This is a genomic window from Burkholderia cepacia (assembly GCF_029962485.1).
In the GTDB taxonomy this organism is placed as follows: Bacteria; Pseudomonadota; Gammaproteobacteria; order Burkholderiales; family Burkholderiaceae; genus Burkholderia.
The window spans coordinates 513,698-570,191 of the sequence record NZ_CP073638.1; the positions used below are offsets into that span (position 1 = coordinate 513,698).

The following is a 56,494-nucleotide window of genomic DNA, read 5'->3' on the forward strand; positions in this document are numbered from 1 at the left end:
CTTGCCCGTCATTTCGTCGCCGACAATCCGCCGCCCGCGCTGACCGACCGGCTGGCCCGCGCGTTCGACGCGAGCGGCGGCGACCTGCCGACCGTCTATCGCGCGCTCGTCGATGCGCCCGACGCGTGGTCGCCGGTCAACCGCAAGTTCAAGACGCCGTGGGAGTGGGCGGTGTCGTCGCTGCGCGGGCTCGGCTGGCGCGACACGGGCGACCTGAAGGCTGCGCCGCTGCTCGCGCAGCTTGGCCAGCCGGTGTGGCGGCCGGGCTCGCCGGCCGGCTACGACGACGTTGCCGCGAGCTGGGCCGCGCCGGACGCGCTCGTGCGCCGCGTCGAGATTGCACAGCGGCTGGCCGCGCGCACGGGCGACCGGCTCGATCCGCGCACGCTCGGCAACACGCTGCTTGCCGGTTCGATGAGCACGCCGACCGCGACCGCACTGTCGCGCGCGGAAAGCGCGACGACGTCGCTTGCTTTGCTGCTCGTCTCGCCCGATTTCCAACGGAGATGACCATGGCCCTGTCACGCCGACAATTCCTGAGCGTAGCCGCCGCCGGCGCGGGCGCGATCCTCGTCGCGCCGCGGATCGTGTTCGCGAATGTCGCGACCGACCGGCGCTTCGTGTTCGTGATCCAGCGCGGTGCGGCCGACGGCCTGAACATCGTCGTCCCGTATGCGGAACCCGCGTACGCGACGCTGCGCGGCCCGCTCGCGATCGACACCGCGGCCGCGACGCGGCTCGACGGCACGTTCGCGCTGCATCCGTCGCTTGCGCAGACCGCGCAGTTGTACCGCGACGGGCAGGCGCTGTTCGTCCATGCGATTGCGTCGCCGTATCGCGACCGCTCGCATTTCGACGGCCAGAACGTGCTCGAAACGGGCGGACGTGCGCCATACCAGGTGAAGGACGGCTGGCTGAACCGGCTCGCCGCGCTGCTGCCGGCGACGCGCGAGAACGCGATCGCGTTCGCACCGACCGTGCCGCTCGCGTTGCGCGGCACCGTGCAGGCCGCGTCGTATGCGCCGTCCGGTTTGCCGGCCGCGCCGGACGACCTGCTCGCGCGCGTGTCGTCGCTCTACGAGGCCGACGCGCAGCTCGGTCCGCTGTGGCAGTCGGCGATGGACGCACGCGGCCTCGCCGGCGATGCGCATGCGCGGCAGGATCCGGCCGGCGTCGGCAAGCTCGCGGCGACGTTCCTCGCGCGCGACGACGGCCCGCGGATCGCGATGATCGAGACGGGCGGCTGGGATACGCACAGCGCGCAGAACGCGCGGCTCGCGAACCAGCTGAAAGCGCTCGACACGATGCTCGCCGCGTTGCGCGACGGTCTCGGGCCCGCCTGGCAGCAGACCACGGTGCTGGTCGCGACCGAGTTCGGCCGCACGGCGGCCGTGAACGGGACGGGCGGCACCGATCACGGGCAGGCGTCGGTCGCGATGCTCGCGGGCGGCGCGGTGGCCGGCGGCCGTGTGATCGCCGACTGGCCGGGGCTGAGGCCGGGCGACCTGTACGAAGGGCGCGACCTGAAGCCGACCGCGTCGCTCGACGCGCTGATCTCGGGCGCGGCCGCTGAAAGCCTGAGGCTCGACCCTCGCCGAACCGCATCCGCACTGTTCGCGGAAAGCGGCGCGACACGGCCCATGACCGGCCTGATCCGCGGGGCTGCGTGACGCGGCGCGTGTCCGCGGTGGCTTCCGCCAACCGATTACACATTACACAACAGGGAGAATTGACGATGAAGATCCGATCCGTTTCGCTTGCGGTGCTGGTGTCCGCGAGTGCCGTACTGATGTCCGCCTGCGTGGTCGAACCCGTGCGGCCGCCGCAGCCGGCGCCGCTCGTCGAGGTGGCGCCGCCGCCGCCCGCGCCGGGCTATCACTGGGCGAAGGGGCATTACCGCTGGGCTGGTAATCACTGGGCGTGGGTGCCCGGGCATTGGGTGGCGGTGTACTGACCGGGCGTGACGGGTCGTGCGGAAAGCGACCGCGCGAAGTGCCGCAGCAACGGCGGCCTCGGCGGACTCGAACTCGACCACTGAGCGCCGGGGCGAAACATGGGCCGGTGTCGACATCGACATCGGTGGACGCACTCGCGTGCTGCACGCAGCGCGTAGGCTACCGACCGCCTACCGCCTACCAACCGATCCGGTGCTTCTCCTCCGTTTCCTGATGCCGCCAGTCGTCGTCCGCGTGCAGGTACTGGCTCGTCGTCGTGAGCGACACATGGCCGAGGTTGTCACGCACGAGCCGCAGGTCGACGCGGCCGTCGGCCATGTGCGAGCCCGCGCTGTGGCGCAACCAGTGCGCGGACGCCTGTTCGAGCACGCGCGCCTGCTGGTCGCCGGCTTCGCCGTTCGCACGTAACTGGTCGGCCGCGTGCCGGAACACCTGCTTCACGATCCGGTGCAGCGCGGCGCGCGTGAGCGGTTTGCGCGTCTGGCCGACCGGCAGCACGAGTGGCGTGGGCTCACCGTCCGACGGCAGCGCGGGCAGGCCATGCGCGCGCCGGTAGCGCGACAGCTCGGCCATCATCTCGCCGGTGGCCGGCACGAGCCGCTGCCGGCCGCCTTTACCCGTCACGTCGAGCCACCAGCGATCGTGCCCGTTCGCGTCGCGCCGGCAGAAGAACTGGCCCATCGTCGTGTCGGCCGCTTCGGTGATGCGCAGCCCGCCGAGATACAGCAGCGTGAACAGCCAGCGTGCGCGATCCGCATGGAAGCTTGCGCGCGCATCGTCGCGCGGCATCGTGGCGATTGCGTCCTTGACCGACTGCCACAGCGGCTGTCCGAGATGGCGCGTGACGCGCGGTGCGGGCCGGCGCTGCCGCTGCCGCGACAACGCGAGCGGGTTGCCGGCCAGATAGCCGGCCTGCACGAGCCACGAGAACATCACGTTCAGGATCACCAGCGCCTGCCGCTGGCTGGCCGCCGACAGCGGCCCGTAGAACGGCCGCCAGCGCGGATCGTCGCGCGGATGCTTGCGGCCGCCGTTTGCGCACCACAGGTCGGCCGGCGCGGGCGCGAGCAGGAACTGCCGGTAGACGACAAGATCCTCGTGCGTGAGCGACGACAGCGGCTTGCCGCACGCGATCACGGCCCACAGCAGCAGGCGTTCGGCTTCCTTGCGGTAGTTCTGGAACGTGGTCGGCGTATCGACGAAGCGCGCGAGCCACGCGCGCACGGCGTCGAGATCGTTGGTCGCGGCGATCTGCGGATGCGCGCTGCCGGAGCGGTTGGTGCCCGCGCGTCCGTCGAGCGCGGCCGGCACGGTCAGCGAATCGATCGGCAGCGGGCGCAGCGCGGCGTCGGACGGAACGGGTGAGGGCATGCGAGGGGGAGGCGCGTTGCGCGAACCGCGCGGGCGTGGCCGGGCGGACGAAGGCAGCGCGTGAAAGCGTATCGGGAAGCGTCGATGGTACACGATCGATGCGCGGTGAAGCGGTCGTCGACGACGCTCGCCGAGCGGGCCATTGTCACGACCGCATGATTCCCGCGGCCACGTGCCGTGGCGTCAGCGGTCTGCGTGCTTGTCCAGCAACCGGAACTTGCCGTTCTCGAACAGGTAGCGGTATTGGCCGCGCGGTTGACCATCGGGCTTGCCGTTCACGACGAGCAGGCGGCTGTCCGAGCGGAAGTCCGTCGGTGTGGTGTCGTCCGCGATGGTCAGCTCGCGCACGATGTACGGAAACCAGTACACGTCGCCCGTTTTCGCGTCGAGCGCGAATACCCGCATGCAATTGTCACTGTGTCCGCAATCAAAGGTCCACAGGATGTAACGACTCGCGAATGTCACTTCATTGGTGGAGGCGCCGTCGCGAATATTCCTGGCGAACTCGCGGTCCTGCGCCGTGCGCAGTTTCGGTTCGGCGACCGGGCCATCGTACGTCGGCCCGGTGAGGAATTTCATGAAATCGTTGTGTTGTTCCGCTTGCACGCGCCAGCTTGCGGTCAACGCCGCGGCGCAGACGAGCAGACTCGTCATCGCGGTGGCAAGGCGGCGCTTTCCTGTCGGAATCCCGGATCGTTTATCGGCCATTGTCGAGGGTCATGTTGTTATGGGTGCCGTCATCGTAATGTAATCGGCGCAAGCCGTGCGCGAAGGCTTTGTGCGCCGCGACGTCGAGCGTTCCGCGCGAACGCCGCAACCGGCTCCACCGCCAGTCCATGCCGCACCCCTCACCCCAGCGACAGCACACTGTTCAACAACATCCGCACCAACGTCGCCTGCCGCGTGACACCCGTCTTCGAAAAAATCGCACGCAGGTGCGAACGCGCGGTGTTCTTGCTGATCGCGAGTTCATCGGCCGCTTCCTCGAGCGTTTGCCCATTGACGAGCGCGAGTGCCAGCGCGGTCTCGGCCGGCGTGAGGTCGAACAGCTTGCGCACGATGTCGTGCGACGCCTGCGACTTGCGCTCGGCATCGCGGATGAAGATCGCGCACGCCGGCCGGCGTGGATTGTCCTCCGACCACTCGCTCAACGGTACCGCACGGATCAGCACGCCGAGCCGCGGCTTGCCGGACGGGCGGGGCACCGCGATCGCGTGCGCGACCGACGGCGTGACGCCCGTGCGTTCCGCGAGCACCTGGCGGATCAGCTTCTGCAGCTTGCGGTCCTCCAGCGGATACGACGCTTCGAGCGTGCCGCCGCGCACGCGCAGGCCGTCGCATTCGGCGAAGATCTCGTCGGCGACGGAGTTGGTCCGCATGATCGTGCCGCGCTCGTCGAGAATCGCGGTGCCGACGAGCATGCGGTCGATCGTGCTCGCATACAGCGTGCGCTCGGATTCGACCATCCCGAACTTCGCGTGCAGCCGCACCGCGCGCTTCAGGTGCGGCAGCAGCGCGTTGCAGACGGCCTTGTCGGCCGCCGAGAACGCATGGCTGCGATGCGGACGGCAGACGCGAAAGCGGCACTCGACGCCGTCGTGCGTGCGCAGGTCGGCGCCCATCAGATAGCCGACGTCGAACGGCTGCAGGAATTCGGCATACATCGCGCTGTTGCGCCAGACGCCGACGCCGAGCAATTCGTCGACGGTGACGACGCGATCGGCCGGCAGGTTCACGAACGGATCGAGTGCGTAGTAGTAGGTGTTGTACGACGCGACGCCCGTCAGCGGCGCACTCTCCTCGGACGCGTTGATCATCAGCCCCGTCTGCCCGCTGGCCGGCCAGCGCAGGATCATCGTCACGTAGTTCGCGTGCAGGTGCACGCGGATCTGCTCGAGCGCGGCGCCCCACGGCACGTCTTCGAGCGGGCCTTCGTAGATGGTCGTGAGCAAGGCGTCGAACTGCTCGAGCGTCAGTTTCGATTGGGCAAGGTTCGGCGGCAGGGCCGGGGGCGCCGTGGTCATTCGGGATGTCTCCTGTTGCGGCCGCCGGGTCGCAGGACGCCTGGCGTGCACGTTCGGACCGCCGGCGGCGATGCGCGTGGCGTAACCGGAACACGGTAACGTATCGGCTCGCGCGCGACATCCCATAAATGAGGGTGGTCGAGTGCGTTCTGTAAGGTATTTGTGAACTTTCTCGTCGCGCCGGTCGTCTAATCGGCCCTCCAACGCTCCCAGAGGAACATCAGATGAATCACAAGACCCGAACGTTGCTCGGCGCGGCCGTGATTGCCGGCAGCACGCTCCTTGCCGGATGCCAGACCGACGCGGCCGCCACGGCGCCGAATGCGGCCCGCCCGGCCGACGGCAAGCCCGTGACCAAGACCGTCTACGTCGCGCCGCAGTCCGCGCGCTGCACGGGCGTCGCGCCGATGGAGTGCCTGCAGGTGCGCAGCAGCCCGAGCGAGCCGTGGAGCCTGTGGTACGCCGGCATCGAAGGGTTCGCCTATCAGCCCGGCTACCTGTACACGCTTGAAATCGACGAATACCACGTCGCGCAGCCGCCGGCCGACGGTTCGTCGATCCGCTGGGTGCTCAAGCGCGTGGTCGAGCGGCGGCAGGCGAACTGACGGCCGCGCTTACGCGGACGGTCGCGCCGCCGCATGGGTTGGCGGCGGGGCCGTATCGATCCGCCGGAACACGGCGGACGACAGCAACGTGACGACCCCCATGCACGCGAACGACAGCATGAATCCGTGCGCCATCGAGCCCTGATAGGCGGCGAACAGGTTCACGAGCCCGCCGCCGATCGACACGCCCAGACCCATCGCGAGCATCTGCATCATCGTGAACAGGCTGTTGCCGCTGCCGGCGTCGGCATGCGACAGCCCCTTGAGCGTCACGCCGTTCATCGCCGCGAACTGCATCGAGTTGGCGGCGCCGAACACGATCAGCAGCACCCCCTCCAGCACTGGCGCCGGCCGCGCCGACACCAGCGCGAACCCCGCGATCGCGCAGCCGACGATTCCCGTATTCACGACCAGAAACGCCGCGTAGCCGAAGCGCTTCACGAGCGGCGCGATCCAGCGTTTCGCGATCACGCCGGCGATCGCGGCCGGCAGCATCATCAGCCCCGATTGCAGCGGCGTATAGCCGAGCTGCACCTGCATCAGCAGCGGCAGCATGAACGGCACCGAACTCGTGCCGATCCGGCACAGCAGGTTGCCGAGCAGCCCGGAACCGAAGTTCGGCTCGCGGAACAGCCCGAGCCGGAACAGCGGCTGCGCACGCCGCCGCGCATGCGGCAGGTATGCGAGCGCGCTCGCGAGGCCGATCACGGCGAGCGCGGCCGCCCATGCGGCACGATGCGCAGGCATCGGCGGGTCGATCGCGAGCGACAGCGCGATCATCGCGACCGACAGCAGTGCACAGCCGATGAAGTCGAACGGCGGCGGCTGCGTCGCCTGGTCGTGCGGCAGGTAGCGCTGCACCGCCATGAAGCCGACCACGCCGACCGGCACGTTGACGATGAACACCCAGTGCCACGAAATCGCCTGCGTGAGCCAGCCGCCGAGCGTCGGCCCGACGATCGGGCCGAGCTGGCCGGCGATCGACACGAACGCGATCGCCGCGACGTACTGTTCGCCCGGCACGCGGCGCAGCACGGCGAGCCGCCCGATCGGCAGCAGCATCGAGCCGCCGATGCCCTGCACGGCACGCGCCACGACGAGCTGGCCGAGCGTATGCGACGCCGCGCAGCCGATCGACGCGAGCACGAACACGAGGATCGCGACCGAGAACACGCGGCGCGTGCCGAACCGGTCGGCGAGCCAGCCGGACGCCGGCGTGAGCATCGCCATCATCAGCGTGTAGGCGACCACGACGGGCTGCATCGCGAGCGGCGACGCATGCAGGCTTTGGGCGATCGAAGGCAGCGCGGTGTTGACGATCGTCGTGTCGAGCGACTGCATGAAGAACGCAGCGGCGACGATCCAGAGCAGCGCGGAGTGTGTGGGTTCCCGGGACATGGCGAAATCGATGGTGCGAAGGTCCGGTGCGGGTGCGCCCGTGCGCGGTCGCGCGGCGCCTGCCGGACTTCAATTGCTCGATGGTACCGATTCCGGTGGTCATCGGGAAGCTGCCTGAAGGCATTGACTGTCATCGAAATTGCCGATGACAATGCGGGATGCTCAATCCCGTCTGGCTCAAGACGTTCGCGACCGTCACGAACTGCCGCAGCTTCACCGAAGCGGGCCGGCAGCTCGGGCTCAACCAGTCGAGCGTCAGCGAACACATCCGTCGTCTCGAAGAGAGCGTCGGCCGGCGGCTGTTCGTGCGCGACACGCATTCGATCGCGATGACGGCCGACGGCGAGGCGCTGCTCGTGCATGCAAACGTGATCCTGCAGGCGCTCAATCGCGCGGAATCGCAGTTTCGCAAGCCGCGGCTGCAGGGGCGCGTGCGGCTCGGCGCGTCGGACGACCTCGCGCTCGTCGCGCTGCCGGAGGTGCTTGCCGCGTTCCGCGCCGCGCATCCGGACGTCGCGTTGGAAATCACCACCGGGATGACGAGCCGGCTCTACGAACTGATGGATGCCGGCGCGCTGGACCTGATGGTCGGCAAGCGGCGGCTGGGCGAGCGGCGCGGCACGCCGCTGCTGCGCGCCCGGCTTGAATGGGTTGCGCGGCCCGGCACCGTCGTCGACCTGGAGCGGCCGCTGCCGCTCGTGCTGGTGGCCGAGCCGAGCGTCACGCGGGCGGTCGTGCTGAACGCGCTCGCGGAAAAAGGGATCGGCTGGGAAGTCGTGTGTTCGAGCAGCAGCCAGCCGGGCTGCATCGCGGCCGCGCGTGCGGGGCTCGGGCTGACCGCGACGTCGCAATACCTGTCCGCGCGCGGCCTAGCGCCGCCGGTGAACGGCGACGGGCTGCCCGTGCTGCCGGACGTCGAATTCATCGCGCTCGCCGCGAAGCGGCTCAGCGAGCCGGCCGGCACGCTGCTCGAGCTGCTGGAAACCAGCGACCTGCGAGCGTCGGGCGCGGACGCCTAATGCCGCTCATGCCGGCAGATGCGCGCAATGCGCCACCATCCCGCGCCGGCGCACGCGCCTGCGCCTGCGCCGCGAATCGTCAGGCGGACCGCTTCTGCGAAATCACGAGCAGCGCGCCGTTCTTGTCTTCCAGCACCGCCCGGTATTCGTGCGGCCCGACCTGCACGGGCACGCGCACCGATGCGCCGGCCTTCACGACCCGCGCCATCGCCGCATACAGGTCGTCGTCCTCGTCGACGCGCAGCGTGAGCGCCGCGCGCTCGACGATCTGCTCGTCGCCCGCGACCAGCGCGATCGTCAGCGGCCCGCCGTCGAGCGCGCAATAGCGGTCGCCGTCGCGGAACTTCACGTTCAGGCCCAGCCCGTCGACGAACAGCGGCAGCGCCGTGTCGATGTCGTCGACCGGATACAGCAGCATCGATACCTTCATTCCGGTTCTCCCTTGTCTTGATGTGGGCGGCGTGCAATGCGCCGCCGGTCGATGCTAGCGCGTCGCTCGCGCCGCCACGCAGTCCGATCGGATGACGGTGAAACCCCTCTGTCCCCGCAGGCGTGCAGCTACTCCGAACAGATGATGTCCGCGCCAGCCGGCGCGCCGACACTCCCATTCGTGGACCGTCGCTATTCGTCCGTATCGTGCGGGCGGCCTGCGCGACCCCGACTCGTCCAACATACATGGAGACGTACGCAATGAAGTTTTCCCTCATCTACGAAGCCCAGACCACCGACGCATCGCGCGAGGGCGACCACCGGGTGTTCAAGGAGACGGTCGAGCAGGCGCTGCTCGCCGAGCAGGTCGGTTTCGACACGATCTGGTGCGTGGAGCACACGTCGCTGACCAACTATGCGCACATGAGCGCGCCGGAAACCTTCCTTGCCTACCTGGCCGGCCGCACGACGCGCATCGGCCTCGGCCACGGCGTCGTGTGCCTGCCGCCCGCGATGAACCACCCGATCAAGGTCGCCGAGCGCGTCGCGCTGCTCGACATCCTGTCGGGCGGCCGCGTGCATTTCGGCGTCGGCAAGGGCGGCAGCCAGCAGGAAGCGGGCGCGTTCGGCTACGACCTCAACGAACTGCAGCCGATGATCGACGAATCGATGTATCTCGTGCCGAAGATGTTCGTGCAGGACGAGATCGAGCACGACGGCAAGTACATCAAGATCCCGAAGCGCCCGATCCACCCGAAGCCGTTCCAGGATCCGCACCCGCCGATGTACCTCGCCTGTACGAACACCGACGCGCTGCTGCGCGCCGGCCAGCGCGGGATGGGCGCGCTGGTGCTCGGCTTCGGCGGCCCGGACGAAGTCGCGAAGAAGAACGCCGTGTACCGCGAAGCGTGGGCGAACCGCAAGCCGGAAGACCAGGTCGGCTTCCGCCCGACCCAGCACCTCGCGGCGCTGTGCCCGACGGTCGTGATGGCCGACGGCCAGGCTGCCCGCAAGATCGGCATCCGCGGCCAGCGCTACTTCATGGAGTCGCTTGCGTACTGGTACACGGGCGGCGAGCGTCCGGACCCGGCGAAGTGGGGCGACGACCTCGTGCAGGCCGACACCGGCGAGATGGTGATCCGCTCGCGCTTCGCGTCGGAGGAGGTCGTCGTGAACTTCGCCGACCCGGCGCTCGCGATGATGAACCCGAACCATGCGTACGGCACGGTGGACGACTGCATCGGCTATGTCGGCCGACTGCAGGAAGCCGGCGTCGACGAAGTGCTGTTCCTGTGCCAGATGGGCACGGTGCCGCACGAAGCGCAGATGGAGACGATCCGCAACATCGGCGAGCACGTGATCCCGTTCTTCAACAAGGAGAAGGAACGCGCCTGCGCGTGAACGGGGCCGCGCCCATCGTCACGTCCGATCGGACGATGCGGCGCGGTCGTGCGAAGCCGACCATCGGTGGTGGCGAGCTTCGCCCGCGGCCAGGGCCGCGCCGAACAACTTTGAACGAGAGCGGGGCGGGCGCCGCGGCGCCGCCCCCGTTCCACAGGAGACATTCGTGCATCGCGACAACGATTCGAACGCATTGGCCGCCACGCTGATCGCCCGGGCCGAGGCACTGGCGCCGACGCTGGCCGGCCGCGCCGCGCAGGCGGAAGAGCAGGGCCGCATCCCGGCGGAGACGATCGCCGACATGCAGGCCGCCGGCTTCTTCAAGGTGCTGCAGCCGAAGCGCTACGGCGGCTACGAGCTCGATCCGCAGGCCTTCTTCGACATCCAGATGGCGCTCGCGCGCGGCTGCATGTCGACCGCGTGGGTGTACGGCGTCGTCGGCGTGCACAACTGGCAACTCGCGCTGTTCGACGAACGCGCGCAGCAGGACGTGTGGGGCAACGACCCGGCCACGCTGATCGCGTCGACCTACATGCCGGTCGGCCGCGTGACGCCGGTCGATGGCGGCTTCCGCCTGTCGGGCCACTGGAAATTCTCGAGCGGCAGCGAACTGTGCGAATGGGTGTTCCTCGGCGCGCTGGTGCCGCCGGCCGTTGCCGGCCAGCCGCCTGAATACCGGACCTTCCTGCTGCCGAAATCCGACTACCGGATCCAGCAGGACTGGGACGTGCTCGGCCTGCGCGCGACGGGCAGCCACGACATCGTCGTCGACGACGTGTTCGTGCCCGCGTACCGCACGCACAAGGCGATCGACGGGATGATGGGCACCAGCCCCGGCCTCGCAATCAACGATGCGCCGCTGTTCAAGCTGCCGTTCGCGCAGATCTTCGTGCGCGCGGTGTGCACGTCGTGCATCGGCGCGCTGCAGGGTGCGCTCGACGATTTCACCGGCTATGCGGCGACGCGCGTGTCCGCCAACAGCGGCGCGAAGACGACCGACGATCCGGGTGCGCAGAACGCGTGCGCGAACGCGGCCGTCGCGATCGACGAGATGAAGGTGCTGCTCAAGCGCAATTTCGCTGAGCTGATGGCGTCGGTCACCGGCGGCCCGGCCGTGTCGATCGAGCGTCGCGTGCATTTCCGCTACCAGTCCGCGCAAGTCGCCGAGCGCTGCGCGCAGGCTGCGAATACGCTGTTGCGCTACGCGGGCGGCAACGGCATCTATCACCGCAATCCGCTGGTGCGGCGTTTCCTCGACCTGCATGCGGCCCGCGCGCACTACGCGAACAACGTGGACCGCTTCGGCCAGAACCTCGGCGCCGTGATGCTCGGCCGCGAAAACACGGACTTCTTCATCTGACGAGGCCGTGATGAGCGACACGCAAGCACAGCAATACACGTTCGACGTGGTCGTCGTCGGCTCGGGCGCGGGCGCGCTGCTCGCCGCGTGCCGTGCGGCCGATCGCGGGCTGTCCGTCGTCGTGATCGAGAAGACGGCGCTGTATGGCGGCACGTCGGCTGTATCCGGCGGCGGCATCTGGATCCCGTGCAACCACCACATCGCCGATCTCGGTGCGACCGACACGCGCGAAGCCGCGCACCGCTACCTCGACGCGTGCGTGGCTGGCGCATCGACGCCCGACAAGCTCGACACGTATCTCGACCGCGCGCCGGAGATGCTGCGCTACCTGGAATCGAAGACGCCGGTGCGCTATCAGGCGCTGCCGAAGTACGCGGACTATTTCCAGAAGCTGCCGGGTGCGATGCCGGGCTACCGCGCGCTCGATCCGCTGCCGTTCGACGGCGGGTTGCTCGGCGACGAATTCGACCGGTTGCGGCCGCCGTCGCCCGGTACGCTGATCGGCGGGCGCGTCGCGGTGACGTCGAAGGAGGCGCACACGCTGTTCTCGCGCGGGCCCGGTTTCATGAAGCTCGCGATCGCGCAGTTCGGCCGTTACTGGCTCGATCTCGGCATGCGCCGCCGTACGCGGCGCGACCGCCGCCTGACACTCGGCAATGCGCTGATCGGCGGGCTGCGCCGTGCGTTGCTCGACCGCAACGTGCCCGTGTGGCTCGATACGCCGATGCGCGACCTGCTCGAGGTGGACGGCCGCGTGACGGGCGTGCGCGCGCAGCGCTACGGGCAGCCGGTGACGATCGCCGCGCGGCGCGGCGTGATCCTCGGCGCGGGTGGCTTCGAGCGCAACCAGCCGATGCGCGAGCGCTACCTGCCGCAGCCGACGCAGGCGCAATGGAGCGCGACGCCGCCGTCGAACACCGGCGACGCGATCGCCGAAGGCCACCGGCTCGGCGGCGCGCTGGCACTGATGGACCACGTGTGGGGCGCGCCGACGGTCGGCGTCGCGGGCGAGGAGAAGCAGCGCGCGCTGTTCGTCGAACGCAACCTGCCGGGCTGCGTGATCGTGAACAGCCTCGGCAAGCGCTTCGTCAACGAGGCCGCGCCGTATTCCGAGTTCGTGCCCGCGATGTATCGCGACCATGCACGCACCGGTGCGTGCGTACCGGCGTGGATGGTGTTCGACGCGCGCTTTCGCCGCAAGTATCCGTGCGGGCCGATCATGCCGGCATCGATGATGCCCGATGCGCGGATTCCGGAAGCGTTCCGCGACGTGCTCGTGAAGGCCGACACGGTCGACGCGCTGGCCGCGCGGATCGGCGTCGATGCGGCCGGGTTGCGCGACACGCTGCGCGACATGGCGCGCTATGCGGTCACCGGCATCGACGAAGCGTTCGGCAAGGGCGACAACGCGTTCGACACGTACTACGGCGATCCGCGGAACACGCCGAACCCGTGCCTCGGGCCGGTCGACCAGGCGCCGTTCTACGCAGTGCGAATCGATGCGGGCGAAATCGGCACGAAAGGCGGGCTTGTCACCGACGTGCACGCCCGCGTGCTGCGCGCCGACGGCGAACCGATCGACGGCCTCTACGCAATCGGCAACACCAGCGCATCGATGATGGGCGCGAGCTACCCCGGCGCGGGCTCGACGCTCGGTCCGGCGATGACCTTCGGGTATCTCGCCGCCGACCACCTGGCTGCTCGCGCAGCCGACGCCGGAGGCCGGCCAGCCCGGCCATCCACGACTGAACTTGACGGAGTACGAACATGAGCGATCTCACCAACCATCCGCTGCGCACCGACATGCTGCTCGCGATGCGCCGCCTCGCGCGCTCCGTCACGGTCATCAGCAGCGCGCACGACGGCCGGCGCTACTCGATGTCCGCGACGGCGGTCGACTCGCTGTCGACCGATCCGCCTTCGCTGCTGATCTGCATCAACCGCACCGCGTCGCTGTATCCGCCGCTCGATGCGGGCGCGCCGTTCTGCGTGAACGTGCTGTCCGCGCGACACGAAGGCGTCGCGATCGATTGCAGCGGCCGCCTGAAGGGCGAGGCACGCTTCACGACTGGCGACTGGCACACGTCGCCGCACGGCGTGCCGTATCTGCGCGACTCGCAGGCGAGCCTCGTGTGCGAGCAGGACGGCCGCTTCGAATACGGTACGCATACGGTGTTCATCGGGCGCATCCGCGAGGTGCTGATGAGCGGCGATGTCGATCCGCTCGTCTATCTCGACGGCGCGTACACGACGCCCGGCGCGCCGGCGGCCCGTGCGGCCGCGTGACGCAAGGAACCGGCGATGAGCGATCCACGCTTCCACCGGCTGACCGTGGCCGAAGTGATAGCCGAAAGCGACGACGCGTGCTCGTTCGTATTCGACGTACCGGCCGCGCTGCGCGACGCGTTCGCGTACCGGCCCGGGCAGTTCCTGACGCTGAACGTGCCGTGCGCGGACGCGACGCTCGCGCGCTGCTATTCGCTGTCGAGCGCGCCCGGCATCGACGCCGCGCCGAAGATCACCGTCAAGCGCGTGCGCGACGGCCGTGCGTCGAACTGGCTGTGCGACCGCGTGAAGGCCGGCGACGCGCTCGACGTGCTGCCGCCGGCTGGCGTATTCACGCCGCGCGCGCTTGACGGCGACCTGCTGCTGTTCGCGGGCGGCAGCGGCATCACGCCCGTGCTGTCGATCCTGAAATCGGCGCTCGTGCACGGGCGCGGGATGTTGACGCTGATCTATGCGAACCGTGACGAACGCTCGGTGATTTTCCGCGACGAGTTGCAACAGCTCGCACAGCGCCATCCGGGCCGCGTGCGCGTGATCCACTGGCTCGACAGCGTGCAGGGCATCCCGCAGCAGCGTCATCTCGAGGAACTCGCGCGACCGTTCAGCCAGCAGGAGACGTTCATCTGCGGGCCCGCGCTGTTCATGGAGAACGCGCTGGCCGCGATGCTCGGCCTCGGGCTGCCGCGTGCGCGTGTGCATGTCGAGCGATTCGCATCACTACCCGATGCACCGGCGCAGGCCGACACCGCTGCGCAGGCCGTGGCGACGGCTGCGTCCGGCGACGGCGCGGCGATCGAGACGGTGCTCGACGGCGACGCGTTCGCATTCGACAGCGCGCCCGGCGAAACGCTGCTCGACGCAATGCTGCGCGCGGGCGTGCCGGCGCCGAATTCCTGCCGGATGGGGCAGTGCGGCGCATGCATGTGCCGGATCGAGCGCGGCGAGGTAGCGCTCGACAGCAACCATGTGCTGGATGAAGACGAGATCGCGGCCGGCTGGACGCTCGCCTGCTGCGCCCGGCCCGCGAGCGACGCGCTGCGCGTGGTGTTCCCCGACTGAGCCGTGCCGCGCCGGCGGCGCGCACGGCCATCCTGATCTATGACGATGGACAATGAAATCCTGACGACGCCCGCGCTGATCGCGCGGGCAGCCGCGCGCCACGGCGCGCATCCGGCGATCGAGTCGGAGCACGGCCGGCTGACCTACGCGGAACTCGACGCCGCGCGTCTCGACGCGGCCCGTGCGCTGCTCGCGAGCGGCATCGAGGCCGGCGACCGCATCGCGGTCTGGGCGCCGAACCTGCCGCAATGGATCGTCGCGGCGCTGGCGATTCACACCGTCGGCGCGATCCTGGTGCCGGTCAATACGCGGATGAAGGGGATGGAGGTGGGCGGGATCCTGCACGACGGCGGCGCGCGGCTGCTGTTCTGCTGCGGCACCTTCCTCGGCGAATCGTATCCGGCGATGCTCGCGTCGCATCGGCCCGCGACGCTCGAGCGTGTCGTCGTGTTCGACGGCGAACCGCCGTCCGGCGGCCGCGACGAGACCTGGAACGCGTTCCTCGCGCGCGGCGCGGCGGTGCCGCTTGCCGCCGTGCGCGAGCGTGAGGCACAGGTGACGCCCGACACCGTGATGGACCTGATGTTCACTTCCGGCACGACGGGCCGCCCGAAGGGCGTGATGACCGCGCATGGCCAGAACCTGCGCGCCGCGCAGGCGTGGGCGGCGATCGCGGGCGTACGCCAGGACGACCGCTACCTGATCGTCAATCCGTTCTTCCATACGTTCGGCTACAAGGCCGGCTGGCTCGCCGCGCTGTCGAGCGGCGCGACCGTGCTGCCGCATCTCGTGTTCCAGCCGGCCGACGTGCTGCGGCGCGTCGCCGACGATCGCGTGTCGGTGCTGCCCGGCCCGCCGACGCTGTACTACGCGTTGCTCGACGCGCCCGATCGCGCGACGCGAAACCTGTCGTCGCTGCGGATCGCGGTGACGGGAGCGGCGGCGATCGCCCCGAGCCTGATCGAGCGGATGCGCGCGGAGCTTGGCTTCGAGACGGTGTTGACCGGCTACGGGCTGACCGAATCGTGCGGCTTCGCGACGCTGTGCCGTCAAGGCGACGCTGCGGAGACAGTTGCCTATACGTCGGGCCGGCCGATGCCGGACGTCGAGCTGCGCATCGCGGGGCCGGGCGGCGAAGCGCTCGGGCCGGACGAGACCGGCGAGATCTGGGTGCGCGGCTACAACGTGATGCGCGGCTACTTCAACCAGCCGGACGCGACACGCGAGACCGTCGATGCGGACGGCTGGCTGCATACGGGCGACCTCGGCTGCGTCGATCCGGACGGAAACCTGAAGATCACGGACCGCATCAAGGACATGTTCATCGTCGGCGGCTTCAACTGCTATCCGGCGGAGATCGAGCGGCTGCTCGCCGCGCACCCGGCGATCGCGCAGGTCGCGCTGGTCGGCGTGCCCGATACGCGGCTCGGCGAGGTCGGTCACGCGTATGTCGTGCTGCGTCCGGGCGCGCATGCCGATGCCGGCGAACTGAACGACTGGGCGCGCAACAACATGGCGAACTACAAGGTGCCGAGATTTTTCACGTTCGTCGAGCAACTGCCGACGAGCGCGGCAGGGAAGGTGCTGAAGTACCGGTTGCGTGCGGCCGCCGAGGCGACGGCCTGATCGACGACACGACTGACGAACGGGATGAACGCATGAACGACAACGGATTTCCGCAGGGCGCGGTGCTCGTGTTCGGCGGCAGCGGCGGGATCGGGCAGGGCGTCGCGCTCGAGTTCGCGCGTGCCGGCGTGCCGGTCGCGGTGGGCTACCGCAGCAAGGCCGACGTGGCCGAGCGTGTCGCGCGCGACATTCGCGGCGAAGGCGTCGCGGCCACCACGCACTGCGTGGACGTGACCGATCCCGCGCAGGTCGACGCCGCGCTCGCGGCCGCGATCGACGCGCATGGACGCGTGCACACGGTCGTCTGGGCGGCCGGGCCGTTCGTGAACCAGCGTCATATCGGCGACATGACGCACGACGACTGGCGCCGCGCGATCGACGTCGAGACGATCGGCTTCTTCGTGGCCGCGAAGGCCGCGCTGCCGCATTTCCGTGCATCGGGCGGCGGGTCGTTCGTGACGCTCGGGTCGGCCGGGCATTTGCGCTGGCCCGATCGCGACGGGCTGTCGGTCGCACCGAAGGCGGCGAACGAGGCACTGGTGAAAGGGCTGGCGCGCGAGGAAGGGCGCTACAACATTCGCGCGAATTCGATCCTGGTCGGCGTGATCGAGGCCGGGATGTTTCCGGTGCTGCTCGAACAGGGGCAGTTCGACCAGGCGTGGATCGACGAGACGCAGAAGATGCTCGCGCTCAAGCGCTGGGGGAAGGCGCACGACGTCGGACGGGCGGCGGTGTTTCTGGCGTCGGATCGGGCTGACTACGTCACCGGGCAGCAGTTGAATGTTTCGGGTGGGTACGGGTTGTAACGGCATGCCGAAGTGGCCAAACCATTCGGACAACCGTATCTGAGCGGTTGGTAGCTTTGCGCGCGGATATCGTGCGCGTCATTCCTTCTGAAAATCGTCGACGACGCGGGCCGAAACACCGATCGGCTCGCGTATCGCATCTGAGCCGGACACGGACAAGATGCATGCGCACGCATCGGTATTCACCCTGCCTCGGCACGCACGACAGCGCATCGGCATCGCGTGCGGCTGCCAAGAGGTCACACTTTTGCAACGCTTTCCCCACGTATTCCTCCGCACACGATTGATCGTCATGGCGACGCGCGTGCGCTGACGGCCGTCCGGCCGCGTTCCGCAGGCGTTGCGCGATCGACGCGCGATTCCGGCCATCGCTTGTTTGCGCTCGGCGTGCCGAATACGGATGCGTTCCTGAAACATTTCCCACCATTGCGACTCGCGTTGCCGCCCTTGCGAGTCGGACACGCTTTTCCCGCTTCGGTTTGCGCCGCATGGCACGTGCCTTGCGGTTGACCCGGTGCCGCCGGTGCGGACGGATTCGCCAGAACGATCAGCACATCGGCGGCGTGTAACGACATCGAAACAAACCGGGGATCGGATCGGGTCGCGGGCGCCGCGTGTTGCGGCGCATGCGTCGCGCATGTCGTATCGGTCATGCGCACGGCGCAACGCGTTCCCGATCCGTCGAACAGCAAGCGTGCTTGCAAGGTGTCGTGCCGGGGTTCGCATCACGCATGGCGACGCAGGTCGCATGCGTTGGCGAGGCGCGCCCGGCACGTGTGGGGGGAGGCGCCCGTGAAAACGATAGTGAACCAATGGGCATTTGTCGCGGTGGTGCTTGCCGCGTGTGCGCACGCGCAGGAGATCTACCTGCAGGGTGGCACGCAGGGCGTCGGCATCGGTGCGGCCGTGAGCTTCAATTCGATGCTCGGTGCGCATGCGGATTTCAATGCGATCGATCTTTCGCACGACTTCACGGTGGCCGGCAACCGCTATCAGGACGACCTGAAGCTGCGCCAGGGCGGCTTGTACGCGGACGTCTTTCCGTGGCGTGGCAGCGGCTTCCGCGCGACGCTGGGGCTACGCTTCAACGACGACGAGCTTCGCGGTGTGTCGCAGCCGACCAATGGCACCTACGTGTTCGGCGGCAAGCGTTACCCGGCGCTGCCGGGGATGTACGCGGTGGCCGAAGCGCGTTATCCGACCGTGATGCCGTACTTCGGGATCGGCTACGGGCACCGGCCGGCGTCGAAAGGGCTGGGATTCGTCGCCGATCTCGGCGTCGCGTACGGGATCCCGAAATGCTCGTACACGCTGTCGCCGGAACTGGCGGCCGCGGCCGGGCCGGCGAAGAGCCAGATCCTGGCTGCGAGCGGGCTGGATTCGCTGCGGCAGGTGATGTCGCGATACCGGTGGTACCCGGTGTTGCAGATCGGGATTTCGTACCGGTTCTGAGCGGCGGGTGGTCGTTGCGTGTGCCGGGCGGGGAATTGCCGGTATCGCCGATACGGGCGGGCCAACGGGTGTTGGCACGGGAGGGGCTGACGACCGTCGCGAGCGCGGCGCGGAATCGGTGAATGCAGCCTTCCCGCGTCGAGCGGCACGCGCCCGCGCAGGCCGTTCAGCCGCAAATAGCCGATCGGCCGACTTTGCCGCCGTTCCGATCCGGCTTACCTTTCAAGCAGCAATTCGACGTGTCGGGCGAGCGGCGCATGCCGAAAGGATTCATGCGGCCCGTTGCCGTTCGCTGACGCCAACCACTGTCCTCTTTCCGTCATTGGCGATGATAGCAATGATTGCAATTTGCGCTCATGGCGCTATCATTGATATCAATCTGGAAGGAGGGAACCATGGCAAATCTACTGGTGCGTAACGTGGATGACAGTATCGTTCAGAGCCTGCGCGAGCAGGCTGCGGCAAATGGCAGGAGTGCCGAGGCCGAACATCGGGCCATTCTGGCCGATGCGCTTGGCCGGCCGAAGCGAAAGACATTTGCGCAAGTGCTGATGAGCATGCCCGAGGTTGGCGAAGACGCGGATTTCCAACGTGTTCAGGATTCCGGCGAGGCCAGGCGTGTATTTGATTGATACGAACGTCATCAGCGAAATCAGGAAGGGCAAGCGAACCAACCGTGGCGTGCGGGCGTTCTTCAGGCAGGCCGCGGCCGACGCCAGCCCGCTTTACCTGTCCGTCGTGACAGTTGCTGAACTTCGCCGCGGCGTCGATCTGATCCGTCATCGCGGCGATCACCCCCAGGCGTCGGCGCTCGAGGCATGGATGGCGACGATCCTGGCCGGCTATGCACCGAACATCCTGCCGGTCGACATCGAGGTCAGCCAGATGTGGGGGCATTTGCGCGTGCCCGATCCGACGCACGAACTCGACAAGCTGATCGCGGCCACCGCGCTGATCAACGATCTCACCGTGGTCACGCGCAACGTCGCGGATTTTGCCCGCACGGGCGTCAGGTTGCTGAACCCGTTCGACTGATCCGGATTGCCGCGCCGCGGCAACCCGCACCTGCTTCCCGTTTCCTCCCGCATGCATGGCCCGTTGCGCCGGGCTTCCGCGCGCGTCCGCGCCGCTCCAATTCCCCGCCGCCTCTCGTCCCAACAGACGATGTAACGCCACCCCCGACCGGCCAGAATCCTTACACGAACAACGGATTCTGAACCAGGAGGAGGCCGACATGATCGATGTCCGTGCGCTTGGCTATGTCGTCGTCGAGGCGACGCGCGTCGATGCGTGGCGCCGCTACGCGGAAGACGTGCTGGGCATGCAGGCGCTCGACGCGCCCGACGGCGCGTTGTACCTGAAGATGGACGAGCGCGATTTCCGCTACGTGATCGTCCCCGGCTCGACCGACCGCTATTTCGCGTCGGGCTGGGAACTGCCCGACGGCGCCGCGTTCGACGCCGCGCTGGCGGCACTGCAGCGGGCGGGCGTCGAGCCCGTGCGCGCGACCCGCGACGAAGCCGCGCTGCGCCGCGTGCAGGCGATGGCGTGGTGCACCGACCCGTCCGGTAACCGCCACGAGCTGTACTGGGGCGCGCGCTGCGACTTCCGCCGCTTCGTGTCGCCGCTGGGCGTCGCGCATTTCGTCACCGGCGACATGGGGCTCGGCCACGCGGTGCTGCCCGCGCCGCAGTTCGACGCGACCGATGCATTCGTGCGCGGCGTGCTCGGTTTCGAGCTGTCCGACATCTACCGCGTGAAATTCACGCCCGATCCGGCCGAACCCGAGAAACGCATCCATTTCATGCACTGCCGCAACGCGCGCCATCACAGCCTCGCGCTGTTCGAGATGGCCGTGCCGTCGGGCTGCGTGCACGTGATGGCCGAAGTCGATTCGATGGACGAAGTGGGCCGCGCGCTGGATCGCGTTGCCGCGCACGACGTGAAGATGTCCGCGACGCTCGGCCGTCACTGCAACGACCAGATGATCTCTTTCTACATGAAGACCCCCGGCGGCTTCGATCTCGAATACGGCTTCGGCGGCCTCACGGTCGACTGGTCGAAGCACGCGGTGTTCGAGGCCACCAAGGTGAGCCAGTGGGGCCACGATTTCAGCATCGGATACCGGTAAGCCAGCACGATGACGATGAAACCTCTCGACAAAACGATGTCCGCGCGCGACGTGGTCGCGCAACTCGCCGACGGCATGACGATCGGCATTGGCGGATGGGGGCCGCGGCGCAAGCCGATGGCACTGGTGCGCGAGATCGCGCGCTCGAACCTGAAGGACCTGACGATCGTCGCCTACGGCGGCGCCGATGTCGGCCTGCTTTGCGCTGCGGCCAAGGTACGCAAGGTGGTGTTCGGCTTCGTGTCGCTCGACGTAATCCCGCTCGAGCCGCAATTCCGCCGGGCGCGTGAACAGGGCCGCATCGACGTGCTCGAACTCGACGAAGGGATGCTGCAGCTCGGCCTGCGCGCGGCCGCCGCGCGCCTGCCGTTCCTGCCGACGCGCGCCGGGCTCGGCACCGCGCTGCTCGATCACGCGCCGGCGCTGCGCACGGTGCAATCGCCGTACGACGATGGCGAAACGCTGCTCGCGATGCCCGCGATCGAACTCGACGTCGCGCTGTTGCACGTGAACGCGGCCGACCGGATGGGCAACACGCGCATCGATGGCCCCGATCCGTTCTTCGATGCGTGGATGGCGCGTGCCGCGCAGCGCTGCTTCGTGTCGGCGGAAACGGTCGACGCGTCGATTGCGACGGAAGACCTCGACGCCGCGAAACGCAATCCGTTCGAGCGCTCGCTCGTCACGGGCGTCGTGCACGCGCCGGGCGGCGCGCACCCGACGTCGTGCGGGCCCGCCTACGGCTGGGACCTGCCGCACCTGCGCGCGTACTGCGCCAGCGCGGAAGACGACGCGAAAACGGCGGCGTACCTGCGCGACGTGGTCGGCCAGGACGAACGCCAGTACCTCGAAGGCGTCGGCGGCCTGTCGCATGTGACGACGCTGCCGTTGCCGATTCTGTAAAGGAGCGCCTGTGAGCGAATCTCTCGACCATTCCCTCGCGGAACTGATGATCGTCGCGTCCGCGCGACTCTGGCGCGACGACGGCGAAGTGCTGGCGACCGGCATCGGCACGGGCCCGCGGCTCGCGGCCGGCCTCGCGCGGCTCGCGTACAACAACGGACTGATGCTGACCGACGGCGAAGCGTATCTCGTCGAGGAGCCGGTGCCGCTCGGTCCGCGCCCCGACGGCTTTCGCGTGAAGGCGAGCGGCTGGATGACCTACGAACGCGTGTTCGACTGTCTGTGGCACGGCCGCCGCCACGCGCTCGTGATGCCGACCCAGATCGACCGTTTCGGCCAGGCCAACATCTCGTGGCTCGGCGACGACTACGCCCGCCCGAAAACCCAGCTGCTCGGTGCCCGCGGTTTCCCCGGCAACTCGACGAACCACGCGAACTCGTTCTTCGTCAGCGGCCACGGCAAGCGCACGTTCGTCGAAAGCGAAGTCGACATGGTGTGCACGGTCGGCTACAACCCGGCGCGCCGGCTGCCGGGAATGAAGACCTTCGTCGACCTGCGCAGCATCGTCACCGACCTGTGCGTGATGGATTTCGGCGGCCCCGACCACGCGATCCGCGTGCGTTCGCTGCACCCGGGCGTGAGCTTCGACGAAGTGCAGGACGCGACCGGCTTCCCGCTGATCGCGGCACCCGACCTCGGCACGACGGCCCCGCCGAACGCGGAAGACCTGCGCATCGTGCGTGCGCTCGATCCGCACAACCTGCGCGCGACGATCGTGCGCAACAATCCGGCGCCGCGCCGGGGATGAGGTCCGACATGGAAGCGACCCAGATGACGTTCGGCGACGGTGTCGTCGACTACTCGGTCGACGGCGGCATCGCGACGATCACGATGAACCGCCCCGAGTATCACAACGCGCAGAACTCGAAGATGACGTATGCGCTCGACGCGGCGTTCCGGCGCGCGGCGCACGACGACGCGGTGAAGGCGATCGTGCTCGCGGGCGCCGGCAAGCATTTCTCGGCCGGCCATGACATCGGCACGCCGGGCCGCGACATCCACGAGTCGTTCGATCGCGCATCGCTGTGGTACGACCACGTCGACAAGGAAGGCGGCGAATTCCTGTATGCGCGCGAGCAGGAGGTGTACCTCGGGATGTGCCGGCGCTGGCGTGACCTGCCGAAGCCGACGATCGCGATGGTGCAGGGCGCATGCATCGCGGGCGGGCTGATGCTCGCATGGGTATGCGACCTGATCGTCGCGTCGGAGGATGCGTTCTTCGCCGATCCGGTCGTGCGGATGGGGATTCCGGGCGTCGAATATTTCGCGCATGCGTACGAGCTGAATCCGCGCATCGCGAAGGAATTCCTGTTCCTCGGCGAACGGATGCCCGCCGAACGCGCGTACCAGATGGGGATGGTCAACCGCGTGGTGCCGCGCGAGCGGCTGCACGACGCAACCTACGCGATCGCCGCGAAGATCGCGACGATGCCGCGCCTCGGGCTCACGCTGACCAAGCAGGCGCTGAACCACGTCGAGGAACTGCAGGGCAAGCGTGCGGCGATGGATGCGGCGTTCGCATGGCATCACTTCGCGCATGCGCACAACGAACTCGTCAGCGGCGATCGTCTGGGCGGTTATGACGCGCGCAGCATGGCCAGCTCGCAGCGCCAGCCGAACGGCGCGGATCGCGGCGACGCGCCGGCCCCGGTCGCCGTCAACGGAGCCGCCGCATGAGCACGACGCTGCAAAGCCCGCTGCATACGCCGCTGTGCGACCTGCTCGGTTGCCGCTATCCGATCGTGCAGACCGCGATGGGCTGGGTGGCCGACGCGCGGCTCGTCGCGGCGACCGCGAACGCCGGCGGCTTCGGATTCCTGGCCGGCGCGACGCTCGAGCCTGAGCAGGTCGAGGCCGAGATCCTGAAGGTGAAGTCGCTGACCGACCAGCCGTTCGGTATCAATTTCCACATGTTCCAGAAGAACGCCGCGCAGGTGGTCGATCTCGCGATCAAGCACCGGTTGCGCGCGGTCAGCTACGGCCGCGGGCCCGATGCGAAGACGATCCGCCGCTTCAAGGACGCCGGTGTCGTCTGCATGCCGACGGTTGGCGCGCCGAAGCATGCGGCGAAGGCCGTCGAACTCGGCGCGGACATCGTGACGGTGCAGGGCGCGGAAGGCGGCGGCCACACGGGCTCGGTGCCGACCACGCTGCTGTTGCCGAAGGTGCTCGACGCGGTGCGCGTGCCGGTGGTCGCGGCCGGCGGGTTCTTCGACGGGCGCGGGCTGGCCGCCGCGCTCGCGTACGGCGCGTCCGGTATCGCGATGGGCACCCGCTTCCTGATGAGCGCCGAATCGCCGGTGCCGCGCGAGACGCTCGAGCGCTACGTCGCGGTCGGCGATCCGGCGCGCATCCGCGTATCCGACGCACTCGACGGGCTGCCGCAACGGATGATCGACAACCCGTATCTGCTGAAGCTCGAACGCTTCGGCCCGCTGCGCCGCACGTGGTTCGCACTGAAGACGGCCGAAGCGTGGCGCCGCCAGAACGGCCTGAGCACGGGCGACATGCTCGGCCTCGCGATCAAGGCACTGCGCTCGCACGACTACACCGCGAGCCAGACGCTGATGGCGGCGAACGCACCGTTCCTGATCCAGCGCGCGATCGTCGAGGGCCGTCCCGACGAAGGCGTGCTGCCGAGCGGCCAGGCCGCCGCGATGATCGGCGCGATCGAATCGTGCGACGCGCTGATCGCACGAATCGTCGCGGAAGCCGGCGAGCGGCTCGACGCACTGGCCGCGTTGCGCGGCGCGGCAGCGGCGCAGGCCGCATGAACAACATCACAGGGAGGCAATGGAGATGACAGCATCCAATCAACCGGCCGGCGCGATGCCGTTCCGGATCGATCGCGCAGACGGCATCGCCGAACTGGTGATCGCCCATCCGCCCGTGAACGCGCTCGACGCGCAGGGCTGGCACGCGCTCTCGCGCGCGCTCGACACACTCGGCGAGGACGACGACGTGCGCGTGATCGTCGTGCGCGGCGAAGGCCGCGGCTTCTGCGCGGGCGTCGACATCAAGGAGCTGGCCGCGCATCCGGAGCGGATCGTGGCGGTCAACGCGGGCAACTACGAGACGTTCCGCGCAGTGCACCGCAACCCGAAGCCGGTGATCGCGGCCGTGCATGGCTTCGTGCTCGGCGGCGGGATCGGCATCTGCGGCGCGGCGGACATCGTGGTCGCGGCCGATTGCGCGCGCTTCGGCGTGCCCGAGATCGACCGCGGCGCGATGGGCGGCGGCGCGCACCTGCAGCGGCTGTTCGGCGTGCAGAAGGTCCGCATGATGTATTTCACGGGCGAGATGATCGACGCGGCCGAAGCGTACCGGCTTGGCGCGGTCGAGCAGGTCGTCACGCGCGACACGCTGCGCGACGCGGCGCTCGCGCTCGCCCGCAAGATCGCGGAGAAGAGCCCGGCGATGGTGCGGCTCGCGAAGGAGGCGCTGAACGGCGTCGAGGACGGCGATCTCGAGGACAAGTACCGCTGGGAGCAGGGCTTCACGCTGCAGGCGTACATGACGAACGACTCGACGGAAGCGCGCGCCGCGTTCGTCGAGAAGCGCGACGCGCGCTTCGACGCGCAGGCAACCGCCGAGGAGGCACGCGCATGAAGCTGACCTATACGCCGCAACAGCAGGCGTTCCGCGCGGAAATCCGCGAATGGCTCGCCGAGCACGTGCCGCGCGAGCGGCTGCCGAGCTTCGACACCGAGGAAGGCTTCGCCGCGCACCGCGAATGGGAGCGCACGCTGCACTCGGGCCGCTGGAGCATGGTCACATGGCCGCGCGAGCTGGGCGGGCGCGGCTGCGACCTGATCGAGTGGCTGATCTTCGAGGAAGAGTACTGGCGTGCCGACGCGCCGATGCGCGTGAACCAGAACGGCATCTTCCTGCTCGGCCCGACGCTGATGGATTTCGGCACCGACGCGCAGAAGGCGCGCTTCCTGCCCGCGATGGCGGCCGGCGAGCACGTGTGGGCGCAGGGCTGGTCGGAGCCGAATGCCGGTTCCGACATGGCCGCGATCCGCACGACGGCCGCCCGCATCGGCGACGAATACGTGCTGAACGGCCAGAAGATCTGGTCGACGCGCGCGGTGTGGGCCGACTGGCTGTTCGGGCTGTTCCGCAGCGACCCCGAATCGTCGCGCCACCACGGGCTGACGTTCCTGATGGTGCCGCTGTCCGCGCCTGGCATCACGGTGCGGCCGATCCGGCAGCTCAACGGGCAGACCGGTTTCGCGGAAATTTTCTTCGACGACGTGCGTGTGCCGGTCGAGAACCGGCTGGCGGCCGAAGGCGCGGGCTGGCAGGTCGCGATGGCGACGGCCGGGTTCGAGCGCGGGCTGATGCTGCGTTCGCCCGCGCGCTTCCAGCGCACCGCGCAGGCGCTGCGCGACCTGTATCTCGCACACCGCGACAGCGCGGACCGCGACCCGACACTGCGCGAACGCGTGGTGTCCGCATGGATGGATGCGCAGGCCTATGCGCTGTCGACCTACGCGACCGCGAGCCGGCTGCTGAAGGGCGGCCACATCGGCGCGGAGTCGAGCACCAACAAGGTGTTCTGGTCGGAGCTCGACCTGCGCATGCACCAGACCGCGCTCGACATTCTCGGCGCGCATGGTGAAGTCGTCCCGCAGACGGCCGCGCAACAGGCGACGCTCGGCCACTGGCTCGACGGCTTCCTGTTCGCACAGGCCGGCACGATCTACGCGGGCACCAACGAGATCCAGCGCAACATCGTCGCCGAACGGATGCTCGGCATGCCGCGCGCGTAACGGCGCCGGCGCCACCCTCACAGAACGGACATCGTATGGATTTCGTATTCGATGAAGACCAGGAAGCGCTCGCGGACAGCGTGAAGCGCCTGCTGATGACCGAGATGACGCCCGAGCTGATCCGCGAGCTCTGGGCGACGCCGACCGGGCGCTCGGATGACCTGTGGGCGCTCTTCGCGTCGCAGGGGCTGACCGCCGTGTCGGTGCCCGAAGCGCACGGCGGCCTTGGCCTGACCGAAGCCGAATGGGCGCTGCTCGCGCAGACCTACGGCTATTTCGGCAGCCCCGAGCCGCTGCTCGACACGGCGCTCGTATCGGCCGGCGTGCTGGCGCGGCTGCCCGCAAGCGACTGGCGAGACGCGCTGCTGCGCGACATCGCCGAAGGGCGCGCGCGCGTCGCGCTCGTGCATCCGGTGAACCCGTACGCGGCCGACGTGCACGTTGCGAACACGCTGCTGTGCGAACACCGCGGCGAGCTGCACCGCGTCGATCCCGCGCAGTGCGCGTGGCGCGCGGTCGACAGCGTCGATCCGTCGCGGCGCCTGTTCACGCTCGACTGGGAGCCGTCGGCGGCCACCCGCATCGCGAGCGCCGACGAAGCCGCGCCGCTGCTGAACCGCGCGCTCGACCACGGCGCGTTCGCGGTTGCCGCGCAGATGCTCGGCCTCACGCAGCGCGTGCTCGACGTTGCGATCGACTACAGCGCGCAGCGCAAGCAGTTCGGCAAGGCGATCGGTTCGTACCAGGCGCTCAAGCACCTGCTCGCCGATGTCGCGATCCGCTACGAGTTCGCGCGGCCGGTGGTCGCGCGCGCCGCGCAGGCGATTGCCGACGATCACCCGCAGCGCGCGGTGTTCGTGTCGCACGCGAAGCTCGCCGCGACGTCGGCCGCGCAACTGGCCGCGCGCCACTCGATGCAGGTGCACGGCGCGATCGGCTACACGTGGGAACTCGACCTGCAGATCTTCATGAAGCGCATCTGGGCGCTCTCCGGAAGCTGGGGCGACAGCGCGTTTCACAAGGCCCGCGTGGCCGACGCGATCCTCGGCGACGCGTTGCCGATCGGCCCCGCGCAGACCTTCGACCTCGAGGAATCCAACTGATGAAACAAGCCTATATCGTCGACGCGCTGCGCACGCCGACCGGCCGCCGCAAGGGCGGGCTCGCGCACGTGCATGCGGCGGACCTCGGCGGGTTCGTGCTGAAGACGCTCGTCGAACGCAACGCGATTCCCGCCGACGAATACGACGACGTGGTGTTCGGCTGCGTCGACACGATCGGCCCGCTCGCGGGCAACATCGCGCGCACCTGCTGGCTCGCAGCCGGCCTGCCGTTGCAGGTGCCTGGCGTGACGGTCGACCGCCAGTGCGGATCGTCGCAGCAGGCCGTGCACTTCGCCGCGCAGGCCGTGATGAGCGGCGTGCAGGACGTCGTCGTCGCCGGTGGCGTGCAAACGATGACGCAGATCCCGATCTCGTCGGCGATGACCTGCGCGGCGCCGCTCGGCTTCACCGATCCGTTCTCGGGCAGCACCGGCTGGCGCGCGCGCTTCGGCGATGCGCCGGTGTCGCAGTTCGTCGCCGCGCAGCGGATCGCCGATCACTGGAACCTGTCGCGCGACGCGATGGAGCGTTATGCGCTGGAAAGCCACCGCCGTGCGGTCGCAGCGATCGAGGCCGGGCATTTCAAGCGGGAAATCGTGCCGTTCGAAGGCGTGATGCACGACGAGACGCCGCGCCCCGACACGTCGCTGGAAAAGATGGCAACGCTCGAGCCGCTGACGCCGGGCGGCTCGCTGACGGCCGCCGTCGCGAGCCAGACCTGCGATGCGGCCGCGGCATTGCTGATCGTGTCGGAAGACGCGCTGAAGCGCTACGGCCTCACGCCGCGTGCGCGCATTCACCACCTGAGCGTGCTCGGCGACGATCCGCTGTGGATGCTGACCGCGCCGATCCCGGCGACCAAGGCCGCGTTGGCGAAGAGCGGGCTCGACTGGTCGCAGATCGACGTCGTCGAGATGAACGAGGCGTTCGCGTCGGTCGCTCAGGCGTGGCTGGCCGACACGCGCTTCCCGCACGAAAAGACCAACCCGAACGGCGGCGGCATCGCGCTCGGCCATCCGCTCGGCGCGACTGGCGCGCGGCTGATGACGACGCTGCTGCACGAGCTGGAGCGCACCGGCGGCCGCTACGGGCTGCAGACGATGTGCGAAGGCGGCGGCCTCGCGAACGTCACGATCATCGAGCGCCTGTGAGCGCGTCACTTTCACGATCCACGAGGCACAAGCATGGGAATCTGTAACGGACGCACCGTCATCATCACCGGCGCGGGCGGCGGGCTCGGGCGCGAATACGCGCTGGCGTTCGCGGCCGAAGGCGCGTCGGTCGTTGTCAACGACATCCGGCACGAGGCCGCGCAGGCCGTGTGCGACGAGATCGCCGAAAGAAGTGGAAGCGGCGGCGGCCGCGCGCTCGCGAATGCGGACGACATCACGCAGACCGACACCGCGCAGCGGATCGTCGATGCGGCACGCGAAGCGTTCGGCGACGTGCACGTGCTCGTCAACAACGCGGGCATCTGCCGCGACAAGATGTTCACGAGCATGACTGAGCAGGACTGGGACGACGTGATGCGCGTGCATCTGCGCGGCCACTTCTGCCTGTCGAGCGTGCTGGCGCGCGTGTGGCGCGACGCGGCGAAGGCCGGCAACCCGGTCGACGCACGCATCGTCAACACGAGCTCCGGCGCCGGCCTGCAAGGCTCGATCGGCCAGTCGAACTACGGCGCGGCGAAAGCCGGCATCGCCGCGCTCACGCTGATGCAGGCGGTCGAGCTGCAGCGCTACGGCGTGCGCGTGAACGCGCTTGCACCGGCCGCGCGCACGTCGATGACCGAAGGCGTGTTCGCCGACATGATGAAGAAGCCCGAAGACGGCGGCTTCGATTATTTCGACCCGGCCAACGTCGCGCCGCTCGTCGTGTGGCTCGGCAGCACGTTGTCGGCCGACGTGACGGGCCAGGTGTTCGAGGTCGCGGGCGGGATGATCGCGGTCGCCGAAGGCTGGCGTACGGGCCCGAGCGTCGATCGCGGCGCGCGCTGGGCGGCGGCCGAGGTCGGCCCCGCGGTCGCGCAGCTGCTCGCCGATGCGCGGCCCGCGCAGCGCGTGTACGGGAGCTGAGCGATGGATCTGGCGCTCACCGACGAACAGGCGATGATTCGCGACGCGGCGGCCGACGTGCTCGCCGAACGCAGCGCGTCGGCCGACGTACGCCGTGCGCTCGAACAGTCGGCCGGCCGCGACGACGGGCTGTGGGCCACGCTCGCGGGCGAGCTCGGCTGGAACGCGCTCGCGCTGCCGGAATCGGCAGGCGGGCTCGGGCTCGGCGCGGTCGAGCAAACGGTATTGATGGAACAGCTTGGCCGGCGCGTCGCTTGCGTACCGTATTTCCCGACCGCTTGCCTCGCGGCGACCGCGCTGGCCGGCTGCGACGCGCCGCTGGCCAGCGGCTGGCTTGCGAAGATCGCCGGAGGCGCGTGCAGCGCGACGTTGGCGCTGCCGTTCGACCTGCCGGCCGGCGGGTGGCAACTGCCGGTCGTCGCGGAAGAAGCGGCCGGCGGCTATGCGCTGTCTGGCGAGATCGGGCAGGTTATCGACGGCGCACGCGCGGACCTGCTGCTGATTCCCGCGCGGATCGCGAACGAAGGGCAGTCGATCGGGCTGTTTGCGATCGATGTCGCAACGGCGTCGGGTTTGACCGTCGTGGCGCTCGACACGCTCGACGCGACGCGGCCGATCGCCCGTGTTGTGTTGGACGACACGCGCGTGAGCCGCGATGCGCTGTTCGCCAACGGCACCGTCGTTGCCCACGTGCTCGAACGCGCCGGCTGGTTCGCGGCGCTCGCGCTGGCTGCCGAACAGCTCGGCGGCGCGCAGCAGTGCCTCGACCTGACGCTCGACTATACGAGCCAGCGCGTGCAGTTCGGTCGCGCGATCGCATCGTTCCAGGCCGTCAAGCATCGCTGCGCACAGATGATGGTGCTGATCGAATCGGCGCGCTCGGCCGTGCTGGGCGCCGCGCATGCGTGGGATGCGCAAGCCGGCGCGACGCCGGGCGCGGCGTTGCGCGCCGACATCGCGGCCGCCAAGGCCGCCGCGAACGACGCGTATGCGTTCTGCGCTCAGGAAGCAATCCAGTTGCACGGCGGCGTCGGCTTCACGTGGGAATACGACCCGCATCTCTATTTCAAGCGCGCACAGGCGTCGGGCGCGCAGTTCGGCAGTACGCCGCAACTGCTCGAATGGATTGCATGCCATGCGATCGACGGCGGCGCATTGCAGCGTGACGAAGCGTTCGAGCCATCGGCCACAGCCGCATCACGCCCGTCGGCCGCGCGCGCAGGAGCACTCCAATGAACAGCGAAACGCGCGAACAGCAATTGCGGCACGAAGTGGCCGACTGGGTGCAATCGCACCTGACCGGCGAATTCGCGTGCCTGAAATACCGCGGCGGCCCCGGCGACGAGGAAGCGTGGCCGGAACTGCGCAAGGCGTGGGAACGGGAAATGGCGCAGGGCGGTTGGATCGGGCTCGGCTGGCCGACCGCCGCAGGCGGGCGCGGCTTCTCGGTAGCCGAACAGGTGATCTTCCACGAGGAATATGCCCGCGCGGGCGGCCCCGGCCGGATGGGCCATATCGGCGAAGGACTGCTCGGGCCGACGCTCGTCGCGTGCGGCACCGACGACCAGCGCGCGCGCTTCCTGCCCGGCATCCTGGCCGGTACGCAGTTCTGGTGCCAGGGCTATTCGGAGCCGGGCGCGGGTTCCGACCTCGCGAACGTGCGCACGCGCGCCGAACAGGACGCGGACGGCACATGGCGTGTGTACGGCCAGAAGGTGTGGACGTCGCTCGCGCACGATTCCGACTGGATCTTCGTGCTTGCGCGTACCGATCCCGAGTCGAAGGGCAACAAGGGGCTGTCGTTCCTGCTGATGCCGCTCGACCAGCCGGGCATCGAGATCCGTCCGATCAAGCAGCTCAACGGCGGCGCGGAATTCAACGAAGTGTTCTTCGACGGCGCCCGCGCGGAAGCGCGCGACCTCGTCGGCGCGCCCGGCGACGGCTGGCGAATCGCGATGACGCTGCTCGGCTTCGAGCGCGGGATGTCGACGCTCGGCCAGCAGATGCAGTTCGTTCGCGAACTCGAATGGGTGATCGACGCCGCGCGCGAATCGGGCGCGGATCGCGATCCCGTGCTGCGCCAGCGGATCGGCCGCGCATGGGCCGGGCTGCGCGTGATGCGCTACAACGCGCTGCGGATGCTGTCCGGCGCCGACGATGCCGATGCGAGCGCGCCGCTGCGCCGCGAGGCGTTGATCTACAAGTACTTCTGGTCGAACTGGCACCGCGACCTCGGCCAGCTCGCGATGGACGCGCTCGGGCCCCGCGCGAACGTGATCGATCCGGCCGACGAAAAGCTCACCCATCTGCAGCGCGTATTCCTGTTCTCCCGTGCGGACACGATCTACGCGGGCACCAACGAAATCCAGCTCAACATCATGGCCGAGCGCGGGCTCGGCATGCCCAGAGAACCACGAGGCACAGCATGACCGAACCCCAGATCCAGAAAGCACCGGCGTACGTGCCGGGCCACCAGCTGCTCGCCGGCAAATCGGTGTTGATCACGGCCGCCGCCGGCGCCGGCATCGGCTTCGCGGCCGCGCGCCGCTGCGCGGAGGAAGGCTGCCGCGCGCTGTTCATCTCCGATATCCACGAAAAGCGTCTCGAACAGGCCGTCGAGACGCTGCGGGCGGAAACGGGGCTGCAACAGATCTACGGCCGCCTGTGCAACGTCGCGGTCGAGGCCGACGTGCAGGCGCTGGTCGCGGAGGCACAGGACAAGCTCGACGGCGTCGACGTGCTGATCAACAACGCCGGGCTCGGCGGTTCGACCCGCATCGTCGATATGGACGATGCCGAATGGTCGCGCGTGATCGACATTAGCCTTACCGGGACGTTCCGGATGACGCGCGCGATGCTGCCGCACATGCAGGCCCGAGGCCGTGGCGCGATCGTCAACAACGCATCGGTGCTCGGCTGGCGCGCGCAGGCGGAACAGGCGCACTACGCGGCCGCGAAAGCGGGCGTGATGGCGCTCACGCGCTGCGCGGCGCTCGAGGCGTCGCCATACGGCGTGCGCATCAACGCGGTCGCACCGAGCATCGCGATGCACGATTTTTTGAAGAAGTCGGCTCCGGCCGACCTGCTGAATCAACTGGCGTCGCGCGAAGCCTTCGGGCGCGCCGCCGAAGTCTGGGAGGTCGCGAACGTGATGGTGTTCCTTGCAAGCGATTACGCGTCGTACATGACGGGCGAAGTGCTGTCGGTCAGCAGCCAGCACGCATGATGGACACGTCCCTCGACCTCGTGCATCAGACGCCCCGCGTGTTCGCGCATCCCGGCGAACTCGTCGCGGCCGTCGGCGACACGCTCGGCGCGAGCGCGTGGCTCGCGATCGACCAGATCCGCATCGACGGCTTCGCCGATGCGACGGGCGATCACCAGTGGGTGCACGTCGATCCGGTGCGCGCGAAGGACGGCCCGTTCGGCGCGTGCATCGCGCACGGCTACCTGACGTTGTCGCTCGTCAATTACTTCCTGCCGCAGATCGTGCGTATCGACGGCGCGCGGCTCGGCGTCAACTACGGCTGCGACAAGATCCGCTTCCCGGCGCCGGTGAAGGTCGGCGCGCGCGTACGCGGCGTCGGCGAGCTGCTGCGTGTCGAGCCGCTCGAAGGCGGTGTGCAGGCGTGGATTCGCGTGACCGTCGAGATCGAAGGCGAAGCGAAGCCCGGCTGCGTCGCCGACACGATCAGCCGCTATTACTTCTAGAGAGTCAGAGACATGGAAGACGCAGTCATCGTTTCCGTCGCACGCACGCCGATCGGCAAGGCGTTTCGCGGCATCTTCAACGACACCGAGGCGCCCGCGCTGGGCGGCCACGTTGTGCGCACCGCGCTCGAACGCGCGGGCGTCGCGCCGGCCGACGTCGACGACGTGCTGATCGGCTGCGCCGCGCAGCAGGGCACGCAGGGCTACAACATCGGCCGCCTGTCGGCGGCGGCGGCGGGGCTGCCGGCATCGGTGCCCGGCATGGCGATCGACCGCATGTGCTCGTCGGGCCTGATGTCGATCGCGAGCGCCGCGCGCAGCATCGGCGCGGGCGACGCGCGGATCGTCGTCGCGGGCGGCGTCGAGTCGATCTCGCTCACGCAGAACAAGCACAAGAACGCGTATCGCGCGCGCTCGCAGGCCGTGCTGGACCACCAGCCGGCTGCGTACATGGCGATGATGGAAACCGCCGAGATCGTGTCGCGCCGCTACGGGATCTCGCGCGCCGCGCAGGATGAATTCGCGCTGCAGAGCCACCAGCGCACGGCCGACGCCCAGGCGGCCGGCCGCTTCGATGCCGAAATCGCGCCGCTCGACGTGCGGCGCGCGCTGTTCGACAAGGAAGGCAACCCGGCCGGTCACGAGGACGTGAACGCCGCACGCGACGAAGGCGTGCGCGCCGACACGACGGCCGAGCGGCTCGCGGGGCTGAAGCCGTCGTGGAGCGGCGGCAAGGTCGTCGAGCAAGGGGAGTTCGTGACGGCCGGCAACGCGTCGCAACTGTCGGACGGCGCGGCGGCCGTGGTCGTGATGTCGCGCAGCGAGGCCGCGCGCCGCGGGCTGACGCCGCTCGGCGCGTTCCGCGGCCTCGCGGTGGCCGGCTGCGAGCCCGACGAGATGGGCATCGGCCCGGTGTTCGCGATTCCGAAGCTGCTGGCGCGCTTCGGGATGACGGTGGGCGACGTCGGGCTGTGGGAGCTGAACGAAGCGTTCGCGTGCCAGGCACTGTACTGCCGCGACACGCTCGGCATCCCCGACGACCGGCTGAACGTCGACGGCGGCGCGATCGCGCTCGGCCATCCGTTCGGGATGTCGGGTACGCGGATGACGATGCACGCGTTGCTCGAAGGCGCGCGGCGTGGCGTGCGGCACGCGGTCGTGACGATGTGCATCGGCGGCGGGATGGGTGCCGCGGCGCTGTTCGAAGTCGGCGCCTAGCGGTACGCGGACAGGCCGCACCGTACACGCGGCCATCCAGTCAGGAACATTCGAGGCCGCGGCAACGACCGACGGCCCGGAGACTTGCAGCCGGCGGTGGCGGGCGCTTCGGCGCGCACCGCCGTCGAACGCAAACACAGGAGACAAGCGATGAAACGAACTTTGCCCGGACTCGCGATGTCGGCACTGGTGCTCGGCGCCGCGCTGTTCGCGTTTTCGCCGCGCCCGCTGCCGGCGTTCCCGGTCACCGAGATCCACGCGGACCGGCTGCAGATCAACGGGCTCGCCCGCGCCGGCACGACGCGCATCGTCGCGGTCGGCGAGCGCGGCGTAATCCTGCTGAGCGACGACGCAGGCGCCCACTGGCGGCCGGCGTCGATCGCGCATGACCAGGCGTCGACGCTCACGCAGGTGCGCTTCATCACGCCGACGCTCGGGATCGCAGTGGGCCACGACGGCCGGATCGTCCGCAGCGACGATGGCGGCGTGCACTGGCGCGAGGTCCACATGGACCACGAACATTCCGATCCGCTGCTGTCGGTATGGGGCACCGCTGACGGCCCGCTGTTCGCGGCCGGCAGCTTCGGCCAGCTGTTGCGTTCGAACGACGCCGGCGTCAGCTGGCAGACGGTGAAGACGCCGGCCGGCGACCGCCACCTGAACGCGATCGTCGGCGACGGCCACGGCAACCTGCTGGTCGCGGGCGAAAGCGGCACGCTGCTGCGCTCGACCGACAACGGCGTCACCTGGGACAAGCTGGTGTCGCCGTACGCAGGTTCGCTGTTTGGCGCGCTGATGCTCGCGAACGGCGACTGGGTCGCATACGGGATGCGCGGCAACGTGGTGCGCAGCACCGATCGCGGCACGACCTGGACGCATGTCGACAGCCATGTGCCGGTCTCGTATTTCGGCGCGACCCAGCTTGCCGACGGCGAACTCGTGCTGGTCGGCCAGGGCGGTGCGATCGTCGCGTCGCGCGACGGCGGGCTGACCTTCGACGTGCGCAAGCTCGGCGGCGTGCAGAGCCTCGCGGCCGTGCTCGACATGGGCCACGGTGCGCTGCTGCTCGGCGGCGAAGCGGGTGTTGCGCCGCTCGCCGCGTCGCCGTCCTGACGCCCGGCTCCGGCGGCCGCGACAGACGCGGCCGCCGGGTTCCGCACGCTTCCGTTCGTTTCGCATCGCCAGCCAGTACCGACACGAGAAATCCATGAACGACCTGTCACGCCCCCCTGAAGCCGTTCCCGCGTCGCGCCTCGCGACGTTCGTCGAGCGCTGCGCCAATACGATCATCCGCCAGCGCAAGCTGCTGATGCTGCTGTGCGTCGCGGTGACGCTGGCGCTCGGCTTGTCGGCCACGCGCCTGAAGCTCGATCCGGGCTTCAACAAGATGATCCCGATGCAGCACCCGTACATGCAGGTGTTCGAGCGTTATGCGGGTGCGTTTCCCGGCGCGAACACGATCCTCGTGAGCTTGCGCTGGAAGGGCGACGGCGACATCTACAACCAGACGTTCATGGACGCGCTGCGCCATGCGACCGACGACGTCTTCTTCATCCCCGGCGTGAACCGCTCGCGCGTGTTCTCGCTGTTCACGCCGAACGTCCACTACACCGAGGTGACCGAGGCCGGCTTCCGCGGCGACGTGGTCGTGCCCGGCCAGTTCTCGAGCGCGAACCCGGACGATCTCGCGAAGGTGCGCCGCAACGTCGCGCGCTCGGGGCAAATCGGCCGCCTCGTCGGCAACGACCTGAAGTCGGCGCTGATCCGTGCGGAGCTGCGCGAGACCGATCCGACCACCGGCAAGCGGCTCGACTACAGCGCGGTCGCGCGCCAGCTCGAGGAGATCCGCGCGAAGTACGCGAAGCAGGGCATCGACGTGAGCATCATCGGCTTCGCGAAGTTGGTCGGCGACGTCGAGAACGGCATCGCGGGCGTGATGGCGTTCTTCGCGCTCGCGTTCCTCGTGACGGCCGCGCTGCTGTTCGCCTATACGCGCTCGCTGAAGACCACCGTGCTCGCGCTCGTCGTCGCGCTGCTGCCGGTTGTCTGGCTGCTCGGTTCGCTGCCGTTGCTCGGGCTCGGCATCGACCCGATGTCGATCCTCGTGCCGTTCCTGATTTTCTCGATCGGCGTGTCGCACGCGGTGCAGATGACCAACGCGTGGAAGCAGGCGCTGGTGCGCGGCGCGTCGTCGGTCGACGCCGCGCGCGATGCGTTCCGCAAGCTGTTCGTGCCGGGCACCGTCGCGCTGCTGACCAACGCACTCGGCTTCATGGTGATCATGCGGATCAAGATCGACATCGTGCGCGAGCTCGGCATCACCGCGTGCCTCGGCGTGCTGCTGATGATCGTGACGAACAAGGTGTTCCTGCCGATCCTGCTGTCGTACACGCGCCTCGAACGCGGCACGCTGGCGCGCGCGCAGCGCACGGCGGCGGCCGGCGGCAGCCGGATGTGGTCGCGCTTCGCGGTGTTCGCGCGGCCGGCGCCGGCGCTCGGCGTGTTCGCGGTGGCGCTCGCGCTGCTCGCGTATGGCACGCTCGAATCGCGCAAGCTGGAGATCGGCGACATCGGCACGGGCGCGCCGGAATTGCGTGCGAACTCGCGTTACAACATCGACAACGCGGCGATCACGCACCAGTACAACATCGGCGTCGACGTGCTGTCGGTGATCGTCGAGACGACCGGCTTCGACGACGCGTGCCTGCATTACCCGGTGATGAGCGCGATCGAGAAGTTCGAGATGAACATGCGCGGCGTGGCCGGCGTGCAGTCGGTGACGAGCGTGTCGTCGCAGGGCAAGGTGTTCATCGCCGCCTTCAACGAAGGCAACCCGCGCTGGGCCGCGCTGCCGCGCTCCAGCGACGGGCTCACGCAGGGTTCCAACGCGTTCGACCCCGACAACGGGATGAACACCGCGAACTGCAAGGCGATCCAGGTGCTGATCTACACGAAGAACCACGAGGGCACGACCATCGCGCACATCGTCGACGAGATCAAGCGCTTCGCGGCCGAGAACCCGACGCCGAACGTCGCGTTCCGGCTTGCAGGTGGCAACGTCGGCGTGATGGCCGCGACCAACGAGGCCGTCGGCGACGCGGAGATCGCGATGCTGCTGTCGATCTTCGGCGCGATCGCGCTGCTCTGCGCGGTGACGTTCCGCTCGTGGCGCGCGGTGCTGTGCATCATCGTGCCGCTCACGCTCGTGTCGATCCTGTGCAACGCGGTGATGGCGCGCCTCGGCATCGGGCTGAAGGTCGCGACGCTGCCGGTGATCACGCTCGGTGTGGGCGTGGGCGTCGACTACGGGATCTATCTCTACGAGCGCCTGCAGCACGACCTCCGTCACGGCGCGACGCTGCCGGACGCATTCGCCGACGCGATGCGCCAGCGCGGCACGGCGGCGCTGTTCACGGCTGTCACGATGTTCATCGGCGTCGGCACGTGGGCATTCTCCGCGCTGAAGTTCCAGGTCGACATGGGCGTGCTGCTCGCGTTCATGTTCCTCGTGAACCTGTTCGGCGCGGTGTTCCTGCTGCCCGCACTCGCCGCGTGGCTCGGCGTCGAGCGTGCCGAGCGCCGCGTGTCGCAACAGCAGCAGCCGTCGCCGGCGGCCCCCGTGCCGCTGAAGCCGTCGCCCGCGCTCGAACCCGGCAACCCGATGCGCTGAACCGCGCGCCCCATTTCCCCCGCGCGCGGCCGGCCGCCGCGCGCTCTCCCAAAGAAGGAGTCAACCCACATGTCCGCACGCCCTTACAAGATCGAAGCCCAGCCGCTCGCGCAGCGCTATGCGCGCGGCTGGCACTGCCTCGGGCTCGCCCGCGACTACAAGGACGGCAAGCCGCACACGCTGAATGTCTTCGGCCGCAAGCTCGCCGCGTTCGCCGATTCGACCGGCAAGGTCAACATCGTCGATGCGTACTGTCCGCACATGGGCGCCGACCTGAGCCTCGGCACGGTCGAAGGCGACAACCTCGTATGCCCGTTCCACGGCTGGGCGTGGAGCGGCGAAGGGCAGTGCGCGTCGATCCCGTACTGCAAGCGGATTCCGCCGAAGGCGCGCATCGGCGCGTGGCCGACCTGCGAGGAAAACAACCTCCTGTTCGTGTGGAACGACCCGGAAGGCAACGCGCCGCCGGCCGATGTCGCGATTCCGCGCCTCGACGTGTGCTTCTCGGACGAATGGTCGGACTGGGTCGTCGACAAGATGGTGATCCAGGCCAACTGCCGCGAACTGGTCGACAACATCTCGGATGTCGCGCACTTCGCGACCGTGCACCACGCGCCGATCGACTATTTCGCGAACCTGTTCGAGGACCACAAGGCGACGCAGCTGATGGTCGGCCGCAGCGAGAAGCTCGGCGGCGACGCCCTGACCGCGCTGTCGACCTATTTCGGGCCGGCCGTGCACATCACGCAGATGACGGGGCAGAGCGGCGGGCAGCCGATCCATTCGGTGCTGCTGAACTGCCACGTGCCGATCGACATGAACAGCTTCGAGCTGCGCTACGGCGTGATCGTGAAGAAGGTGGCCGGGCTGACCGACGAGCAGAACATGGAAATCGCGAACGCGTACGTGAAGGAAGCGCAGCGCGCGTTCTACGAGGACGTCGACATCTGGCACAGCAAGACGCGAATCGACAACCCGCTGCTGTGCGAGGGCGACGGGCCGCTGTACCAGATGCGCGACTGGTATTCGCAGTTCTACCTGGACGTGGCCGACGTGCGGCCGACGAGCGTCGCGCGCAAGGCGTTCGAGATGCGGATTCGCGACGGCGGCGAGCCGCCGGCATTGCATCACGTGTTCGAGCCGCAGTAAAAAGCGGGCAGGCCGGCCGAAAACGGGGATGCATCGATAGATGTCCCGTCGGCCGGTCACGCCCGCCGCGTAAGGCGCACGCGGGGATCGCATGTTGCGCTGCATCGAAATGGCTTGACGAAACGGTTGCGACGGCGTAGTGTCTACGGTCGAAGTGTTCAAGAAGTTCGATTGCTCATCATTGGCCGCACTCCGTGCGGCAGTCGTTGGTCTCTCCCTCTTTGATTCTTTCTGTGCCCGTCGTGGGCGCATGTTCAATTATTTGTATTAAGGAAGTTTTTGTGGATACCGGTACCGTCAAGTGGTTCAACGAAACCAAGGGCTTTGGTTTCATCTCCCCGGACAACGGCGGCGACGATCTGTTCGCCCATTTCTCGGAAATTCGCGGCACGGGCTTCAAGACCCTGGCCGAAGGCCAGAAGGTCAGCTTCGAAGTGAAGCGCGGCCCGAAGGGTCTGCAAGCGTCGAACATCACGCCGCAGTAAGCCGCATCGGCATCGGCCGCCAGTCGGTGGCCGCTGCCGGATGGAGTTTCGCGCAAGGCGCCGCTTTGGCGGCGCCAGCGCGTTCCGATGCGCACGACCGATGCATCGCGACATTCACGATGCATCGGTCGTGACGCCTCCCTCCCGCATGCCTGAACGGCGTGCGACGTAACGTCCTCGTAAAGCGCTCGCCGCTTCGCGAGCGCATCACCGCATCAACCTGAGCAGACCGCTGCCATGTCGTAGCCGGCGCGGTCCCGACTTGCGCGGCGCTCATCCCGCCGCCGCCACCGACCGCCCGAACGCCGCAACGCGCCGGGCTCCGATCGCAAGACAGGCCCGAGGCCCGTCTGAACGAACCGATCCCCGGCAGCCTGCCGGCGGCCGTCCCGCTGCGGGATACGGCGCCGGGCAGATCGCCGCGGCCGCGGTCAATCACCTTGTCTGGAGGAATTGGTTTGGCAAAAGAAGAACTGCTGGAACTCGACGGGATCGTCGACGAAGTGCTGCCGGACAGCAAATATCGCGTCACGCTGGAAAACGGCGTGGTGGTGGGCGCGTACGCGTCGGGCCGCATGCGCAAGAACCACATCCGCATTCTCGCGGGTGACCGCGTGACGCTGGAACTGTCGATGTACGACCTGACCAAGGGCCGTATCAACTTCCGGCACAAGGACGCGAATTCGCCGCGTCCGCCGCGAACCGGGCAGCCGCGCCGTTAAGCGGCCACGATCGGTGCGCGGCACATCGCGCACCCGGTCGAAACCCGTCCGGCCACGCGGCCGGACGAACCGGATGAACGGCACGTTGCATGCCGTTCGTCGGTCGCCGGCGGCGCTGTCGTGCCGCGGCGGCCAACCCCGCCTTTACCGGCCGCCGCGCGTGTGCAACGCTCAGGCGGCCGCGTCCCGCAGGAAATCCTCGACGATCATCGCGAAGTACGGCGGACATTCCTGCATCGGGTAATGCCCGCAATTCGGTATCGTCATGAGCCGAGCGTTCGGATGCCAGGCGAGAAACGTCGCCTGCATCGCCGCCGCGTCGAGCCCCGGATCCTTGTCGCCGACGATCACCAGGAAGCGTGTGTCGAGCCCGCGGATGTCGTCGACGAAATCCGTGCCCGTCAGCATGTCGAGATACGCGAGCCGGCAACCCGGCGCCACGCGTTCGCGGTTCTGCCGCAGCTTCAGATCGGCCCAGCGCGCCGATAATCCCCCCGTCACGAATCGCACGAGCCGCCGAAACGCGTCGTCGTCGACCGTCGTGCTCGCGAAGAATGCGCGCGCGTCGTCGCCCAGGCGGTTGCCGGCCGCCGACACCGGGCATACGGCGATCGCGCGCTTGATGCGTGACGGCGCATCGGCCGCGATCCGCTGCGTCGCCATGCCGGTCATCGAATGGCCGATCACGTGAAAGCGCTGCCAGCCAAGACGATCCGCGAGTGCGAGGCAGTCGGCCGAGATCTCGTCGATCGTGTACGCGCCGCTCAGATGCCGGGATGCGCCGTAGCCGCGCAGGTCGACGAACACGTACGTGAAGGCCGTTTCGTCGAGATATGGCAGCGCCGCCGCGTAGTTCGTCGCGTCGCCGAGCCAGTCGTGCAGGACCATCACGCGTTCGGGGCCCGTGCCGTGCCGCAGGTAGCCGAGGCCGTCGTGGTTGCCGGCCGGTCGGGCGGCGGGAGAGATGTCGATCGGGTTCATTTCAAGTCGTTTCCGTCTGGTTGGGGAACCAAAACGAAACGCCCTCCCGGCGGACCGGGAGGGCGTCTTGAAAGTGCATCGATCGTATCGGGCCGATCGGCGAAAGTCAACGCTCAGAGCGCCATCCCGCCCGACACCTCGATGCGTTGCGCATTGACCCACCGGTTGTCGTCCGACAGCAGCGACGCGATCATCGCCCCGATGTCGTCGGGTTCGCCCACGCGGCCGAGCGCGGTCCATTCCGCGACGCGCCGGTTGACCTCCGGATTGTCGCGCACCATCCCGCCGCTGAAGTCGGTCGCCACCGCGCCCGGCGCGACGACGTTCACCGCGATGCGGCGCGGCCCCAGCTCCTTCGCCAGATAGCGCGTCAGCACCTCGACCGCGCCTTTCATCGATCCGTAGGCCGCACTGCCGGGCAACGCGACGCGCGTGAGGCCCGACGACACGTTCACGATGCGGCCGCCATCGCGGATCAGCGGCAGCAGCGTCTGCGTGAGGAAGAACACCCCCTTGAAGTGCACGTGATAGAGCGCGTCGAGATCGGCTTCGGTCGTCTCGGCGATCGGCGCGTGATGCGAGGTGCCCGCATTGTTGACGAGGAAGTCGAAACGGTCGGCGCCCCAGCCTGAAAGCGCGTCGCGGAGCTGTTCGGCGAAGCGGCCGAACGTGGCGGGTTCCCCGGTGTCGAGCGGCAGTGCGAGCGCCGGTTGCCCGGCGTCGGCGGTCAGTGCGACGACGCGATCGGCTTCCGCGCGATTCGAGCGGTACGTGAAGATCGCGCGCACGCCGCGCTGCGCGAGGTGAAGCACCGTATTGCGGCCGAGCCCGCGGCTGCCGCCGGTGACGACGGCGATTTTCGGGGCGGAACCGGTGGAATGTGCTGCAGTCATGCTGTGCTCCTGGTCGAGGTCGGTGACGGACAGCCGCAAGCGTACGGCGGCCGACGCGCCCGCTGAATGCCGGAACCGGCTGCGTTCTTGCCTGATCCTGCCCGGCCGCCCCGAAGCGCGCGGCGCCGCGTGTACCATCCGCACATCGGGATACGGAGGGCTGCACCATGTCGGACGAACTGGTCGAACGCGTCGCACGACTGACCGGCGACCAGGGCGACGAACGCCGGTTCGCGACAGCGATCGACGGGTTGATCCTGCTGCGTTCCAACCGCGAACGGCTGCCCGCGCCGCTGATCATGAAGCCGGCGCTGTGCGTCGTCGTGCAGGGCGCGAAGTGGACGACGTTCGGCGGCCGGCGCTACGACTACGGGCCCGGCCGCGCGCTCGTCGTCAGCGTCGAGATGCCCGCGACGAGCCGCATCGTGAAGGCCAGCGAGGCCGAACCGTTCCTCGGCATCGTGCTCGAATTCGACCTCGCGATGATGCGCGACGTGCTCGAACGGCTCGACGCGCCGCCGCCGCAAGCGGCCGGCCCGATCGGGCATGGCGTCTGCGTGACCGATTTCGGCGGGCCGCTCGCCGATTGCGTGTTGCGGATGATGCGGCTGCTCGATACGCCGGCCGCGATTCCGGTCGTCGCGCCGCTCGTGATGCGCGAGATCTGCTACTGGCTGCTCGCGGGCCCGCACGGCGGCGAAGTCTCGCGCGTCGTGTTCGCCAACGGTCACGCGCAACGCGTCGTCGCCGCGATCCATGCGCTGCGCGGCCAGTTCGCCGAGGCCGTCCGCGTCGAGGAACTCGCCGCCGTCGCGCAAATGAGTCCGTCCGCGTTTCACCGGCAATTCAAGGCGCTGACGTCGATGACGCCGCTGCAGTACCAGAAGCAGTTGCGCCTGCTCGAAGCGCGGCACCTGATGGTGACGGGCGCGGCGAATGCGGAAACGGCCGCGTATCGCGTCGGTTACGAAAGCGCGTCGCAATTCAGCCGCGAATACGCGCGGATGTTTGGCGCGCCGCCGCGGCGCGATGTCGTCACGCTGCAAACCGCGGCGGCCGACGGCTGAACGGGCCTGCCGCGACGCGGTTCGTATGACGCTTTACGCGCGGGGCGGGCCGGTCGTACACTCGTCGGCAATTCGCGGCCCGCGCGCGGCTTTCAATCCCTTCAGTCGCTTTCAGCGCGCTAACGATCGTGCCAGCCGGACATTCGTCGCCCGACGCCAGGAGGCGCCATGAGTGCAGACGCAGCCCCCGCATCCCCGTCCGTTCAGGATCGCATCCAGCACGTGTTCGTGCTGATGCTCGAGAACCGTTCCTTCGATCATCTGTTCGCGCTGTCGGGTTACCCCGACATCGTCGCCGCGTCGCCGGGCAACAGCAACGCGTATGGCGGCGCGGTCTATCCGTTCGGCGGCGGCGCGCCCGACCGGATGCCGACCGACCCGTGCCACGAATTCACCGACGTGCTCGAGCAGCTCTGCGGCGCGGGTGTGCCGTTCGTGAAAGGGCAGGCCTATCCGCCCGTCGCCAATTCCGGCTTCGTGTCGAATTACGCGACCTCACATTCGGAAGGCACGCCGCCGCAGCCGGCAGACGCCGGCAAGATCATGCAGGGTGTGGACGTCGCGACGCAGGCGCCGTCGCTGTACGCGCTCGCGAATGCGTTCGTGCTGTGCGACGCGTGGCATGCGTCGATGCCGGGGCCGACCTGGCCGAACCGCTTCTTCCTGCATGGCGCGTCGTCGGCCGGGCTCGACCATTCGCCGACCAAGGAAGAGATGGGCGGATGGGACGCATTCGACGGCTTTCCCTATCCGAAGGGCTCGATCTTCGGTGCGCTCGGCGACGACACCTGGCGCATCTACCAGGACCAGACCGGTGATCCACTCGGCCATGTGCCGCAGGTCGCATCGCTGAAGGGCATCAGCTTCTTCGACGTCGACGATCTCGCGCATTTCGAAGCCGATCTCGCGGCCGGCTACACGGCGCGCTACACGTTCATCGAGCCTGGCTACGGCGACATCGTGCACGGCACCTATCAGAACGGCAGTTCGCAGCATCCTATGGACGGGCTGGCCGGCGGTGACCAGCTCGCCGCGCGCGTGTACAACGCGATCCGCAATTCGCCGGTGTGGAACAGCAGCCTGTTCGTGATCGTCTACGACGAGCACGGCGGCTTCTACGATTCGGTCAAGCCGGGCGCCGCGCCGCCGCCGAACGACGGCGCGGCCGCGACGCTGAACGCGAGCGGCTTCGGCTTCGACGTGTACGGCGTGCGCGTGCCGGCGATCGTGATTTCGCCGTGGGTCGCGGCCGGGCAGGTTGACCACACGCCGTACGACCATGCATCGGTCGCCGCGACGCTCGAGCGGCTGTTCGGCGTTGCGCCGCTGACCGATCGCGACCGCCTCGCCAACGACCTGCTGGCGCTCGTGACGACTACGTGCCGGACGGATTGTCCGCAAAGGATCGGAACATGAGTACGACCCTGGACCCGCGCGATGCGCTGCCCGTGCGCGACGGCACGAGCCTGATTGCGTATCTGCACATCCTGAAGAAAGCGCATGCGGCGCTGGTCGGCCAGGACAAGGCGCACCAGCGCTTCAGCGAGATCGTGACGCGCGGGCAGGCGCGGCAGTACATCGAGGAGCTGATGCCGGCGCTGCTGCAGAAGCGCGCCGAGCATCGGGCGCGCAAGCATGGCGGAAAGCATCACTGAGCCGGTGCAGCGGCGCCGTCGCGCGTAGCAGGAAAGCGATGCGTCATGCCGCCCGCCGCACACTGATCGCCGACACCACCGCGCTCGTCAATTGAATCGCCGCGCTGACAAACATCGCCGCGCGCAAGCCTGCCGCACCGCCGTGTGCAGCCCCGGGCACCGCGATCCCGAGACAGAAGCGCGGCGAGCTTGCCGCGCTTGCATTCGACATGCCCGGAACCGGGATGACGCAACACGTGCGATCCCCGGTTCCGGGCGTTCGGAACATCGCTGCGATCAGAACTTCGCGCGAATGCCCGCGCCGAACGTGTTGCCGTTTGAAAGGCCGCTGATGCGGTCGTTCATGTACGCAGCGTAGACGTCCGTGCGCTTGGACAGCGGATAGTCGTAGCCGACGGCCCAGGTCTGGCGCGTCTGGTCGAGGCCGCCCGCGTCACGCGAATACGCATACGACGCCATCGCGTTACCCGCGCCGAGCGGCACCGACACGCCGCCTTGCGCGGTGTTCACATGCCAGCTGCCCGCGACCTGGTCATTCTTCGTGTACATGTACTGGCCGAACAGCTTCACGAGCTTCAGGTCGTAGGTCGCACCGACCAGCGCGATGCCTTGGCTCTTCATGCCGGTGACGAGCGCGCTCAGATCCTGCGGACCGTTGTTGAAGTTCACGTACTGATACGTGGCGGTTGCCGCGAACGGGCCGTTCGCGTAGTTGAACTGCGCGCTCCACTTCTTCGAACGGTTGTCGCCAGCCTGGTTGCCGAACGCGTACATCGCGCCGAAGTTCAGGCCACCGAACGAAGGCGACGCGTACGACACCGCGTTGTTCCAGCCCGAATCACCCACGGCGCCCTGATCGCTCGGGTAGGTCGGGAACGTGCCGAGGCCGAGGAACACGTGATACACCATCGGCGAGAAGGTGTACGAGTCGTAGAACGGGTTGAACAGGATCGTCGACAGGAACAGGTGCGTCGTCAGACGGCCTGCCGTCACCGTGCCGTACGGCGAATCGATGCCGACGTACGCGTTGCGCGCGAAGAACGTGTCGCCCTGGAAGCGGCCGAACTGGCCGTTCTGCGCGCGGAAGAAGCTTTCCAGCGTGAAGATCGCCTTGTAGCCGCCGCCGAGATCCTCGGCGCCGTGCATGCCCCAGTACGACGTCGACATCCCGCCGCCGCTCACGTTCCACGCGCGATCGCTGCCGGGGAACTTGGTCGCGCCGACCCATTCGTCGACCTGACCGTAGAGCGATACGCTCGACTGCGCATGGGCGGGAGCCGTAGCCGCCACGCAGGCGGCTGCGGCGATCAGCTTGACGGACGTGCGCGACGCACGGCGAGCGAATGACTTCATGGGGTCTCCATTATTGATTGATGACGGGCCGACTGACGTCGAATGATGCATTACCCGAGGGTGAGAAGCGGGATTCGATTGGAAGGCGAAGCCGGGCGCGAGCGGGATTGAATACCTTCGCGCGATTTCATCGTTCTGAATGGCTTCGTGATAATGGTGTTGAATCGTAAATTCGTTGCTTCCGGCGAGCCATTGGACAAGAAGCATCATGCGTATACGAGACGATGTATAACGCGGAATCGAGCGTCAAGACGCTTGTCGATATTCGCGTATACGCTCATGCAACGCCATTTATGGGGAGGATTTCACGCGATGGCGTGACGCGTAAAGCACTAGTATTTTCCGGATCCGGAAAATTCGTGCAATGCCTTTGGCGGACGGGGAAGGGCGCGATAACGCCCTCGCAAACCAGTTTGCACGGTTGGTCGCGTACCGATTTCCATAGACGCAATATGGTCCGCTTGGACGACGCGTCGTGCGACGTTCCGGTCCAGCCTTGCAAGCTTGCCAATGACCGCTTTCGGCGGCGATCCGTGCGTCTTGAACGACAGATCGTCGATGAGGTGGTCGCAGGCACTCATGGCGCGTGCTTTAACGAGACATCGCCGATACAACAAGTCCGGTAATCGAATATCGGCATTTCCATTAATGCAGGAGCCACAGATGAATAAACAAGAGTTGGTCGAAGCCGTGGTCTTTTCTACTGGCTTGAGCAGGGTCGCCGCTACCGAGGCAGTGGACGTGGTAATCAACACGATTACGAATACGGTTGCGGCTGGCGGGACCGTTCAGTTGATCGGTTTCGGCTCGTTCAGGCAAGGAAAGCGTGCGGCCCGGATCGGCAGGAATCCGTCGACCGGTGACGCCATCGAGATTGCCGCGGTGAAGACGGTCAAGTTCACGCCGGGTACGGCATTCAAGAGTGCCGTGAATGCGATAAAGAAGTAAGCAAGCGTCTTGCGACCGGTGGCGGGAGTCGGTCGCTTGCCGGTGCAGCAGGCACGATCCACGTGTAACGCTGCAGTCATACGATCGGACGATCCCGGATCGGCGCGGTGCCGATACGCTCGGTGACGGCGCCTGATGCGCCACTCTCCGCCACCGACAGAGGATCCGTATGACACTGTCCGCCCGCAAGCCATCAGGCCTGGCCCGGTTTGGCCGCCATGTTCCGTTCAACCGTCGCGCGCTCGTGCAGGGCGTCACCCGTTTCGCGGCGCTCGTTGCGCTGGCCGTGCCTGTCGCGCAGGCCCACGCGGACGAGCCCGCAACCGGCGCGCTGATTCGCGAAGCGTACGATTACGCATTCCCGCTCTTCAAGCTGTCGCAGTACCGCTGGACGGCACTCGACACCACCGGCGCGCGCACCAGCACGACGCTGAACCGGTTCGCGCACGCGCGCGCGATCGCGACGCCCGAGGACCGCTGGGCCAATTCGCCGATCGTCGACGCGTTGTATTCGACCGCGTGGATCGATCTCGCGCGCGGCCCGGTGACGATCGACACGCCCGATACGGCGGCGCGTTATACGGTGCTGACGCTGATCGACTTCTACTCGAACACGTTCTTCTACGCGGGCCACCGCACGACGGGCACCGGGCGGCAGCACTACCTGCTGGCGGGGCCCGGCTGGCAGGGCAACGTACCGGAAGGCGTCACGCTGGTCCGTGCGCCGTCCAACGACGTCTACGTCAACTTGCGCGTCGCGGTCGACGGGCCGGCCGATCTCGCGACCGCCAATGCTGTGCAGGACGGCTTTCGCATCACACCGGTCGTTGCGGCCGCGGAAGTGAACGCGAATGCCCCGGCACGCATCCGGCCGCGCGACGACGATGCGGCGAACTTCGTCGCGATCGCGAACCAGATGCTGGCGCTTGATCCGCCGCCCGCGCATGACCGCGCGTTGATCGAGCGTTATCGCCGCATCGGTATTTGCGGTGCCGGGTGTTCGTGGGACCGGCTGCCCGACGATGTCCGTGCGGCGTGGACGGCCGTCTATCCGACGCTCGAGCGGCAGTTCGTGAAGACCTACCTCGCGGCGGCCGCGTCGCATGGCTGGATCAACTACAACCCGCCGGGCTCGAAGCTTGGCACAACGGACCAACGCGACTATCCATTGCGCGCGCTCGCCCTCGCGATGGGAATGGGGATCCTCGGCGTGAGCCGCGACGAAGCGAATTACTGGATCACCTTCCGCGACGCGCAAGCGCAGCCGTTGCGCGGCAGCCGGCGTTACCGGTTGCGACTGCCGCCGGGCGGCATTCCGTCGAAGGCATTCTGGTCGGTGTCGCTGTATGCGGTCGACCCGGACGGCCAGTTCCTGAATGCGAATCCGATCGGCCGCTATCAGATCAGCAGCCGCACGCGCGGCCTCGCGGTGAATCCGGATGGCAGCATCGACATCGTGCTGCAGGCCGAACGCCCTGACGGCGCGGCGACATCGAACTGGCTGCCGACACCGGCAGACGGCCGGCCGTTTACGCTGTTCGCACGCGCCTACGAGCCGACCGGCAGCGTGCTGCAGGGCACCTTCGCGATGCCGTCGGCCGAGCCGGTGCAATAACCCGCCGCCCACGAAAAAGACGGGGCATGTGCCCCGTCCCGTATGACCGGCGATGCGACAGCGTGATTACGCCGCCACTTCCCGTGCCCGCACCATCGTCAGCGCCGCATCCTCGATCATGTCTTCCTGGCCGCCGACGAGCCGTTGCCGGCCCAGTTCGACGAGAATGTCACGCGCCGGAATCCCGTACTTCGCCTCCGCGCGCTTCGCGAACAGCAGGAACGACGAATAGACGCCCGCATAGCCGAGCGTCAGCGCATCGCGGTCGAGGCGAATCGGAGCGTCCATGATCGGCACGACGAGATCCTCGGCGACATCCGAAATCGCGAACACGTCGACACCCGTCTCGATCCCCATCCGGTCGCACACCGCGACGAACACTTCCATCGGCGTGTTGCCCGCGCCGGCGCCGAGGCCGGCCGCGGCCGCGTCGATCCGGTTCGCGCCGGCCGCAACCGCCGCGACCGAGTTCGCGACACCCATCGCGAGATTGTGGTGACCGTGGAAGCCGAGCTCCGTCTCCGGTTTCAGCGCGTCGCGCACCTGGCTGATTCGCGCGGTCACGTCGTCGGGCAGCATGTGGCCGGCCGAATCGGTGATGTAGATGCAGTTCGCGCCGTACGATTCCATCAGCTTCGCCTGCACGACGAGCTGCTCCGGCGACGACATGTGCGCCATCATCAGGAAGCCGACCGTATCGAGCCCGAGCGTGCGCGCAAGGCCGATATGCTGTTCCGACACGTCGGCCTCGGTGCAGTGCGTCGCGACGCGGATCGTGCCGACGCCGAGTTCGTGCGCCATGCGCAGGTGCTCGACGGTGCCGATGCCGGGCAGCAGCAGCGCCGACACCTTCGCCTGCTTCAGCTCCGGAATCACGGCGCTCAGGTACGCCTCGTCGGTATGCGCGGGGAACCCGTAGTTGACCGATGCGCCGCCGAGGCCGTCGCCGTGCGTGACCTCGATCAGCGGCACGCCGGCCGCGTCGAGCCCGCGCGCGATGTTGCGCATCTGGTCGAGCGTGATCTGGTGGCGCTTCGGGTGCATCCCGTCGCGCAGCGACATGTCGTGGACGGTGATCTTCTTGCCTGCAAGTGACATCGTGTGACTCCTCGACTCAAGCGGTGGCGGCCGTTGCGGCCAGCATCTGTTCGGCGAAACGCTCGGCCGTGGCGGCCGCGGCGGCGGTCATGATGTCGAGGTTGCCCGCGTACTTCGGCAGGTAATCGCCGAGCCCTTCGACTTCCATGAACACCGACACGCGATTGCCGTCGAATACCGGCCCGTTCTTCAACGTGTAGCCGGGCACGTAGCGCTGTACTTCCTTGACCATCGCATGCACGGACGCGGTGATCGCGTCGACGTCGGGCGGCCCGTCGGTCAGGCAGTGGATCGTGTCGCGCATGATCAGCGGCGGCTCGGCCGGGTTGATCACGATGATCGCCTTGCCCTTGCGTGCGCCGCCGACCTGCTCGATCGCGCCGGACGTCGTGCGCGTGAATTCGTCGATGTTCTTGCGCGTGCCGGGGCCGACCGACTTCGACGACACGGTCGCGACGATCTCGCCGTACGCGACCGGCTGCACGCGCGACACCGCATACACCATCGGGATCGTCGCCTGGCCGCCGCAGGTCACCATGTTCACGTTCATCTGCGCGCTGTCGAGATGCGCGTCGAGGTTCACCGGCGGTACGCAGTACGGCCCGATCGCGGCGGGGGTCAGGTCGATCATCTTCACGCCGAGGGCGGTGAGCTTGTCGGAGTTGTCGCGATGGACGTACGCCGACGTCGCGTCGAATGCGATGCGGATGTCGTCGTCGGCCACGTGCGGCAGCAGCCCGTCGACGCCCTTGTCGGTGGTCTTCAGGCCGAACTCGCGCGCGCGGGCGAGCCCGTCGGACGCCGGATCGACGCCGACCATCCACACCGGTTCGAGCACCGTCGAGCGGCGCAGCTTGTACAGCAGGTCGGTGCCGATGTTGCCGGGCCCGATCAGTGCGCATTTGATTTTCTTCATCAGGATTTTTCCTTTAGATAAAGCGGACGTCGCAACTGCCGATGCCGGAGATGTGCATCGACAGCGTGTCGCCGGCCGTGACCGGAATCAGTTTCGCGAGCGAGCCGGACAGCACGATCTCGCCGGCCAGCAGCGGCACGTCGTACGCGGCGAGCGTGTTCGCGAGCCACGCAACGGCGTCGGCGGGGTGGCCGAGCGCCGCGTCGCCGCGTCCTTGCGCGACGCGCTCGCCGTTCTTGTCGATCGTCATCTCGCACGCGGCGAGATCGAGCGTGCGCGGGTCGACGCGCGCATCGCCGAGCACGTACACGCCGCACGAGGCGTTGTCGGCGACGGTGTCCTCGATGCGGATCGCCCAGTCGCGGATGCGTGAATCGACGATCTCGAAGCAGGGCGCGACGGCGGCCGTCGCGGCGATCACGTCGGTGCGGTCGATGCCGGGGCCGCGCAGGTCGTGCGCGAGGATGAACGCGATCTCGCCTTCGGCGCGCGGCGCGATCAGCGAATCGGCGGCAATCGCCTCGCCGGCCGCGTAGTGCATGCCGGACAGCAGGATGCCGAAATCGGGCTGGCGCACGTTCAGCATGTCCTGCACGGCCTGGCTCGTCACGCCGATCTTCTTGCCGACGACCGCTTCGCCCTGTTCGACGCGACGCTCGATGAAGCGTTGCTGGATGCGGTATGCGTCGTCGAGCGACAGCCGGCGCGGACGGTTCGACAGCGGCGCGACCGGCGCGCGCGCGTGCCACGCGGCGTACAGCTCGTCGCCGAGCGTCGTATGCAGGCGGGAAGACATGAAAGGGCCCTCGAATGTAAAAGGCCGCCGTCGCGGGCGGCGTCGTGCGCCGGAGCAGGGCTCCGGCGCGTGGGTCACGGGCGTGCCGCGTCAGTCGATCGATCAGTTACCCGAACTGCGGATCGCGTCCGGCGAGAAGTACGCCTCGTTGAACTGCGGGCTGTTGTCGAGCTTGGGCATCGGGCCTTCGTTCGTCAGGCGGTCGGCCATGTACGCGCCCGAGATCAGGTCATGGAAGAACACCGCGCTCGGGTAGAACACCTTCGCGTCATACGCGTACAGCGACGTCGCGACGTTGGTGCGCCAGAGCTGGCCGCGCGCGTCGTAGTTGTCCGCGAGCAGCGATTGCCACGAGTCCTCGTCGATGTACAGCACGCGCTTCGCATACTGGTGGCGATAGCCGCTCTTCAGCGTCGCCTGCAGCACCCACACGCGATGCAGCTCATAGCGGATGTATGCCGGGTTCTCGTGGCCCTTGGTCAGCAGGTCGCCGTACTTCACCGCACTGTCCATCACCTTGTAGTTGTCGTAGGGCACGTAGATCTCGCGCTTGCCGACGATCTTCCAGTCGTAGCGGTCGCCGGGGCCGTTGTACAGGCGGTCGTCGTCGACGGTGCGGAAGCCGCCGGGGCCTTGCGGCTGGTCATAGCCGTATTCGGGCGCCTGGCGCACGCGCCGCGTACCGGGGTTGTACATCCAGGTGCGCGACGAGTTGTCCGCGCCGGCCTTGTCCCAGTTCGTGAAGCCGACGATCAGCGAGCCGCGGTCGGACAGCGGCAGCTCCGTCGCGTTGCGGTAGTACGTGCGGTTGTTCAGGTCGCTCTTCACGTCGTACTTGCCGACGTTGCGCGGCGAGTAGATGTCGTAGCGCACCTTGCCCCACGCGATGTTGCCGTCGGAGTACACGACCGCCTGGTCGTAGGTGGCCTGCTCGGTGCCGATCGACGACGAGAAACGCTGGTTCCACAGCAGCTCGGCGGCGGTCTTCGGGATCGGGTAGGGCACGGTCGGCGGCGCGTTCGTGAGGCCGTTCGCGTCGGACGTCATCGTCGAATCGGGCGCGTATGCGCGGATGTCCTTGTAGACGGCATCCGGGTAGCGGAAATCGCGGTGGCTCGGATAGACGATGATCTTGTAGGTAGCCGGATAGCGCTTGAACATCGCCTTCTGGCCGTCGGTCAGGTGCTCCGCGTACTGCGCCATGTTTTCCGCGGTGATCGTCGCGACCGGCTTCTCGCTGGCGAACGGATCGGGGTAGCGGCCGCCGCGCTTGTACTGCACGTCGGACGGCGTGCCGAGCCATTTGCCCGACCACTCGGGTACGCTGCTGTCCTTGCTCGCGGCGCGCACTGCGCCCATCGGCGTCAACTGGCCGTCGAGCGCCTTCAGGTCGTCCGTCGTGATCTTCGGGTACGACGCCGTCGCGGCGAACGCGCACGCGGCCATCACCGACGCGCGCAGGAGGGGGAGATGAATTCGCTTCATGACTAATCCTCTTCTTGCTGAGTAACGAGCGGCCGGGCCGCTCAGAAGTGGTAGGTCGCCGTCGCCAGCACGTAGTCGCGATCGGCGAGCGGGCGCGTGACTGGGTTCGGCGAACCGAGGAACTTCGCGTAGACGAGCGACAGCGACAGGTTGCTCAGGCGCGTGAAGGTCACGCCGGCGGTCACGCGGTGGTCGCCCTGGCCCGTCAGCGAGCCGAGCGCGCCGGCCAGCGGCGACGTGCCTGCCAGGTCGTGCGTGTAGGTCAGCGGCACGTCGAGATCCCAGCCGTTGAACACGTTCTTGTAGCTGAGCGTCCATGCGATCTCGAGCGCGAGCGCGTTGCGCGTGTTCGCGAGCGTGGTCGATCCGCCGAGCTCCGAGATGCTGCCCGCGTGCACGTACGTCAGTTCACCGATCAGTGACTGCGAGTTCGCGAGGAAGCTCGGCCCGATCGAGTAGATGCCGGACAGGTTGGTCTGCACGACGTTCGCGCGGGTCGACTGGAGGCCCGTCGGCGTGTTGACGAGTACGGATGCGCCTTGCCGGTACGATGCCTCGCCCGCGACGTTCACCGGGCCGATCTGGGTGGAGAAGCTCGCGCCCGTCAGCTTGATGTTGTTGAAATAGGTCTGCTGGTACTGGAGCGTCGGATAGAACGACGTGACGACGCTCGGGTTCATGTCGTTGTAGTGCAGGTAGTACAAACCGAGCTCGGTGTCGCCCAGCACGCGGAAGCGCGCGCCGATCCCCCACTGGTTGCGTGCGCTCGGCTTCTCGTCCGCGCCGCGCGGAATCATCATCCCGCCCGGGCCGATGATGTACTGCGCGCCGGGGCCCGTGACGTCCGAATAGCTCCAGTAGGAACCCGGTGCGGTCAGGCGGTTTTGCTGGAACGAGAACTGGTAGTACGCAAGCAGGCTCAGGCGCGGCGTGATCTGCCACTGCGTCGAGATCTGCGGCACCGGCAGCAGGATGTCCTTCACCTCGGCGCCGGCCATGTACGACTTGGTCGCGTCGGATGGGCCCTGCGCGCCCGCGATGTTCGGGAAGAACAGGCTTTCGCCCCACGCGACGACCTGGTCGCCGACCTTCACGTTCAGGCTCGTCGAGCCGATCTTGAAGGTGTTGTACGCATACGCGGCGAGCAGCGTCGTGTGGCCGCCCGACCAGTAGCGCGCATCGCTCGTGAAGTCGTTGTACTGGCCCGAGTGGTTCACGGTGCCCGGCGCGTCGTTGTAGTTCGGACGGCGATAGGCCTGGTCGTAGAACGTGTCCGCGCGCACGAACACGCCCCAGTCGTCGTGCTTCAGGTTCACTTCGCCGAGCAGGCTGACCTGGTTCTCGATCAGCTTGTTCTTCGCGAAGTTGCGGTCGCCGTCGTCGCCGTTGATGTTCGCCGGCGTCAGCAGATTGCCGCTCGGTGCGCGGGTGCGCATGCCGAGGCCGTAACTGAGCGTGAACGTGTAGTCCAGCGTCGTGTCGGCGCCAAGCTCGATCGTGCTGCCGGCGTGCGCGCTGGGAACGGCGCACGTCAGCAGCGCGGCGGCCAGCGTCGACAGCGTGGCGGTTGCCCGCTTGTCGGTACGGCGCGAAATCCGTTGATGCATGGTGTCTCCTCTTGGGGGTATCGACGACGGTCGACTGTGTGTGTTGTCGTGAGAGGCAGAGTAGGGAGATCGCGGTAGCAGGGAATCGTCAAAATGAACTAGATGACTTCCCTAGGACTGGAAACGAATGTCCCTGCACCGCATGCATTGCGTGGTTCAGCGTGCGTCGGCCTGCGCGGCCGACAGGAACGCCGGCCGCTCGCCGCCGCCGTCGAGCCGCAGGTTCGCGCCCGACGTGTACGAAGCACCGGGCGACGCGAGAAACAGGCATGCCGATGCAACGTCGTCGGGCGACGCGAGCCGTCCGGCGGGAATCGTCGCGCGGATCGCGTCGAGCGCGGCATCGTCGCCGTAGTGGCCTTCGGTGGCCGATTCCGTCTGCACGAGGCTCGGGCTGATCGCGCACACACGCACGCGTGGCGCCCACTCGACCGCGAGCGACGTGACGGCGTTGACGAGGCCCGCTTTCGCGGCGCCGTACGCGGCCGTGCCGGGCGACGGCCGCGACGCGCTGACGCTCGCGATGAACAGCATCACGCCGCCCTCGGGCTGCGGCTGCATGATCGCGTTCACGCGCTGCGCGAGCTGCAGCGGCGCGATCAGGTTCAACCGCACGATCGATTCGGTGAAGCGCGGCGATGCGTCGGCCGCGAGTGCGAACGGCGAGCCGCCCGCGTTGTTGACGAGCACGTCGAGGCCGCCGGCCGTGACGCGGATCGTCGCGAGCATCGCGTCGACCTGCTCGATGTCGCGCAGGTCGGCCGCGACGAAGGTCGCCGTGCGGCCGTCGGCCGAAGGCGGCGTGTCGGGCGCGCTGCGCCCGCAGACGAACACGCGCGCGCCTGCCGCGAGAAACCGTTCGGCGATGCGCCGCCCGATGCCCTTGGTGCCGCCCGTCACGAGCACCGTCTTGCCGCTGTAGTCGAATCCGTTCATCGTTGCCTCCGTTTCGGTGGGCCGATGATAGGAAGAAGCGCGCGCGGCTTCGTAGTCTGAAAGGATGATGCCGGCCGGCGCCGGCGGCGCAATCATCGTGGCAGACATCCATCGAACGACGAAGGAGACAACCCGCGATGACGACCCTCACGACGCCGCCCGCCGGCATCTTCACCGATGTACCGGGCGGCATGCGCCTGCACCATTTCGAGGCAGGCGAGGGCCGGCCCGTGGTGTTCATCCACGGCAGCGGCCCGGGCGCCAGCGGCTTCAGCAACTTCAAGCACAACGTCCCGGCGTTCGCGGCGGCCGGCTATCGCGCGATCGTCGTCGACCTGCCGGGCTACGGGC

Annotated in this window: 56 protein-coding genes (2 of these 56 cut by a window edge); 41 read left to right on the forward strand and 15 right to left on the reverse strand. The window is 68.1% G+C overall.

The features are described from left to right. From KEC55_RS18735 to KEC55_RS18745, 3 genes are all read left to right on the forward strand, one after another. Positions 1–510, forward strand: partial view of a DUF1800 domain-containing protein gene (locus tag KEC55_RS18735; protein ID WP_282509482.1) — the 3' portion only. Its footprint begins 885 nt before the window's first position; 510 of the gene's 1,395 nt are visible here — the last part of the coding sequence; its start codon lies beyond the left edge, outside the window; its stop codon occupies positions 508–510. 2 nt (positions 511–512) lie between these two features. Beyond that, positions 513–1,670, forward strand: a complete 1,158-nt coding sequence (locus tag KEC55_RS18740) for a DUF1501 domain-containing protein (protein ID WP_432626310.1) — start codon at positions 513–515, stop codon at positions 1,668–1,670. Positions 1,671–1,735: 65 nt separating this feature from the next. Continuing rightward, complete coding sequence (locus KEC55_RS18745; protein ID WP_282509503.1) at positions 1,736–1,954, forward strand: YXWGXW repeat-containing protein; 219 nt, start codon at positions 1,736–1,738, stop codon at positions 1,952–1,954. A 178-nt stretch (positions 1,955–2,132) separates the two neighbouring features. Here the strand turns inward: KEC55_RS18745 and KEC55_RS18750 are convergent, their stop codons facing one another. The 3 genes from KEC55_RS18750 to KEC55_RS18760 form a co-directional block, all read right to left on the reverse strand. Then, positions 2,133–3,326 carry a tyrosine-type recombinase/integrase gene (locus tag KEC55_RS18750; protein WP_282509505.1) on the reverse strand — a complete coding sequence of 398 codons (1,194 nt, stop codon included), beginning with the start codon at positions 3,324–3,326 and terminating at the stop codon, positions 2,133–2,135. 183 nt (positions 3,327–3,509) lie between these two features. Further along, positions 3,510–4,034: a hypothetical protein gene (locus KEC55_RS18755; RefSeq protein WP_282509507.1), complete on the reverse strand. Its 525-nt coding sequence runs from the start codon at positions 4,032–4,034 to the stop codon at positions 3,510–3,512. A 140-nt stretch (positions 4,035–4,174) separates the two neighbouring features. Beyond that, positions 4,175–5,350 (reverse strand): helix-turn-helix transcriptional regulator, encoded by a 1,176-nt coding sequence (locus tag KEC55_RS18760; RefSeq protein ID WP_282509509.1) that lies wholly within the window; start codon positions 5,348–5,350, stop codon positions 4,175–4,177. 224 nt (positions 5,351–5,574) lie between these two features. Here KEC55_RS18760 and KEC55_RS18765 point away from each other — a divergent pair, with 224 nt between their 5' ends. Then, complete coding sequence (locus tag KEC55_RS18765) at positions 5,575–5,955, forward strand: DUF4377 domain-containing protein (protein WP_282509511.1); 381 nt, start codon at positions 5,575–5,577, stop codon at positions 5,953–5,955. Between the two features lie 9 nt (positions 5,956–5,964). On the opposite strand, the gene KEC55_RS18770 is transcribed toward KEC55_RS18765, so the two are convergent. Next, positions 5,965–7,353 carry a DHA2 family efflux MFS transporter permease subunit gene (locus KEC55_RS18770; RefSeq protein ID WP_282509513.1) on the reverse strand — a complete coding sequence of 463 codons (1,389 nt, stop codon included), beginning with the start codon at positions 7,351–7,353 and terminating at the stop codon, positions 5,965–5,967. Between the two features lie 158 nt (positions 7,354–7,511). Here KEC55_RS18770 and KEC55_RS18775 point away from each other — a divergent pair, with 158 nt between their 5' ends. Continuing rightward, positions 7,512–8,372, forward strand: coding sequence for a LysR family transcriptional regulator (locus KEC55_RS18775; RefSeq protein ID WP_282509515.1), 861 nt, complete (start codon positions 7,512–7,514; stop codon positions 8,370–8,372). A 79-nt stretch (positions 8,373–8,451) separates the two neighbouring features. On the opposite strand, the gene KEC55_RS18780 is transcribed toward KEC55_RS18775, so the two are convergent. Continuing rightward, positions 8,452–8,802 (reverse strand): VOC family protein, encoded by a 351-nt coding sequence (locus tag KEC55_RS18780; protein WP_282509517.1) that lies wholly within the window; start codon positions 8,800–8,802, stop codon positions 8,452–8,454. 260 nt (positions 8,803–9,062) lie between these two features. Here KEC55_RS18780 and KEC55_RS18785 point away from each other — a divergent pair, with 260 nt between their 5' ends. The 7 genes from KEC55_RS18785 to KEC55_RS18815 all read left to right on the forward strand — a co-directional run bounded on the left by KEC55_RS18785 (position 9,063) and on the right by KEC55_RS18815 (position 17,339). Beyond that, positions 9,063–10,202, forward strand: coding sequence for an LLM class flavin-dependent oxidoreductase (locus tag KEC55_RS18785; protein WP_011355016.1), 1,140 nt, complete (start codon positions 9,063–9,065; stop codon positions 10,200–10,202). A gap of 166 nt (positions 10,203–10,368) precedes the next feature. Continuing rightward, positions 10,369–11,562: an acyl-CoA dehydrogenase family protein gene (locus KEC55_RS18790; RefSeq protein WP_282509519.1), complete on the forward strand. Its 1,194-nt coding sequence runs from the start codon at positions 10,369–10,371 to the stop codon at positions 11,560–11,562. A 10-nt stretch (positions 11,563–11,572) separates the two neighbouring features. Next, entirely contained in the window at positions 11,573–13,333 is a 1,761-nt protein-coding gene (locus KEC55_RS18795; protein WP_282509521.1) for an FAD-dependent oxidoreductase, read from the forward strand. Next, positions 13,330–13,848, forward strand: coding sequence for a flavin reductase family protein (locus tag KEC55_RS18800; RefSeq protein ID WP_176045547.1), 519 nt, complete (start codon positions 13,330–13,332; stop codon positions 13,846–13,848). Before KEC55_RS18795 ends, KEC55_RS18800 begins: the two co-directional genes overlap by 4 nt. Positions 13,849–13,863: 15 nt before the next feature. After that, the gene (locus tag KEC55_RS18805; RefSeq protein ID WP_282509524.1) at positions 13,864–14,907 is read left to right on the forward strand and encodes a ferredoxin--NADP reductase; all 1,044 of its coding nucleotides are present in this window, start codon (positions 13,864–13,866) and stop codon (positions 14,905–14,907) included. A 39-nt stretch (positions 14,908–14,946) separates the two neighbouring features. After that, positions 14,947–16,533: a FadD3 family acyl-CoA ligase gene (locus tag KEC55_RS18810; protein WP_282509526.1), complete on the forward strand. Its 1,587-nt coding sequence runs from the start codon at positions 14,947–14,949 to the stop codon at positions 16,531–16,533. Between the two features lie 32 nt (positions 16,534–16,565). Next, on the forward strand, positions 16,566–17,339 hold the full coding sequence (locus KEC55_RS18815; protein WP_282509528.1) for an SDR family NAD(P)-dependent oxidoreductase: 774 nt from the start codon (positions 16,566–16,568) through the stop codon (positions 17,337–17,339). A gap of 78 nt (positions 17,340–17,417) precedes the next feature. Here the strand turns inward: KEC55_RS18815 and KEC55_RS18820 are convergent, their stop codons facing one another. Further along, positions 17,418–17,801 (reverse strand): hypothetical protein, encoded by a 384-nt coding sequence (locus tag KEC55_RS18820; RefSeq protein ID WP_282509530.1) that lies wholly within the window; start codon positions 17,799–17,801, stop codon positions 17,418–17,420. A 330-nt stretch (positions 17,802–18,131) separates the two neighbouring features. Between KEC55_RS18820 and KEC55_RS18825 the strand changes: the two genes are divergently transcribed. From KEC55_RS18825 to infA, 23 genes are all read left to right on the forward strand, one after another. After that, positions 18,132–18,791, forward strand: a complete 660-nt coding sequence (locus tag KEC55_RS18825) for a hypothetical protein (RefSeq protein WP_282509532.1) — start codon at positions 18,132–18,134, stop codon at positions 18,789–18,791. A 395-nt stretch (positions 18,792–19,186) separates the two neighbouring features. Beyond that, positions 19,187–19,423, forward strand: a complete 237-nt coding sequence (locus tag KEC55_RS18830; RefSeq protein WP_282509534.1) for a FitA-like ribbon-helix-helix domain-containing protein — start codon at positions 19,187–19,189, stop codon at positions 19,421–19,423. Beyond that, positions 19,410–19,826: a type II toxin-antitoxin system VapC family toxin gene (locus tag KEC55_RS18835; RefSeq protein ID WP_176045540.1), complete on the forward strand. Its 417-nt coding sequence runs from the start codon at positions 19,410–19,412 to the stop codon at positions 19,824–19,826. The genes KEC55_RS18830 and KEC55_RS18835 overlap by 14 nt, the downstream gene beginning before the upstream one ends. Positions 19,827–20,025: 199 nt before the next feature. Continuing rightward, positions 20,026–20,922, forward strand: coding sequence for a VOC family protein (locus tag KEC55_RS18840; protein WP_124577104.1), 897 nt, complete (start codon positions 20,026–20,028; stop codon positions 20,920–20,922). A gap of 9 nt (positions 20,923–20,931) precedes the next feature. Further along, complete coding sequence (locus KEC55_RS18845) at positions 20,932–21,825, forward strand: CoA transferase subunit A (protein ID WP_282509540.1); 894 nt, start codon at positions 20,932–20,934, stop codon at positions 21,823–21,825. 10 nt (positions 21,826–21,835) lie between these two features. Beyond that, complete coding sequence (locus KEC55_RS18850) at positions 21,836–22,633, forward strand: CoA-transferase subunit beta (protein WP_282509541.1); 798 nt, start codon at positions 21,836–21,838, stop codon at positions 22,631–22,633. 8 nt (positions 22,634–22,641) lie between these two features. After that, positions 22,642–23,562, forward strand: coding sequence for an enoyl-CoA hydratase (locus KEC55_RS18855; protein WP_282509543.1), 921 nt, complete (start codon positions 22,642–22,644; stop codon positions 23,560–23,562). Next, complete coding sequence (locus tag KEC55_RS18860; protein WP_282509545.1) at positions 23,559–24,659, forward strand: NAD(P)H-dependent flavin oxidoreductase; 1,101 nt, start codon at positions 23,559–23,561, stop codon at positions 24,657–24,659. The genes KEC55_RS18855 and KEC55_RS18860 overlap by 4 nt, the downstream gene beginning before the upstream one ends. Before the next feature lie 19 nt (positions 24,660–24,678). Next, positions 24,679–25,494, forward strand: a complete 816-nt coding sequence (locus KEC55_RS18865; protein ID WP_282509547.1) for an enoyl-CoA hydratase family protein — start codon at positions 24,679–24,681, stop codon at positions 25,492–25,494. Beyond that, entirely contained in the window at positions 25,491–26,660 is a 1,170-nt protein-coding gene (locus KEC55_RS18870; RefSeq protein ID WP_282509549.1) for an acyl-CoA dehydrogenase family protein, read from the forward strand. The genes KEC55_RS18865 and KEC55_RS18870 overlap by 4 nt, the downstream gene beginning before the upstream one ends. 35 nt (positions 26,661–26,695) lie before the next feature. After that, positions 26,696–27,763, forward strand: coding sequence for an acyl-CoA dehydrogenase family protein (locus KEC55_RS18875; RefSeq protein ID WP_282509551.1), 1,068 nt, complete (start codon positions 26,696–26,698; stop codon positions 27,761–27,763). After that, on the forward strand, positions 27,763–28,914 hold the full coding sequence (locus tag KEC55_RS18880; RefSeq protein WP_282509553.1) for an acetyl-CoA C-acetyltransferase: 1,152 nt from the start codon (positions 27,763–27,765) through the stop codon (positions 28,912–28,914). Before KEC55_RS18875 ends, KEC55_RS18880 begins: the two co-directional genes overlap by 1 nt. A gap of 33 nt (positions 28,915–28,947) precedes the next feature. Then, the gene (locus KEC55_RS18885) at positions 28,948–29,838 is read left to right on the forward strand and encodes an SDR family oxidoreductase (protein WP_282509555.1); all 891 of its coding nucleotides are present in this window, start codon (positions 28,948–28,950) and stop codon (positions 29,836–29,838) included. A 3-nt stretch (positions 29,839–29,841) separates the two neighbouring features. After that, positions 29,842–31,074 (forward strand): acyl-CoA dehydrogenase family protein, encoded by a 1,233-nt coding sequence (locus KEC55_RS18890; protein WP_282509557.1) that lies wholly within the window; start codon positions 29,842–29,844, stop codon positions 31,072–31,074. Beyond that, on the forward strand, positions 31,071–32,267 hold the full coding sequence (locus tag KEC55_RS18895; RefSeq protein ID WP_282509559.1) for an acyl-CoA dehydrogenase family protein: 1,197 nt from the start codon (positions 31,071–31,073) through the stop codon (positions 32,265–32,267). Before KEC55_RS18890 ends, KEC55_RS18895 begins: the two co-directional genes overlap by 4 nt. Next, complete coding sequence (locus KEC55_RS18900) at positions 32,264–33,064, forward strand: SDR family oxidoreductase (RefSeq protein WP_175000086.1); 801 nt, start codon at positions 32,264–32,266, stop codon at positions 33,062–33,064. Before KEC55_RS18895 ends, KEC55_RS18900 begins: the two co-directional genes overlap by 4 nt. After that, on the forward strand, positions 33,064–33,549 hold the full coding sequence (locus KEC55_RS18905; RefSeq protein WP_282511503.1) for a MaoC family dehydratase: 486 nt from the start codon (positions 33,064–33,066) through the stop codon (positions 33,547–33,549). The genes KEC55_RS18900 and KEC55_RS18905 overlap by 1 nt, the downstream gene beginning before the upstream one ends. A gap of 12 nt (positions 33,550–33,561) precedes the next feature. Further along, the gene (locus KEC55_RS18910) at positions 33,562–34,767 is read left to right on the forward strand and encodes an acetyl-CoA C-acyltransferase (protein ID WP_282509566.1); all 1,206 of its coding nucleotides are present in this window, start codon (positions 33,562–33,564) and stop codon (positions 34,765–34,767) included. Between the two features lie 150 nt (positions 34,768–34,917). Beyond that, the gene (locus KEC55_RS18915; protein ID WP_282509568.1) at positions 34,918–35,880 is read left to right on the forward strand and encodes a WD40/YVTN/BNR-like repeat-containing protein; all 963 of its coding nucleotides are present in this window, start codon (positions 34,918–34,920) and stop codon (positions 35,878–35,880) included. A 94-nt stretch (positions 35,881–35,974) separates the two neighbouring features. Beyond that, positions 35,975–38,437 carry an efflux RND transporter permease subunit gene (locus KEC55_RS18920; protein ID WP_282509570.1) on the forward strand — a complete coding sequence of 821 codons (2,463 nt, stop codon included), beginning with the start codon at positions 35,975–35,977 and terminating at the stop codon, positions 38,435–38,437. Between the two features lie 69 nt (positions 38,438–38,506). Continuing rightward, positions 38,507–39,586, forward strand: a complete 1,080-nt coding sequence (locus KEC55_RS18925) for a Rieske 2Fe-2S domain-containing protein (protein WP_282509572.1) — start codon at positions 38,507–38,509, stop codon at positions 39,584–39,586. A 281-nt stretch (positions 39,587–39,867) separates the two neighbouring features. Then, on the forward strand, positions 39,868–40,071 hold the full coding sequence (locus KEC55_RS18930) for a cold-shock protein (RefSeq protein WP_006483056.1): 204 nt from the start codon (positions 39,868–39,870) through the stop codon (positions 40,069–40,071). A 458-nt stretch (positions 40,072–40,529) separates the two neighbouring features. Continuing rightward, on the forward strand, positions 40,530–40,793 hold the full coding sequence (gene infA, locus KEC55_RS18935; protein WP_048251091.1) for a translation initiation factor IF-1: 264 nt from the start codon (positions 40,530–40,532) through the stop codon (positions 40,791–40,793). A gap of 171 nt (positions 40,794–40,964) precedes the next feature. On the opposite strand, the gene KEC55_RS18940 is transcribed toward infA, so the two are convergent. Next, the gene (locus KEC55_RS18940) at positions 40,965–41,774 is read right to left on the reverse strand and encodes an alpha/beta fold hydrolase (RefSeq protein WP_282509575.1); all 810 of its coding nucleotides are present in this window, start codon (positions 41,772–41,774) and stop codon (positions 40,965–40,967) included. 113 nt (positions 41,775–41,887) lie between these two features. Continuing rightward, a complete protein-coding gene (locus tag KEC55_RS18945) occupies positions 41,888–42,667 on the reverse strand; it encodes an SDR family NAD(P)-dependent oxidoreductase (protein ID WP_282509576.1) in 780 nt (259 codons plus the stop codon). A 167-nt stretch (positions 42,668–42,834) separates the two neighbouring features. On the opposite strand from KEC55_RS18945, the gene KEC55_RS18950 reads away from it, so the two are divergent. The 3 genes from KEC55_RS18950 (at position 42,835) to KEC55_RS18960 (ending at position 45,389) form a co-directional block, all read left to right on the forward strand. Beyond that, on the forward strand, positions 42,835–43,734 hold the full coding sequence (locus tag KEC55_RS18950; RefSeq protein WP_282509578.1) for an AraC family transcriptional regulator: 900 nt from the start codon (positions 42,835–42,837) through the stop codon (positions 43,732–43,734). A gap of 168 nt (positions 43,735–43,902) precedes the next feature. Then, positions 43,903–45,150: an alkaline phosphatase family protein gene (locus tag KEC55_RS18955; RefSeq protein ID WP_282509580.1), complete on the forward strand. Its 1,248-nt coding sequence runs from the start codon at positions 43,903–43,905 to the stop codon at positions 45,148–45,150. Next, positions 45,147–45,389: a hypothetical protein gene (locus KEC55_RS18960; RefSeq protein WP_282509581.1), complete on the forward strand. Its 243-nt coding sequence runs from the start codon at positions 45,147–45,149 to the stop codon at positions 45,387–45,389. Before KEC55_RS18955 ends, KEC55_RS18960 begins: the two co-directional genes overlap by 4 nt. A 276-nt stretch (positions 45,390–45,665) precedes the next feature. On the opposite strand, the gene KEC55_RS18965 is transcribed toward KEC55_RS18960, so the two are convergent. Continuing rightward, a complete protein-coding gene (locus KEC55_RS18965; RefSeq protein ID WP_282509583.1) occupies positions 45,666–46,742 on the reverse strand; it encodes a porin in 1,077 nt (358 codons plus the stop codon). Between the two features lie 663 nt (positions 46,743–47,405). On the opposite strand from KEC55_RS18965, the gene KEC55_RS18970 reads away from it, so the two are divergent. Together KEC55_RS18970 and KEC55_RS18975 are read left to right on the forward strand one after the other, a co-directional pair. Next, entirely contained in the window at positions 47,406–47,690 is a 285-nt protein-coding gene (locus KEC55_RS18970; protein WP_282509585.1) for an HU family DNA-binding protein, read from the forward strand. A gap of 169 nt (positions 47,691–47,859) precedes the next feature. Then, complete coding sequence (locus KEC55_RS18975) at positions 47,860–49,305, forward strand: DUF1254 domain-containing protein (protein ID WP_282509587.1); 1,446 nt, start codon at positions 47,860–47,862, stop codon at positions 49,303–49,305. Positions 49,306–49,371: 66 nt separating this feature from the next. Here the strand turns inward: KEC55_RS18975 and dmpG are convergent, their stop codons facing one another. The 6 genes from dmpG to KEC55_RS19005 form a co-directional block, all read right to left on the reverse strand. Further along, a complete protein-coding gene (dmpG, locus tag KEC55_RS18980) occupies positions 49,372–50,403 on the reverse strand; it encodes a 4-hydroxy-2-oxovalerate aldolase (protein WP_059240447.1) in 1,032 nt (343 codons plus the stop codon). A 16-nt stretch (positions 50,404–50,419) separates the two neighbouring features. Beyond that, the gene (locus tag KEC55_RS18985) at positions 50,420–51,319 is read right to left on the reverse strand and encodes an acetaldehyde dehydrogenase (acetylating) (protein ID WP_282509590.1); all 900 of its coding nucleotides are present in this window, start codon (positions 51,317–51,319) and stop codon (positions 50,420–50,422) included. 13 nt (positions 51,320–51,332) lie between these two features. Then, positions 51,333–52,115 (reverse strand): 2-oxopent-4-enoate hydratase, encoded by a 783-nt coding sequence (gene dmpE, locus KEC55_RS18990; RefSeq protein WP_176045516.1) that lies wholly within the window; start codon positions 52,113–52,115, stop codon positions 51,333–51,335. Positions 52,116–52,217: 102 nt separating this feature from the next. Next, positions 52,218–53,600 (reverse strand): DUF1329 domain-containing protein, encoded by a 1,383-nt coding sequence (locus KEC55_RS18995; RefSeq protein WP_282509595.1) that lies wholly within the window; start codon positions 53,598–53,600, stop codon positions 52,218–52,220. A 41-nt stretch (positions 53,601–53,641) separates the two neighbouring features. Beyond that, positions 53,642–55,207, reverse strand: a complete 1,566-nt coding sequence (locus tag KEC55_RS19000; protein ID WP_282509597.1) for a DUF1302 domain-containing protein — start codon at positions 55,205–55,207, stop codon at positions 53,642–53,644. A gap of 156 nt (positions 55,208–55,363) precedes the next feature. Continuing rightward, positions 55,364–56,143 (reverse strand): SDR family oxidoreductase, encoded by a 780-nt coding sequence (locus KEC55_RS19005; RefSeq protein WP_282509599.1) that lies wholly within the window; start codon positions 56,141–56,143, stop codon positions 55,364–55,366. A 137-nt stretch (positions 56,144–56,280) separates the two neighbouring features. Here KEC55_RS19005 and KEC55_RS19010 point away from each other — a divergent pair, with 137 nt between their 5' ends. Beyond that, positions 56,281–56,494, forward strand: the start of a protein-coding gene (locus KEC55_RS19010) for an alpha/beta fold hydrolase (RefSeq protein WP_282509601.1). The gene runs 623 nt beyond the window's last position; the window shows 214 of its 837 coding nt (coding positions 1–214); it begins with the start codon at positions 56,281–56,283; its stop codon lies beyond the right edge, outside the window.

Bases quoted from the DNA above. Each gene is read 5' to 3' on its own strand.
- KEC55_RS18950 (WP_282509578.1), top strand. From the start codon at position 42,835: ATGTCGGACGAACTGGTCGAACGCGTCGCACGACTGACCGGCGACCAG.
- KEC55_RS18845 (WP_282509540.1), top strand. From the start codon at position 20,932: ATGACGATGAAACCTCTCGACAAAACGATGTCCGCGCGCGACGTGGTC.
- KEC55_RS18885 (WP_282509555.1), top strand. From the start codon at position 28,948: ATGGGAATCTGTAACGGACGCACCGTCATCATCACCGGCGCGGGCGGC.
- KEC55_RS18860 (WP_282509545.1), top strand. From the start codon at position 23,559: ATGAGCACGACGCTGCAAAGCCCGCTGCATACGCCGCTGTGCGACCTG.
- KEC55_RS18775 (WP_282509515.1), top strand. From the start codon at position 7,512: ATGCTCAATCCCGTCTGGCTCAAGACGTTCGCGACCGTCACGAACTGC.
- KEC55_RS18925 (WP_282509572.1), top strand. From the start codon at position 38,507: ATGTCCGCACGCCCTTACAAGATCGAAGCCCAGCCGCTCGCGCAGCGC.
- KEC55_RS18965 (WP_282509583.1), bottom strand. From the start codon at position 46,742: ATGAAGTCATTCGCTCGCCGTGCGTCGCGCACGTCCGTCAAGCTGATC.
- KEC55_RS18940 (WP_282509575.1), bottom strand. From the start codon at position 41,774: ATGAACCCGATCGACATCTCTCCCGCCGCCCGACCGGCCGGCAACCAC.
- KEC55_RS18740 (WP_432626310.1), top strand. From the start codon at position 513: ATGGCCCTGTCACGCCGACAATTCCTGAGCGTAGCCGCCGCCGGCGCG.
- KEC55_RS18880 (WP_282509553.1), top strand. From the start codon at position 27,763: ATGAAACAAGCCTATATCGTCGACGCGCTGCGCACGCCGACCGGCCGC.
- KEC55_RS18955 (WP_282509580.1), top strand. From the start codon at position 43,903: ATGAGTGCAGACGCAGCCCCCGCATCCCCGTCCGTTCAGGATCGCATC.
- KEC55_RS18755 (WP_282509507.1), bottom strand. From the start codon at position 4,034: ATGGCCGATAAACGATCCGGGATTCCGACAGGAAAGCGCCGCCTTGCC.
- KEC55_RS18805 (WP_282509524.1), top strand. From the start codon at position 13,864: ATGAGCGATCCACGCTTCCACCGGCTGACCGTGGCCGAAGTGATAGCC.
- KEC55_RS18870 (WP_282509549.1), top strand. From the start codon at position 25,491: ATGAAGCTGACCTATACGCCGCAACAGCAGGCGTTCCGCGCGGAAATC.
- KEC55_RS18810 (WP_282509526.1), top strand. From the start codon at position 14,947: ATGACGATGGACAATGAAATCCTGACGACGCCCGCGCTGATCGCGCGG.
- KEC55_RS18785 (WP_011355016.1), top strand. From the start codon at position 9,063: ATGAAGTTTTCCCTCATCTACGAAGCCCAGACCACCGACGCATCGCGC.
- KEC55_RS18750 (WP_282509505.1), bottom strand. From the start codon at position 3,326: ATGCCCTCACCCGTTCCGTCCGACGCCGCGCTGCGCCCGCTGCCGATC.
- KEC55_RS18900 (WP_175000086.1), top strand. From the start codon at position 32,264: ATGACCGAACCCCAGATCCAGAAAGCACCGGCGTACGTGCCGGGCCAC.
- KEC55_RS18960 (WP_282509581.1), top strand. From the start codon at position 45,147: ATGAGTACGACCCTGGACCCGCGCGATGCGCTGCCCGTGCGCGACGGC.
- KEC55_RS18975 (WP_282509587.1), top strand. From the start codon at position 47,860: ATGACACTGTCCGCCCGCAAGCCATCAGGCCTGGCCCGGTTTGGCCGC.
- KEC55_RS18995 (WP_282509595.1), bottom strand. From the start codon at position 53,600: ATGAAGCGAATTCATCTCCCCCTCCTGCGCGCGTCGGTGATGGCCGCG.
- KEC55_RS18905 (WP_282511503.1), top strand. From the start codon at position 33,064: ATGGACACGTCCCTCGACCTCGTGCATCAGACGCCCCGCGTGTTCGCG.
- KEC55_RS18945 (WP_282509576.1), bottom strand. From the start codon at position 42,667: ATGACTGCAGCACATTCCACCGGTTCCGCCCCGAAAATCGCCGTCGTC.
- dmpG (WP_059240447.1), bottom strand. From the start codon at position 50,403: ATGTCACTTGCAGGCAAGAAGATCACCGTCCACGACATGTCGCTGCGC.
- KEC55_RS18760 (WP_282509509.1), bottom strand. From the start codon at position 5,350: ATGACCACGGCGCCCCCGGCCCTGCCGCCGAACCTTGCCCAATCGAAA.
- KEC55_RS18970 (WP_282509585.1), top strand. From the start codon at position 47,406: ATGAATAAACAAGAGTTGGTCGAAGCCGTGGTCTTTTCTACTGGCTTG.
- KEC55_RS18890 (WP_282509557.1), top strand. From the start codon at position 29,842: ATGGATCTGGCGCTCACCGACGAACAGGCGATGATTCGCGACGCGGCG.
- KEC55_RS18855 (WP_282509543.1), top strand. From the start codon at position 22,642: ATGGAAGCGACCCAGATGACGTTCGGCGACGGTGTCGTCGACTACTCG.
- KEC55_RS19000 (WP_282509597.1), bottom strand. From the start codon at position 55,207: ATGCATCAACGGATTTCGCGCCGTACCGACAAGCGGGCAACCGCCACG.
- KEC55_RS18815 (WP_282509528.1), top strand. From the start codon at position 16,566: ATGAACGACAACGGATTTCCGCAGGGCGCGGTGCTCGTGTTCGGCGGC.
- KEC55_RS18865 (WP_282509547.1), top strand. From the start codon at position 24,679: ATGGAGATGACAGCATCCAATCAACCGGCCGGCGCGATGCCGTTCCGG.
- KEC55_RS18920 (WP_282509570.1), top strand. From the start codon at position 35,975: ATGAACGACCTGTCACGCCCCCCTGAAGCCGTTCCCGCGTCGCGCCTC.
- KEC55_RS18895 (WP_282509559.1), top strand. From the start codon at position 31,071: ATGAACAGCGAAACGCGCGAACAGCAATTGCGGCACGAAGTGGCCGAC.
- KEC55_RS18765 (WP_282509511.1), top strand. From the start codon at position 5,575: ATGAATCACAAGACCCGAACGTTGCTCGGCGCGGCCGTGATTGCCGGC.
- KEC55_RS18745 (WP_282509503.1), top strand. From the start codon at position 1,736: ATGAAGATCCGATCCGTTTCGCTTGCGGTGCTGGTGTCCGCGAGTGCC.
- KEC55_RS18795 (WP_282509521.1), top strand. From the start codon at position 11,573: ATGAGCGACACGCAAGCACAGCAATACACGTTCGACGTGGTCGTCGTC.
- KEC55_RS18800 (WP_176045547.1), top strand. From the start codon at position 13,330: ATGAGCGATCTCACCAACCATCCGCTGCGCACCGACATGCTGCTCGCG.
- KEC55_RS18910 (WP_282509566.1), top strand. From the start codon at position 33,562: ATGGAAGACGCAGTCATCGTTTCCGTCGCACGCACGCCGATCGGCAAG.
- KEC55_RS18840 (WP_124577104.1), top strand. From the start codon at position 20,026: ATGATCGATGTCCGTGCGCTTGGCTATGTCGTCGTCGAGGCGACGCGC.
- KEC55_RS18770 (WP_282509513.1), bottom strand. From the start codon at position 7,353: ATGTCCCGGGAACCCACACACTCCGCGCTGCTCTGGATCGTCGCCGCT.
- KEC55_RS18875 (WP_282509551.1), top strand. From the start codon at position 26,696: ATGGATTTCGTATTCGATGAAGACCAGGAAGCGCTCGCGGACAGCGTG.
- KEC55_RS18985 (WP_282509590.1), bottom strand. From the start codon at position 51,319: ATGAAGAAAATCAAATGCGCACTGATCGGGCCCGGCAACATCGGCACC.
- dmpE (WP_176045516.1), bottom strand. From the start codon at position 52,115: ATGTCTTCCCGCCTGCATACGACGCTCGGCGACGAGCTGTACGCCGCG.
- KEC55_RS19005 (WP_282509599.1), bottom strand. From the start codon at position 56,143: ATGAACGGATTCGACTACAGCGGCAAGACGGTGCTCGTGACGGGCGGC.
- KEC55_RS18830 (WP_282509534.1), top strand. From the start codon at position 19,187: ATGGCAAATCTACTGGTGCGTAACGTGGATGACAGTATCGTTCAGAGC.
- KEC55_RS18915 (WP_282509568.1), top strand. From the start codon at position 34,918: ATGAAACGAACTTTGCCCGGACTCGCGATGTCGGCACTGGTGCTCGGC.
- KEC55_RS18780 (WP_282509517.1), bottom strand. From the start codon at position 8,802: ATGAAGGTATCGATGCTGCTGTATCCGGTCGACGACATCGACACGGCG.